At 40.1% G+C, this 50,982-nt stretch carries 53 protein-coding genes, 1 other RNA gene and 3 pseudogenes; 24 read left to right on the top strand and 33 right to left on the bottom strand.

Annotation, left to right across the window (positions count from 1 at the left end; translation table 11 throughout):
• The first annotated feature begins 175 nt into the window (after positions 1–175).
• The gene (gene gor / locus PWP39_RS01690) at positions 176–2,137 is read left to right on the top strand and encodes a glyceraldehyde-3-phosphate:ferredoxin oxidoreductase (RefSeq protein ID WP_011011581.1); all 1,962 of its coding nucleotides are present in this window, start codon (positions 176–178) and stop codon (positions 2,135–2,137) included.
• A 40-nt stretch (positions 2,138–2,177) separates the two neighbouring features.
• The gene (locus PWP39_RS01685) at positions 2,178–2,882 is read left to right on the top strand and encodes a TIGR02253 family HAD-type hydrolase (protein WP_014835149.1); all 705 of its coding nucleotides are present in this window, start codon (positions 2,178–2,180) and stop codon (positions 2,880–2,882) included.
• On the opposite strand, the gene PWP39_RS01680 is transcribed toward PWP39_RS01685, so the two are convergent.
• The 4 genes from PWP39_RS01680 to PWP39_RS01665 all read right to left on the bottom strand — a co-directional run bounded on the left by PWP39_RS01680 (position 2,873) and on the right by PWP39_RS01665 (position 5,641).
• Positions 2,873–2,930: C/D box small nucleolar RNA (locus PWP39_RS01680), an RNA gene on the bottom strand. The two genes, PWP39_RS01685 and PWP39_RS01680, sit on opposite strands and share 10 nt — an antisense overlap.
• Positions 2,929–3,492, bottom strand: coding sequence for an archaetidylinositol phosphate synthase (gene pgsA / locus PWP39_RS01675; protein ID WP_011011579.1), 564 nt, complete (start codon positions 3,490–3,492; stop codon positions 2,929–2,931). The genes PWP39_RS01680 and pgsA overlap by 2 nt, the downstream gene beginning before the upstream one ends.
• Entirely contained in the window at positions 3,440–4,021 is a 582-nt protein-coding gene (locus PWP39_RS01670; protein ID WP_288072144.1) for a tRNA (cytidine(56)-2'-O)-methyltransferase, read from the bottom strand. The genes pgsA and PWP39_RS01670 overlap by 53 nt, the downstream gene beginning before the upstream one ends.
• Before the next feature lie 15 nt (positions 4,022–4,036).
• Positions 4,037–5,641, bottom strand: a complete 1,605-nt coding sequence (locus PWP39_RS01665; protein ID WP_011011577.1) for a hypothetical protein — start codon at positions 5,639–5,641, stop codon at positions 4,037–4,039.
• Positions 5,642–5,713: 72 nt separating this feature from the next.
• Here PWP39_RS01665 and PWP39_RS01660 point away from each other — a divergent pair, with 72 nt between their 5' ends.
• From PWP39_RS01660 to PWP39_RS01645, 4 genes are all read left to right on the top strand, one after another.
• The gene (locus PWP39_RS01660) at positions 5,714–6,487 is read left to right on the top strand and encodes a (R)-S-adenosyl-L-methionine hydrolase (protein ID WP_011011576.1); all 774 of its coding nucleotides are present in this window, start codon (positions 5,714–5,716) and stop codon (positions 6,485–6,487) included.
• Between the two features lie 5 nt (positions 6,488–6,492).
• Positions 6,493–7,059, top strand: coding sequence for a nicotinamide-nucleotide adenylyltransferase (locus PWP39_RS01655; RefSeq protein WP_011011575.1), 567 nt, complete (start codon positions 6,493–6,495; stop codon positions 7,057–7,059).
• A gap of 10 nt (positions 7,060–7,069) precedes the next feature.
• On the top strand, positions 7,070–7,636 hold the full coding sequence (locus tag PWP39_RS01650; RefSeq protein ID WP_011011574.1) for a zinc metalloprotease: 567 nt from the start codon (positions 7,070–7,072) through the stop codon (positions 7,634–7,636).
• A gap of 104 nt (positions 7,637–7,740) precedes the next feature.
• Positions 7,741–9,240, top strand: coding sequence for a carboxypeptidase M32 (locus tag PWP39_RS01645; protein WP_011011573.1), 1,500 nt, complete (start codon positions 7,741–7,743; stop codon positions 9,238–9,240).
• On the opposite strand, the gene PWP39_RS01640 is transcribed toward PWP39_RS01645, so the two are convergent.
• Both PWP39_RS01640 and PWP39_RS01635 read right to left on the bottom strand, forming a co-directional pair.
• Entirely contained in the window at positions 9,237–9,569 is a 333-nt protein-coding gene (locus PWP39_RS01640; protein ID WP_011011572.1) for an ASCH domain-containing protein, read from the bottom strand. The two genes, PWP39_RS01645 and PWP39_RS01640, sit on opposite strands and share 4 nt — an antisense overlap.
• Positions 9,570–9,579: 10 nt before the next feature.
• The gene (locus PWP39_RS01635; protein WP_011011571.1) at positions 9,580–10,692 is read right to left on the bottom strand and encodes a geranylgeranyl reductase family protein; all 1,113 of its coding nucleotides are present in this window, start codon (positions 10,690–10,692) and stop codon (positions 9,580–9,582) included.
• A 105-nt stretch (positions 10,693–10,797) separates the two neighbouring features.
• Between PWP39_RS01635 and PWP39_RS01630 the strand changes: the two genes are divergently transcribed.
• From PWP39_RS01630 to glnA, 4 genes are all read left to right on the top strand, one after another.
• Complete coding sequence (locus tag PWP39_RS01630) at positions 10,798–12,381, top strand: hypothetical protein (RefSeq protein ID WP_011011570.1); 1,584 nt, start codon at positions 10,798–10,800, stop codon at positions 12,379–12,381.
• Between the two features lie 9 nt (positions 12,382–12,390).
• Positions 12,391–12,801 (top strand): DUF61 family protein, encoded by a 411-nt coding sequence (locus PWP39_RS01625; RefSeq protein WP_011011569.1) that lies wholly within the window; start codon positions 12,391–12,393, stop codon positions 12,799–12,801.
• A gap of 2 nt (positions 12,802–12,803) precedes the next feature.
• A complete protein-coding gene (locus PWP39_RS01620) occupies positions 12,804–13,082 on the top strand; it encodes a hypothetical protein (protein ID WP_011011568.1) in 279 nt (92 codons plus the stop codon).
• Positions 13,083–13,240: 158 nt separating this feature from the next.
• The gene (gene glnA / locus PWP39_RS01615) at positions 13,241–14,560 is read left to right on the top strand and encodes a type I glutamate--ammonia ligase (protein WP_288072137.1); all 1,320 of its coding nucleotides are present in this window, start codon (positions 13,241–13,243) and stop codon (positions 14,558–14,560) included.
• Here glnA and PWP39_RS01610 read toward each other — a convergent pair.
• Positions 14,557–15,435, bottom strand: a complete 879-nt coding sequence (locus tag PWP39_RS01610; RefSeq protein WP_011011566.1) for an AEC family transporter — start codon at positions 15,433–15,435, stop codon at positions 14,557–14,559. The genes glnA and PWP39_RS01610 overlap by 4 nt on opposite strands.
• A gap of 61 nt (positions 15,436–15,496) precedes the next feature.
• On the opposite strand from PWP39_RS01610, the gene PWP39_RS01605 reads away from it, so the two are divergent.
• Genes PWP39_RS01605 through PWP39_RS01590 form a run of 4 tightly spaced genes read left to right on the top strand, consistent with a single transcriptional unit; the run spans position 15,497 to position 20,007 of the window.
• The gene (locus PWP39_RS01605; RefSeq protein ID WP_288072134.1) at positions 15,497–16,498 is read left to right on the top strand and encodes a nucleotidyltransferase family protein; all 1,002 of its coding nucleotides are present in this window, start codon (positions 15,497–15,499) and stop codon (positions 16,496–16,498) included.
• A gap of 41 nt (positions 16,499–16,539) precedes the next feature.
• Positions 16,540–17,598: a galactokinase gene (locus tag PWP39_RS01600; protein ID WP_011011563.1), complete on the top strand. Its 1,059-nt coding sequence runs from the start codon at positions 16,540–16,542 to the stop codon at positions 17,596–17,598.
• A complete protein-coding gene (locus tag PWP39_RS01595) occupies positions 17,595–18,689 on the top strand; it encodes a polysaccharide deacetylase family protein (RefSeq protein ID WP_288072130.1) in 1,095 nt (364 codons plus the stop codon). Before PWP39_RS01600 ends, PWP39_RS01595 begins: the two co-directional genes overlap by 4 nt.
• On the top strand, positions 18,676–20,007 hold the full coding sequence (locus tag PWP39_RS01590) for an MFS transporter (protein ID WP_288072128.1): 1,332 nt from the start codon (positions 18,676–18,678) through the stop codon (positions 20,005–20,007). Before PWP39_RS01595 ends, PWP39_RS01590 begins: the two co-directional genes overlap by 14 nt.
• Here the strand turns inward: PWP39_RS01590 and PWP39_RS01585 are convergent.
• A pseudogene (locus PWP39_RS01585) lies at positions 19,996–21,259 on the bottom strand (glycoside hydrolase family 1 protein). The gene PWP39_RS01590 and the pseudogene PWP39_RS01585 overlap by 12 nt on opposite strands.
• A gap of 56 nt (positions 21,260–21,315) precedes the next feature.
• Here PWP39_RS01585 and galT point away from each other — a divergent pair.
• Both galT and PWP39_RS01575 read left to right on the top strand, forming a co-directional pair.
• Complete coding sequence (gene galT, locus PWP39_RS01580; protein ID WP_011011559.1) at positions 21,316–22,299, top strand: galactose-1-phosphate uridylyltransferase; 984 nt, start codon at positions 21,316–21,318, stop codon at positions 22,297–22,299.
• Positions 22,300–22,505: 206 nt separating this feature from the next.
• Positions 22,506–27,728 carry a vitamin B12-dependent ribonucleotide reductase gene (locus PWP39_RS01575; RefSeq protein ID WP_288072125.1) on the top strand — a complete coding sequence of 1,741 codons (5,223 nt, stop codon included), beginning with the start codon at positions 22,506–22,508 and terminating at the stop codon, positions 27,726–27,728.
• Between the two features lie 232 nt (positions 27,729–27,960).
• Here the strand turns inward: PWP39_RS01575 and PWP39_RS01570 are convergent, their stop codons facing one another.
• Positions 27,961–28,188, bottom strand: a complete 228-nt coding sequence (locus tag PWP39_RS01570; RefSeq protein WP_011011557.1) for a hypothetical protein — start codon at positions 28,186–28,188, stop codon at positions 27,961–27,963.
• Positions 28,189–29,203: 1,015 nt separating this feature from the next.
• On the opposite strand from PWP39_RS01570, the gene PWP39_RS01565 reads away from it, so the two are divergent.
• Positions 29,204–30,340, top strand: a complete 1,137-nt coding sequence (locus PWP39_RS01565) for a PQQ-binding-like beta-propeller repeat protein (RefSeq protein ID WP_014835146.1) — start codon at positions 29,204–29,206, stop codon at positions 30,338–30,340.
• A gap of 501 nt (positions 30,341–30,841) precedes the next feature.
• Here PWP39_RS01565 and PWP39_RS01560 read toward each other — a convergent pair.
• Positions 30,842–31,219 carry an ATP-binding protein gene (locus tag PWP39_RS01560; RefSeq protein ID WP_014835145.1) on the bottom strand — a complete coding sequence of 126 codons (378 nt, stop codon included), beginning with the start codon at positions 31,217–31,219 and terminating at the stop codon, positions 30,842–30,844.
• A 301-nt stretch (positions 31,220–31,520) separates the two neighbouring features.
• Between PWP39_RS01560 and PWP39_RS01555 the strand changes: the two genes are divergently transcribed.
• From PWP39_RS01555 to PWP39_RS01545, 3 genes are read left to right on the top strand one after another with little or no spacing between them, the layout of a single operon-like run.
• A complete protein-coding gene (locus PWP39_RS01555) occupies positions 31,521–31,751 on the top strand; it encodes a hypothetical protein (protein ID WP_223208996.1) in 231 nt (76 codons plus the stop codon).
• 42 nt (positions 31,752–31,793) lie between these two features.
• Positions 31,794–33,092, top strand: coding sequence for a PKD domain-containing protein (locus PWP39_RS01550; protein ID WP_011011553.1), 1,299 nt, complete (start codon positions 31,794–31,796; stop codon positions 33,090–33,092).
• Position 33,093: 1 nt separating this feature from the next.
• Positions 33,094–34,068 carry a Kelch repeat-containing protein gene (locus PWP39_RS01545; RefSeq protein ID WP_011011552.1) on the top strand — a complete coding sequence of 325 codons (975 nt, stop codon included), beginning with the start codon at positions 33,094–33,096 and terminating at the stop codon, positions 34,066–34,068.
• Positions 34,069–34,485: 417 nt separating this feature from the next.
• Here the strand turns inward: PWP39_RS01545 and PWP39_RS01540 are convergent, their stop codons facing one another.
• Positions 34,486–34,641 (bottom strand): hypothetical protein, encoded by a 156-nt coding sequence (locus PWP39_RS01540; protein WP_158295410.1) that lies wholly within the window; start codon positions 34,639–34,641, stop codon positions 34,486–34,488.
• 209 nt (positions 34,642–34,850) lie between these two features.
• Positions 34,851–36,218: an ATP-binding protein gene (locus tag PWP39_RS01535; protein WP_011011551.1), complete on the bottom strand. Its 1,368-nt coding sequence runs from the start codon at positions 36,216–36,218 to the stop codon at positions 34,851–34,853.
• On the opposite strand from PWP39_RS01535, the gene PWP39_RS01530 reads away from it, so the two are divergent.
• A complete protein-coding gene (locus PWP39_RS01530) occupies positions 36,219–36,566 on the top strand; it encodes a hypothetical protein (protein WP_011011550.1) in 348 nt (115 codons plus the stop codon).
• Between the two features lie 155 nt (positions 36,567–36,721).
• Here the strand turns inward: PWP39_RS01530 and PWP39_RS01525 are convergent, their stop codons facing one another.
• The 15 genes from PWP39_RS01525 to PWP39_RS01455 all read right to left on the bottom strand — a co-directional run bounded on the left by PWP39_RS01525 (position 36,722) and on the right by PWP39_RS01455 (position 44,244).
• Positions 36,722–36,859 (bottom strand): hypothetical protein, encoded by a 138-nt coding sequence (locus PWP39_RS01525; RefSeq protein ID WP_158295409.1) that lies wholly within the window; start codon positions 36,857–36,859, stop codon positions 36,722–36,724.
• Between the two features lie 105 nt (positions 36,860–36,964).
• Positions 36,965–37,282: a hypothetical protein gene (locus tag PWP39_RS01520; RefSeq protein ID WP_014835144.1), complete on the bottom strand. Its 318-nt coding sequence runs from the start codon at positions 37,280–37,282 to the stop codon at positions 36,965–36,967.
• Between the two features lie 15 nt (positions 37,283–37,297).
• Positions 37,298–37,453, bottom strand: a complete 156-nt coding sequence (locus PWP39_RS01515) for a hypothetical protein (RefSeq protein WP_011011548.1) — start codon at positions 37,451–37,453, stop codon at positions 37,298–37,300.
• 346 nt (positions 37,454–37,799) lie between these two features.
• Entirely contained in the window at positions 37,800–38,621 is an 822-nt protein-coding gene (locus tag PWP39_RS01510; RefSeq protein WP_288072108.1) for a 2-phosphoglycolate phosphatase, read from the bottom strand.
• A 23-nt stretch (positions 38,622–38,644) separates the two neighbouring features.
• Entirely contained in the window at positions 38,645–39,652 is a 1,008-nt protein-coding gene (purM, locus tag PWP39_RS01505; protein ID WP_288072151.1) for a phosphoribosylformylglycinamidine cyclo-ligase, read from the bottom strand.
• 198 nt (positions 39,653–39,850) lie between these two features.
• Positions 39,851–40,915, bottom strand: a complete 1,065-nt coding sequence (locus PWP39_RS01500) for a hypothetical protein (protein ID WP_288072104.1) — start codon at positions 40,913–40,915, stop codon at positions 39,851–39,853.
• 72 nt (positions 40,916–40,987) lie between these two features.
• Complete coding sequence (locus PWP39_RS01495; RefSeq protein WP_288072101.1) at positions 40,988–41,149, bottom strand: hypothetical protein; 162 nt, start codon at positions 41,147–41,149, stop codon at positions 40,988–40,990.
• A gap of 6 nt (positions 41,150–41,155) precedes the next feature.
• The gene (locus PWP39_RS01490) at positions 41,156–41,518 is read right to left on the bottom strand and encodes a hypothetical protein (RefSeq protein WP_288072098.1); all 363 of its coding nucleotides are present in this window, start codon (positions 41,516–41,518) and stop codon (positions 41,156–41,158) included.
• Between the two features lie 353 nt (positions 41,519–41,871).
• On the bottom strand, positions 41,872–42,087 hold the full coding sequence (locus PWP39_RS01485) for a hypothetical protein (RefSeq protein ID WP_288072097.1): 216 nt from the start codon (positions 42,085–42,087) through the stop codon (positions 41,872–41,874).
• Between the two features lie 5 nt (positions 42,088–42,092).
• Entirely contained in the window at positions 42,093–42,611 is a 519-nt protein-coding gene (locus PWP39_RS01480; protein WP_288072150.1) for a stage II sporulation protein M, read from the bottom strand.
• Between the two features lie 47 nt (positions 42,612–42,658).
• On the bottom strand, positions 42,659–42,922 hold the full coding sequence (locus tag PWP39_RS01475; protein WP_288072094.1) for a hypothetical protein: 264 nt from the start codon (positions 42,920–42,922) through the stop codon (positions 42,659–42,661).
• Positions 42,913–43,188, bottom strand: coding sequence for a hypothetical protein (locus tag PWP39_RS01470; RefSeq protein WP_288072093.1), 276 nt, complete (start codon positions 43,186–43,188; stop codon positions 42,913–42,915). Before PWP39_RS01470 ends, PWP39_RS01475 begins: the two co-directional genes overlap by 10 nt.
• Positions 43,189–43,193: 5 nt before the next feature.
• Entirely contained in the window at positions 43,194–43,769 is a 576-nt protein-coding gene (locus PWP39_RS01465) for a stage II sporulation protein M (RefSeq protein WP_288072090.1), read from the bottom strand.
• Entirely contained in the window at positions 43,766–43,987 is a 222-nt protein-coding gene (locus PWP39_RS01460) for a hypothetical protein (protein ID WP_288072088.1), read from the bottom strand. Before PWP39_RS01460 ends, PWP39_RS01465 begins: the two co-directional genes overlap by 4 nt.
• Positions 43,988–44,013: 26 nt before the next feature.
• On the bottom strand, positions 44,014–44,244 hold the full coding sequence (locus PWP39_RS01455) for a hypothetical protein (protein ID WP_288072086.1): 231 nt from the start codon (positions 44,242–44,244) through the stop codon (positions 44,014–44,016).
• Positions 44,245–44,463: 219 nt separating this feature from the next.
• Here PWP39_RS01455 and PWP39_RS01450 point away from each other — a divergent pair, with 219 nt between their 5' ends.
• From PWP39_RS01450 to purT, 3 genes are all read left to right on the top strand, one after another.
• Positions 44,464–44,898, top strand: coding sequence for an ABC transporter permease (locus PWP39_RS01450; protein WP_288072084.1), 435 nt, complete (start codon positions 44,464–44,466; stop codon positions 44,896–44,898).
• Positions 44,899–44,936: 38 nt separating this feature from the next.
• The gene (locus PWP39_RS01445; protein WP_353851427.1) at positions 44,937–45,434 is read left to right on the top strand and encodes an ABC transporter permease subunit; all 498 of its coding nucleotides are present in this window, start codon (positions 44,937–44,939) and stop codon (positions 45,432–45,434) included.
• A 510-nt stretch (positions 45,435–45,944) separates the two neighbouring features.
• On the top strand, positions 45,945–47,234 hold the full coding sequence (gene purT, locus PWP39_RS01440) for a phosphoribosylglycinamide formyltransferase 2 (RefSeq protein ID WP_288072081.1): 1,290 nt from the start codon (positions 45,945–45,947) through the stop codon (positions 47,232–47,234).
• A gap of 81 nt (positions 47,235–47,315) precedes the next feature.
• On the opposite strand, the pseudogene PWP39_RS01435 reads toward purT, so the two are convergent.
• The 6 genes and pseudogenes from PWP39_RS01435 to PWP39_RS01410 all read right to left on the bottom strand — a co-directional run.
• Positions 47,316–47,767 (bottom strand): annotated as a pseudogene (locus tag PWP39_RS01435) (alanyl-tRNA editing protein).
• A 92-nt stretch (positions 47,768–47,859) separates the two neighbouring features.
• On the bottom strand, positions 47,860–48,372 hold the full coding sequence (gene purE / locus PWP39_RS01430; protein ID WP_288072079.1) for a 5-(carboxyamino)imidazole ribonucleotide mutase: 513 nt from the start codon (positions 48,370–48,372) through the stop codon (positions 47,860–47,862).
• Entirely contained in the window at positions 48,365–49,483 is a 1,119-nt protein-coding gene (locus PWP39_RS01425) for a 5-(carboxyamino)imidazole ribonucleotide synthase (RefSeq protein WP_288072077.1), read from the bottom strand. The genes purE and PWP39_RS01425 overlap by 8 nt, the downstream gene beginning before the upstream one ends.
• A 61-nt stretch (positions 49,484–49,544) precedes the next feature.
• Entirely contained in the window at positions 49,545–50,309 is a 765-nt protein-coding gene (locus tag PWP39_RS01420) for a hypothetical protein (RefSeq protein WP_288072075.1), read from the bottom strand.
• A 2-nt stretch (positions 50,310–50,311) separates the two neighbouring features.
• Positions 50,312–50,506 (bottom strand): hypothetical protein, encoded by a 195-nt coding sequence (locus tag PWP39_RS01415; RefSeq protein WP_237718483.1) that lies wholly within the window; start codon positions 50,504–50,506, stop codon positions 50,312–50,314.
• Positions 50,507–50,634: 128 nt separating this feature from the next.
• Positions 50,635–50,982, bottom strand: a pseudogene (locus tag PWP39_RS01410) (hypothetical protein); the annotation flags it as partial.

The following is a 50,982-nucleotide window of genomic DNA, read 5'->3' as shown; positions in this document are numbered from 1 at the left end:
AGTAAATAATGGTTTCAGACTTCATGTTCCCCCTTCTTTTTCTAAAGTACTGCCAGTAACTTAAACCTGACACCCCACAGCTTATCCTAACAGTATCCAAAATTAAATGCAAAAATTTTTAAGTAAGTTAAATGAAATCACGTCACTGGTAGTGGTATAATCGAGGTGATGACGTATGAAATTTTCAGTTCTAAAACTAGATGTAGGTAAAAGGGAAGTAGAAGCTCAAGAGATAGAAAGGGAGGACATTTTCGGAGTTGTAGACTACGGAATCATGAGACACAATGAACTAAGGACATATGAAGTTGATCCCTACGATCCAAGGAATATAGTTATCTTTGGAATAGGACCTTTCGCAGGTTCTGTTTTGCCTGGAAGTCACAGGCTAGTATTCTTCTTTAGGTCTCCCCTCTATGGAGGTCTATTCCCCTCCACAATGGGTGGAGCTGGATATCAATTCAAAAATGTAGGTGTTGATTTCGTTGAAATTCATGGAAAAGCTGAGAAGCCTACCGTGATAATTCTAAAGAATGACGGTGAGAAGTTAAGCGTTGACTTTTATGAAATTGAGCTTGAGAAACTCTTAGATGTATGGAAAGAATACAAAGGAGAAGAGGGGGTTTATGCACTAACGCAATACCTTCTTGATAACCTAGCGAGTGTATTTGAAGGCATGGAGTTTAGAATTGCCGTAGTTGGCCCAGCTGCACTTAACACTAACATGGGTGCAATTTTCTCCCAAGCTCTAAGAAATGGTAAGAGGGCTGTAGGTAGCGAAGACTGGGCCGCAAGGGGAGGTCCTGGAAGTGTTCTTTTGAGGGCTCACAATGTAGTTGCCATAGCATTCGGTGGAAAGAAGAGAAAGAGAGAATTCCCAGGTGAGGACATAAGCGATGTAAAAGTTGCCAAAAGAGTGGTTGAAGGAATTCACAAGAAGGCTCAGAGGGATGTGATTAATGAAAGCACCGTGAAGTATAGATACAATCCAAAACTTAACACAGGAGGTACATTTGGAGGTAATTACCCAGCTGAAGGTGATTTAGTGCCAGTTTTAAACTGGCAAATGCCTTACATTCCAAAAGAAGAGAGGATAAAGATTCACGAGCTCATAATGAAATATTACTGGGAACCCTTCAACAAAGAGTCAATACAACCAAAGAACTGGACTACCTGTGGCGAGCCCTGTCCAGTAGTTTGTAAGAAGCACAGAAAAGGACATCACGTTGAATATGAGCCCTACGAAGCAAACGGTCCTCTCAGCGGAAGTATATACCTCTATGCAAGCGATATTAGTGTTCATGCAGTAGATGCCATGGGATTTGATGCAATTGAATTCGGCGGTACAGCAGCGTGGGTGTTGGAGCTGGTTCACAAAGGTTTACTAAAGCCTGCAGAGGTTGGAATTAGCGATGTTCCAGAATTTACAAAGGACGATCTAATCACAAAGCCTGTGGAAGCAAGCGAGAAAAATGCTAAACTTGTTGCAGAGCTGGCCCACTCAATAGCTTTTGGAAAAACGGAAGTTGCTAGGATAATTGGAATGGGTAAGAGGAAAGCAAGCAAGATCTTAGATGAAAAGTTCAAGGACAGACTAAGTTATGGAGAGAGCTTTAAGGATTATGGAGTCTACACACCCTTAGGTGACGATGGAGAGATAAACCCAACAATGTATTGGGCCATTGGAAACTTCATACCATTGCCTATTCAAGGTAGATACTGGACATTCTATCAATTTGGAGTATTCCTAGAACCAGAGGAACTTGCTCAGAAAATTGTTTCAAGTGCTTTGTGGGAGTTCTGGTACGATAACGTAGGCTGGTGTCGTTTCCACAGAGGGTGGATGAAGAAAGTCCTAAAGGCTCTGTTTATGGAGGCATATGGTGTCAGCATTGACATGGAAGAGCACGCCAAAAAACAGATTAGAAAGCTTATAGACTACCTTAAGAAGGCAGGTTATGAGCCAGTATTTTGGGACAGCATGAGGGTAATCGACTTAGTTGCAAAGGGCAGTGAAGAGTTTGGAAACGAAAACTGGGCCAAGAAATTCAAAGAAGACAAAATTGGAACGGCCAAAGAGTACTTGAAGAGAGTCCTAGATGCATACAGTCAATTAATAGGAACTGAGTGGACTCTTTAATCTTTTTATACCCCTTAATCCTTTTTATAATGGTGATAGCATGATTAAGGCAGTCTTTTTTGATTTCATTGGCACTCTGTTAAGTCAAGAAGGAGAATATGAGACGCATCTAAAGATAATGGAGGAAGTTCTCGGAGAAAACAAGAAAATATCCCCCGAGGAATTGTTACGTGAGTATGAGGCTCTAACAAGGGAGGCATTCTCACAATATGCAGGAAAACCCTTCAAGCCTATTAGGATAATAGAAGAGGAGATTATGAAAAAGTTGGCAGAAAAATATGGCTTTGATTACCCCGAAAACTTCTGGGAAATCCACCTGAAAGCTCACCAAAGGTATGGGAAATTGTATCCTGAGGTTGTAGAAGTGTTGAACGAGCTTAAGAAACGAGAATATCACGTTGGTTTAATCACTGATTCAGATACAGCATATCTAAGGGCACACCTTGAAGCCCTAGGAATAGCCGAGCTCTTTGATTCAATTACCACAAGTGAAGAGGCAGGATTCTTTAAGCCACATCCCAGAATATTTGAAGTTGCACTGAAAAAGGCTGGCGTTAAAGGAAGTGAAGCTGTGTATGTAGGAGATAATCCAATAAAAGACTGCGGTGGGGCAAGACAGCTTGACATGCTCTCAATATTGGTAGACAGAAAGGGAGAAAAGAAAGAGTTATGGAAAGAGTGTGAATTTGTAATAAGCGACCTTAGGGAAGTTATTCAGATAGTTGAGGAGTTAAACGGTCAGTAACGGCAGGGTTCATCATTATTTTCAGAGGTAGCAAATCTCATCATCCCTATTTTTCAAGCCTTTTCTTTGCTTCATAAACTCTTTGCAAGAAGGTTATCCAAGAGAGTATTGCAACCAGATACACACCAATATCAATAATTCCGAATAATCCTGCAATAACAAGAATCAATAATCTCTCTCCCCTCTCAGCAATTCCAACTGCTAAAGTTCCAGAACCAGCTAATTCAGCCCTACATCTTGTATAGCTTACCATGTAAGAGCCTATTAACGCTAAAAACGCTACTTTCCAATTAACTAACTCTCCCAATGCAATTCCAAAGATTATTGCTGCATCGCTAAGCCTATCCATCGTAGAATCGAGAAAACCACCAAATTTTGTAACTCTTCCGGTTAACCTTGCTAGGCTCCCATCTAAAGCATCTAAGAACGCCCCAAGTAATAGTATTAATGAGCCAAAAACCTGATTATTGAGGTAATATTCATAAGATGCAAGTAAAGACAGGAAAAATCCAACCATAGTGAGTTGATTAGGAGTTATGCCAAGCTTTGAGAATGGCTCAGCTATCTTTTCCAGTGGCTTTTTCGCCAATGGTCTCAAATTGCTCAGCACTGCTTTCAACCTCCACTACTTTTTTCCCGCGTTCTTGCGGTATTATCCTAAGTTTTGCATTCTTAAACTCCTTTTTTAATCCTTTTCCTTCCAAAAGTCTATCCAAGAAGACTGCAAGAGCAGCAACTTCGCTATGAGGTTGATTTCCTATAGCAACATTGTAATCAGCTAGCTCATAAACTTCTCTCGGAACTTTTTCAGCTCCTACTATCACCATTATGTCATTCCCTTCTCTAAATTTCGCTTTAATATCCTCTATTATATCGTCAACATGTAGTCCATACATCGTCAAGTGCACTTTTATTCCTCTAAATTCCTTTATCTCTTTTCTCCAGTTTTTTTCAAACCTAATGAAGAACGGCCCACCCCATCTCTTCACTACATCCTCCACGCTCTCTTTAACCTTTTCATCTTCTTCTCCAGCAATTATTATTCCATCAGCTCCAAAAGCTCTCGCTGTTAATGCTACATGGGTAGTTACCCTCTTGTCTCTTTCTGGTCTGTGGCCTAGTCTTAACACAACTATCATGATTGGAACACCCCTCTAGCTGTAAATCTGCATTAGCTTTACCCAATATACTCTAAAATCTTCCTCCCATTCTATGTCATAATAAAACTGGTATAGTGCTTTAATTGTCTTCGCAATATTCTCCAAACTTGCCTTCGAAAGAAGAGTTTTAATTTCCTGAGGTTCGGCTGAGGAAAATAGAAACAAGGCAAATATCCTTTCCTCTTTTGTTTCTAAACTGTCCACAATTCTGATTACCTTTGAGTAGGTCTCCCTGTCTAATCTTTCCTGGAGTTGTTCCTCTATAACATCTTCAATACCAGCGACGTATTCCTCCGTTATATCTTCATGAGAATGCTCTAAGATAGGAGCTGGCTTCAATGCAACAATTCTATAGTTTTTCTGAGTTATTAACTGGTAGATTCTCGGGAACCACCTACTTGCAATATATTCGTCTCTTGGTGCAAAATATGTATGGCCAAGGTCTATAACAAACCATTTTCCTTCTAGATAAACTTCAGTTATTGGGCTTTCTGTGCACTCAATATTGTTATATAAGGCTATAATTCTAGCTGGAAGGTTAGCAGACCTAAAGTATGCCACAGCTAGGATGTTTCCTTCTATGGGCGATATAGAAGGAGTTTTATCAATCTCCTGAGGATTTAAAGTTCTTACTATTCTCTCACTAAATATGTGATGGGTTATAAGATAGTTGAATATTGCATTGCCAGCTTCTAAGTCAGAATCCGATGTTTCTAAAGTTTTTAAGATCTTCTCTCGGAAGTATGTTCTGTTTATTGTGGAATCTGAGTTATATATCCACTCCCAATATCCATCAACAATCTTATCGTAGAAAATCCATTGTGAAACCTCTTTGTATAAATCCCTTAGTATAGTTTCGTTTAAAAGCCATGGTTTTAAAGTTGCTCTTATACTTATGTTCTTAACTACCTTCGCAATTCCCGTCTCAGGGGATTTATATTCAACAAGGAAAAATATAGTATCTTGAAACGTTTGATGTGGAACTTGAAATGTATAAACGACTTTAACAGAAGAAGCAGGCATCACTACAATATCTTTTTGAAAACTTGTGTTGACAACTTTTATTTTTCCTGCAATTATATCAATCTTTGAAATCGTTATTGGGACAGGATTATTGTTCTTTATTATAAGAGAGATGTTGAATTCTGAACCCCCATATATCTCTTCTGGGAGTATTGCTTCAACTTTAACTTTTTGTTCTGAATTACTAGAGCTTTCAACCTTTATCGTTGTTTCATAAATAAATCCTTTCCAGACTCTGTTCAACTCGTCTTTTATGTCCACATAAATTTTTACCGGATATACCCCAGGAACTGGTGGAGCTTTAACGACCCATATAAGTTTTGTAGCTTCTCCAACTTTTATTGGGCTTGTCAAACTTGGCCTTTGAACTACCAAAAATCCTTCTCCTTCAATATTAAGGTTTACATCCACGATTGCAAATTTTCCCGTATTATTTACTTCCACTACAATATAGAAATATTCTCCAGGTGTAACAACAGTCTTATCTAAGCTAAACCTAACCTGGGCAGGAGACTTTATAAGACAACCTAATCCAAGTAATACCATCATTACCACAAGTATTTTTAAATGTCTCATAACTCACCTATATGATGTAGGTGATATATTTAATAAACTTTCTGGAAGAATAATCTAGAGGAGGGAAAATAAGTGATAACAATAACAACAGACTTTGGATTAAAGGGGCCTTATGTCGGAGAGATGAAAGTTGCAATGCTCAAACTAAATCCCAATGCGAGATTAGTTGATGTAACTCACAGCATAACCAGACACTCAATTCTAGAGGGTTCCTTCGTTATGGAGCAGGTCGTTAAATATTCACCACAAGGAACTGTGCATCTTGGAGTCATTGACCCAGGAGTTGGAACTAATAGAAGGGCAATAATAATTGAAGGTGAACAATGGCTCGTTGTTCCAGACAACGGCCTTGCTACACTCCCAATGAAGCATATAAAGCCCAGAAGAGCCTACGAAATTGATATGAAAAAAATTAAGAAGTATGTAACCTGGGAAATTAGCTCAACCTTTCATGGAAGAGACTTGTTTGGCCCCGCCGCTGCATTAATTGACAAGGGCGTTGATCCACTAGAATTTTCTAACGAAATCCCTCTAGAAAGTATTGTTAGGTTAAACATAACCCCCAGGAGAGAAGGAGACGTTTGGATACTAAAGGTAATATATGTAGATGATTTTGGAAACGTGATACTAAACCTTGAAGGATACGAGAAACCTAAAGAAGTCGTTTTACCAGACTTCAAACTAACTCTTCCTTATCTTGACACATACGGTCAAGTAAAACCAGGGGAAATGCTGGCCCTCCCAGGTAGCCATGGATACTTAGAAATAGCTGTAAATCAAGGATCAGCTGCAGATGTATTAAAAATTAAAGTAGGAGATGAAATAAGAGTGATCCTAAGGAGGTAGAAACTATGAAAAGAGGACTTTTTGTTGGAAGATTTCAACCGGTTCACAAAGGCCATATAAAAGCGTTAGAATTTGTCTTTGATCAAGTTGATGAAGTTATCATTGGAATTGGAAGTGCACAAGCAAGTCACACACTCAAAAATCCGTTTACAACTGGTGAAAGAATGGAAATGCTAATTAGGGCGTTGGATGAATCTGGGTTAAGCAAGAAAAAGCGATACTACCTCATACCCCTACCCGACATAAACTTCAATGCAATTTGGGTTCCATACGTTGAGAGCATGGTTCCTAAGTTTGAGGTTGTTTTTACTGGGAACTCATTAGTTGCCCAGCTCTTTAGAGAAAGAGGATATAAAGTTGTAGTTCAGCCAATGTTCAAAAAGGATATACTCTCTGCAACAGAAATTAGAAGAAGAATGATAGAGGGAGAACCCTGGGAAGATCTAGTACCGAAGAGCGTGGCAGAATACATAAAGGAGATCAGGGGGGTAGAAAGAATAAGAATGCTAGCAACGAACCTTGAAAGTAGTGAAAAAGAACTTCAGGCCCCAATTAGGATTCCAGAGTATTGAGGTGTTATCCATGAAAAGACAGGAAATTGAAGACCTACTGATATCATTTATAGTTCTCTTACTCCTTTTTTCGGACTTTAATATTAGAATTATGCCTTTCGTTGTCCCAGCACTTCTCACAGCGTTTATTTTTCATGAACTTGCTCATAGACAAGTGGCAAGGTATTATGGATACTATGCCTTGTACAAGAGATGGGATACTGGTATAATAATAGCACTACTCCTAGGCCTATTCTCGAAGCTTCTCACTGGCAGTACATGGGTTTTTGCTGCCCTTGGTGCAGTCCATATTTACGCTCCATATCAATTTTGGAGAGATAAGAAAAGTGAGGGCATAATAGCATTATCGGGGCCACTCTCAAACATTATAGTGGCCATTGTTTCAGTTATCCTCTCCAATTTTACAGGAGGGGTATTAAAGTTAATCTTTACCTACACTGCAGGAGTAAATTCATGGCTAGCATTCTTCAACTTACTTCCATTCCCATCCCTTGACGGCTTTAAGGTTCTCTTGTGGAATCCTGGGTACTGGGGAATTTCGATAGGAGTTGCATTCATGCTTTACAATCTAGTTTAATTTTTACTACCAAAAGCAATAACGTTGTTATATTTATTTTTTCGTGTAAATTTTGATGGAAACAGTTTTAACATACAAAATAATCACTTGAAAGTGGTGGTAATATGGAAGAGGTATTCCAAAACGAAACGATAAAGCAGATTTTGGCAAAATATAGAAGAATATGGGCAATTGGACATGCTCAGAGCGTTCTTGGCTGGGATTTAGAAGTCAACATGCCCAAAGAGGGAATTCTAGAAAGGTCCGTAGCCCAGGGCGAACTCTCTGTTCTTTCTCATGAATTGCTGTTACACCCAGAATTCGTAAATCTCGTAGAGAAAGCCAAAGGACTAGAGAACCTCAATGAATATGAGAGGGGAATAGTTAGGGTTCTAGATAGGAGTATAAGGATAGCGAGAGCATTCCCTCCAGAATTCATTAGAGAAGTTAGCGAAACAACTTCTCTCGCCACTAAAGCTTGGGAGGAAGCTAAAGCAAAGGATGATTTTTCAAAATTTGAACCATGGCTGGACAAGATAATTTCCCTGGCAAAAAGAGCAGCCGAATACCTAGGATATGAAGAAGAGCCCTATGACGCTCTCCTAGACCTATATGAGGAAGGACTTAGAACAAGAGATGTAGAAAAGATGTTTGAAGTCCTGGAAAAGAAACTGAAACCACTCCTCGATAAAATACTTGAAGAAGGAAAAGTTCCCAGGGAGCACCCATTAGAAAAAGAAAAATATGAAAGGGAATGGATGGAAAGAGTTAACCTTTGGATATTGCAAAAATTCGGCTTTCCCCTGGGAACAAGAGCAAGACTCGACGTTTCAGCCCATCCCTTTACAACTGAGTTTGGAATAAGGGACGTTAGGATAACTACACGTTATGAGGGATATGACTTCAGAAGAACTATCTTAAGCACGGTTCACGAATTTGGGCATGCACTTTACGAACTACAGCAGGATGAGAGATTTATGTTTACCCCCATTGCAGGAGGAGTAAGCCTAGGAATTCACGAGAGCCAAAGCAGATTCTGGGAAAACATAATTGGACGTTCTAAAGAATTCGTTGAGCTCATATACCCAGTTTTAAAAGAGAACTTACCCTTCATGTCGAACTACACACCTGAAGATGTCTACCTATACTTCAACATAGTCAGGCCCGATTTCATAAGAACTGAGGCCGACGTAGTGACATACAACTTCCACATATTGCTCCGCTTTAAGCTAGAGAGACTAATGGTGAGTGAAGAGATAAAGGCAAAGGATCTTCCAGAGATGTGGAATGATGAAATGGAGAGACTTCTTGGGATAAGACCCAGGAAGTACTCAGAAGGTATCTTACAAGACATTCACTGGGCACATGGAAGCATAGGATACTTCCCCACGTACACGATAGGGACACTCTTATCAGCTCAACTATACTACCACATAAAGAAGGACATACCAGACTTTGAAGAAAAGGTTGCCAAGGCTGAGTTTGACCCAATAAAGGCATGGCTCAGAGAAAAGATACACCGTTGGGGAAGCATTTATCCTCCAAAGGAACTCTTAAAGAAAGCAATTGGAGAGGATATGGATGCTGAATACTTTGTGAGGTGGGTGAAGGAGAAGTATCTCTAATACTCCAAAGGTTCAATCTCTATCGCCACTACCCCATATTTCTTCTCTTTTTCCTCATCATAAAATCTTCTATAAACCTGAATTCCCTCTTCGATACTTTTCACTCCTGGGAGAACATTCTCTAATCCTTCTTTCTCCAGCATTTCCCTAAATGAATTGTATACTCTAATAGCTTTGACCCTAACCTTTAACTTTCCACCTTCAAAGGATATTACATCGCCAGGCTTTATTTGTCTCCTTTTTTCATCATAAAGCCTACCCTCAATCTTCTTTTTTCTAAGCTTTATTAGCTCTAAGAACTCTTCCTGTAACCCCATCTCCCATTCCATTTCTCATCCCTCATACTAATGTTCTCAGTATTATTGGTGCAATTCTAATCAGCTTGCTTAAAACTTTTGGGCTTTTGAGCAAAGCCTTTACAGTTTTTGCATGATCATCAAAATCAGCTCTCTCTTCAATAAGCCTTATCACATCTTCTGAACTTAGAACGTTGAATATCTCTTCTATGTGGTCTTGTGTTAATGACTTGAATACCTTTCTAATCCTAAGACCAAAGGATATCTGCTCTTTAACCCAAGAGCACATTTTCTCATAACTCGACAATTTATTGTTGAGGATAGCCTTAGCTAAAGCCCTTGCACAGAGAGCCCCAAAAACTATTCCTCCTGCAGTAGTGGGTTTAATTTGTAGTGCAGCATCTCCAACTAAAGCTACATTTCCCTTAACCCAAGGTTTTCTCATTCCCAATATTACTGCTCCAGTTTTAAATTCCAAAATCTGCCCTCCTTTAAGCTTCCTCATTTGGAGAAACTTAGCTAAAGAATCAACGGATCCAAAAGTTCCAACTCTAGCCACTTCTTCATTTATGGGAGCAACCCAGAAAAAGAAATCAGGGTTTATGTCCTTATTTACCCACACTTCTACTGAATTCCTCCTGAAATTACCAAGTACCTCTACTTCCCATCCTTTAAGGATTTCTCCCTCTGTTTTTGCCCCTATTTCTTTTGCCACCGTACTGTTCACTCCATCTGCCCCGACATAAATCTTTGCTCCTATTTCCATTCTACCATCAAGATGCTGAAGAACAGCCTTCCCATTCTTAAACTTTAGGAAATTCGTTGCCAAATAATACTCTGCTCCTTTTTTCATGGCCTTTTTTGCTAATTCTCTTTCTAAAATTTTTCTATCCACAAGATAAGCTTGTGGAGTCTTTCTGCTTATGTGAAAATATTTTTTCTTGGAGATAAAGTACGCACCATTAAAGGTATTCAAAACGGCCTTTTCTGGAAAACCAAGAGCTTCGTAATTGTCAGCCCCAATGATTCCAGTGCACGCCTTCCCTCCAAAACTTCCTTTCCTCTCCACTACTGCTACACTGAGCTTTCCAGCTAAAAGAGATGCGAGATAGTTACCCACTGGTCCTCCACCAATTATCAAAACATCATAATCCATAATGCTCTCCCCTAAACTTAATTAAACCTCAACAATAAAAACTTTGTATCTTAGAGAAGAAAATTATTTTAGCCTCATCTTCCTATAATAACAGGAGGGACCATAATGAGGAGATGGATTATTTCCCTGATCCTGATAACATTGATTATGCCAATTGTTAGCGCTCAACTACTTGAATTCGAGCCTGAGGGAAAAGTTATTACTCTTGTTGGAGCCAAAACTACAGGAGATTTCGAACTCAAAAACCCTTTCACAATTACATTTACTTCTGTGACAATTAAAGATGTAAAGATATTGGACAAAAACAAAAATGAAGTTAGCGGATTCAGCATTTCCCTCTCACCAAAGATGTTTTACGAATGGAAGCCTGAAGAAAAAAGAGTTATAACATATACGATTGTTACCGACAAGAATGTTGCTCCAGGAGAATACACTCTTTACATATTCATGTGGGGCTTTCATGATGATGAAATGTATTTAATAAGGGCATATGTCCCTTTGGAAGTTAAAGATAAGCCCCTAATTTTTTATGAAGCTGTTTCATATGTAAAAGAAAGGCCCAACTCGAATATCGTCTTTAATGGGGAGACCATCATAGTTTATTCACATGTAGCGAACCTTGCGAGTGAAGTGATAAATGCTACAGCTTCAACTTGTTTGAAAGACATGGGAGGGAACATTGTTATTGAAAAGTATGCAAATTTATCACTTTTCCCAGGAGATAATTTAGTGAAATTTGAATTAAAAGTTCCAGAGTCAGTGCCTCCTGGAAATTATGAGCTGACATATAAAATCTCCTATGAAAGGGGAGAATATGTGTTTAGAAAGGATTATATAGTGGAATTCGGGGTTTCCCTTGCAACTATCTCAATAGAGAAAACCAACGTTCTCCAAGGAGAAGAAAACTATGCATATGTCTTTATTTCTTCTGAAAGAGATATACACGTCAACTTAACTGTGCAAGTACATTCAGAAGATGGAAATGCTATATATAAGAATAAAACAACAATTAAAGCACGCCCTGGGTCTAATTTGGTAAAGATTAAGCTGCCTACTGAGTACCTGGGAGAGAATGTAGTCAATGTAAATTTAGAATACGACGGATTAAAGCTGGGAAGCGCTTCCACTTGGTATCTTGTAGTTGGATATCCAACTTTAACTATACTCACTGAAAACAACCAAACTGTACTTCCTCCAACAATCATCATCAACAATCCAAATGCTTTCCAAATTCCTGCAACGCTCACGTACACAATTAGATGGATGAATGGAACAATAGTAAAGGAGATTAAGGAGATATACTTGCCCCCAGGAGAAACAACAGTTAAAATTCCAATAAATGGGTATGGGAAGTTTTCGTATGAGATAACTTTAACTTCATTTGGAAAGAGCACGAAAATTAGTGGGTGGGGAGAAGTATTACCTCCATCTGAAACTAGTGGACGGGAAGAAACAAAGCCTTCTCAGACTTCTACAACCCAATCTACTTTTACCTTCACTACTAAAAACCAAACATATACTACCCCAGCCTTAACAGGAAACAACCAAAAAACAATAATTCTTTTAATCTCTGTAATGCTTCTGGTTCTCGTAGGTGCTGGAATATATTATTATAGTCGGAAAAAGACAAGGAAAAGAAAAAGGGAACGCCCCAAGCCAAAGAGAAAGTCACCGCTTGGAAGGAGGTGATCTTGACTCATGGAAAAAGTAGACCGAATTATTCAAATGGAGATAGGAAGAATTAATTCCCACCTCCCAAAGGCCAGAAAATCCCTATGTGAGCTACTTAAAGAAGACTCCCCATCAATAGAGCTTAGAGACGGCTCTCTTCACTATTTTAGAAGATCAGAACTTGAATTTTTAAAAACCTTGGCAGGAGAGGAAGCTTGCCTAGTTAAATTGCCTATTATACTAGAACTAAGCACCTTAGATAGAGGGTACTTTGTCGTTAGAGGGAGAGGAGAGGTAAGGGTTATTAAAAAGCTTCTAGAGCTGAGTGAGGATATTTATTTAGAAGAAAACACTGTGAGGCTACCGAGGTACTATCTTCCAACAATAAGGCGAAAGCTTCCAACAACTACAGTTTATGCCTTCATAACGGAGTGGTAATTATGAAGGAGGAAGAAAAAACCCTGGTAAGATATTACGCATTAACTATTCCCCATATTACTCTATTTGCGGGTGCAATCCTTGGAATATTGATGTTAATGAAAGCTGATTTTATACTTTCCTTAGGCATATTTTCCACTTTATACGGATTAATGCTCCTCATAGTTGGAATTATAGTGAAAGATCACTTCTGGGAGCTCACATTGTATAAGCTTAGCCTACTTGCATTTTCCCTCTTTATACTTTTTGGATTGATTCTCATATCTATGTCAATATTCTAGATTCAATTCCCTAAATATAATCAAAATTTTGTCAATTCGCTTACCAAATGAACTCTTTTTGTCAATTATCTAATGTTCATGCCTAAAAGCTTATATTGTATAAATGTTCATTGTATGCTGGGAATAAATAGACAAATAATCATGAAGGGGGGAAATAAATGAACATTAGTGTAAGCATGAACAAATTTGACTCAAAGATCAAATTTGTACAGTTAGTATTTGTGGATATAAACGGAATGCCCAAAGGGATGGAAATTCCAGCAAGCAGGTTAGAAGAAGCAGTCACTGATGGGATATCCTTTGACGGCTCCTCAGTCCCAGGTTTTCAAGGCATTGAAGACAGTGACTTAGTGTTTAAGGCAGATCCAGATACTTACGTTGAGGTCCCCTGGGATAATGTAGCTAGGGTGTATGGGTTCATTTACAAAGATAACAAGCCATATGGAGCAGATCCTAGGGGAATCTTGAAGAGAGCTCTTGAAGAACTAGAAAAAGAAGGCTACAAAGCGTACATTGGACCAGAACCTGAATTCTATTTATTCAAGAAAAATGGTACCTGGGAATTAGAAATTCCTGACGTCGGGGGTTATTTTGATATCCTCACTTTGGACAAAGCAAGAGACATTAGAAGGGAAATAGCTGAATACATGCCATCATTTGGTCTAATCCCAGAGGTTCTTCACCACGAAGTAGGTAAGGCCCAACATGAAATAGACTTTAGATACGATGAAGCCCTAAAAACTGCAGACAACATAGTGAGCTTTAAGTACATAACAAAGGCAGTGGCAGAAATGCACGGTCTATATGCTACATTTATGCCAAAGCCCCTCTTCGGATTCCCAGGAAACGGAATGCACCTCCACATAAGCTTGTGGAAAGATGGAGAAAACGTTTTCATGGGAGAAGAGGGGCTAAGTGAAATAGCACTACACTTCATAGGTGGAATACTAAAGCACGCAAAAGCACTAACTGCGGTTACAAACCCAACAGTGAACAGTTACAAGAGGCTCGTCCCAGGTTACGAAGCTCCAGTGTACATCAGCTGGGGTTATAGAAATAGGAGTGCTCTAATCAGGGTTCCAGCATTCTGGGGTAAGGGAGCTAGAATTGAATATCGCTGCCCAGACCCCAGTGCAAACCCATACTTTGCCTTTGCAGCTGTACTAAAAGCTGGTCTTGATGGAATTAAGCACAAAATTGATCCATTTGCATACGTAGAGGAGAATGTCTATGAAATGAGCGAAGAAAAGAGGAAAGAACTTGGAATTGAAACACTCCCAGGAAGCCTGGGTGAAGCTCTGGAAGAACTTGAAAAAGACAAAGTTGTAAAGGAGGCCCTTGGAGATGCATACAAGAACTTCATTAACTACAAGTGGAAAGAGTGGGAATCCTACTTAGAATACCTAGAAGAAAAGCACATGCCAAAAGACACAAAGAAGGTTACAGAATGGGAGCTTGAGAGGTATTTCTTCCTCTAACTCAACATTTTTAAAACCGAGTAGAACGCTATCACAATCAAAGTCCATACAAAGGTTGTACTAATTGCCTCTTCTGCTTTAAGATTGTATTGAGCTAAGATAGCATTTGCCGAAATTGCTGGAGGCATTGAAGCTTCAACTAATATAGCATAGAAAATTTCTCTTTCTGCTCCTCTGAGAGTTATTAAAACGAATAGGAAGGGAATAATTGTTCTAAAAGTTGCCACCTCAAGCAATCTTCTAATAGAAAACTTGCCCAATGAAATTCTTGAGCCAAAGTAAATTAAGAGGAGCGGAATGTTCCACCATCCAATTCTAATTATTGGCTCCAAAAGCCACTCTGGAAGCTTTATGCCCAACATAACTAAAGTCAAGGCCAACAAATTGGCTGAGGTAGGTGGAAACTTTAGAGCTCTTTTTACGCTTTCCTTTATTGAGCTCTGCTTGCCAGAAAAATGAGCAGCTATAAAGGTAACAATTGGGAGAATTATTAATGAATTGGTAGTTGCGTACAAAATAGCTGGAGTTATATCTCGAAGAAATAGACTAGCAATGGGAAATCCCAATGCAGCTGTGTTAGGATATGAAGAGAGAACCATGAGAGCTCCACGCCATTCTCGATCTTTTAGGAACAGTTTTCCATAAACATAGGATGTCAGCAAGCTTAGCCCAATAACCAAAAATACATATATGAAAACGAGCTTTATCCTTATCAAATAATCTAGGCTTTTGCTAGCCACGTTCCCAAAAACAAATATTGCAAAGAGAACTTCATTAACTATTATCCTCAGGATACTAAACGGCCTTTCATCATTGATTAATCTTCTAAGAATATACCCCAAGGATATCAAAGCAAGCATTTCTGGAATGTTCATGGTAGCTTTTCCTAGAATTACCTTTAAAAATCCTATTCCAACAAATATGGGGGATAAACGTATGAAGGTTCTAATAATGGCCGGAGGCTATGCTACTAGGTTATGGCCAATAACAAAAAATAAACCTAAACCCCTTCTTCCAGTTGGCAATAAAACAATAATAGAACACATTTTAGAAAAGCTGGCTAATATAAAATATCCTATTTATGTTTCAACAAATAAATTCTTTGAAAAGAGCTTTAGAGAGAAGCTATCGAAATACGATGTTGAACTAATTGTAGAGAATTCATATAGGGAAGAAGAAAAGTTTGGAACAATTGCCGCAATTAAAAATGCAATTGAAACAATAGGAGATGATGATTACCTCATAATATCTGGGGACAATTTGTTTTCCCTATCAATAGAGGACTTTCTCTCAAGATTTGATGAAGTAAAGAAAACTCTAATAGCCGTTTATGATATCGGAGACTTTGAACTAGCCAAGAGGTATGGTGTAGTTGTTCTGGAAGGGGATAAGATTATAAACTTTGAAGAAAAGCCACCAAATCCAAAAACAACCCTAGTAAGCACTGGAATATATGCATTTCCAAAAGAAGTAATTTCCTTGATAGATGAATACCTAAAAGAAGGTAATAAAGACGCCCCTGGGTACTACATCCAATGGTTACTAGAGAAGGGAATAGAAATCCGCGGCTACAGGTTCTCAGGATATTGGTATGACATTGGAAGCTCAGATAGTTACCTCGAAGCCCTAAAGGATTTTTTAAAAGAGACTCAAATCGAAGAAATTCAAATTAGCCCATATTCAAAGATAATTCCTCCAGTAATAATCAAAAAAGGGGCAAAAATACTTGGTAGGTCAATTATAGGACCTTACGCATATATTGGTGAGGGATGTATAATAGAAAATTCTGATGTAAGCGACTCAATAATTTTCCCTGGTACAATAATTAGAAACTCAACAATATGGAGATCAATAATTGACGAGAAATGTGAGATAAGAAACCTCGAACTAAGGAAAAGCTTAGTTGGAGGACATGCAAAAATTCAACGAGGAGATTAATCACAAAAAAATTAAAAATTATTTGAAGGTAAAATATTTACATGAGTAAAATCACTGTAAAATCTCCTGGTAGGGTTAACTTGATCGGAGAGCACACCGATTACACCTATGGTTATGTAATGCCAATGGCAATCGATCTCTACACAATAATAACAGCCGAAAAATACGATAAAGTCCAGCTATACTCCGAACACTTCAACGAAGAGAAAACATTTACATTAGATAATCTCACAAAGGAAGGATCATGGATAGACTACGTAAAAGGAGTATTGTGGGTTTTAATCCAAGAAGGGTACAAAATTGGAGGACTAAAAGGAAAAATAACAGGGGACCTTCCCCTCGGAGCTGGTCTAAGTTCCTCAGCAAGCTTTGAAGTTGGAATTTTAGAAGTGCTAAATCAACTATATAATTTAAATATCGATCCACTCAAAAAGGCATTACTTGCGAAAAAAGCTGAAAATGAATTTGTGGGAGTTCCATGCGGAATCTTAGATCAATTTGCAGTTGTTTTTGGAAAAAAGGACAATGTTATATTTCTAGATACACAAACACTGCAATATGAATATATTCCTTTTCCCAAAGACGTTTCAGTGTTGGTATTTTATACTGGAGTAAAGAGAGAGTTAGCATCTTCAGAATACGCAGAAAGAAAACGCATAGCAGAAGAAAGTCTGAGAATTCTTGGGAAAGAGTCCTCAAAAGAGGTGACAGAAAAGGACTTGGGCAAACTTCCTCCCCTACACAGGAAGTTCTTCAGCTATATAGTTAGAGAAAACGCTAGAGTTCTTGAAGTTAGAGATGCACTTAAAGAGGGGGACATAGAAAAGGTAGGAAAAATTCTCACAACAGCACATTGGGATCTAGCGGAGAATTATAGAGTCAGCTGCGAAGAGTTAGACTTTTTTGTTAAAAAAGCGATGGAATTAGGCGCTTATGGGGCCAGGCTAACAGGCGCTGGATTTGGTGGCTCGGCAATAGCACTAGTTGATAAAGATAAGGCAAAAACAATAGGAGATGCAATATTGAGGGAATATCTCGCGAAATTTTCATGGAAAGCTAAATATTTCGTCGTAAAACCCTCCGATGGTGTGGGAGTATGAGAGCACTAGTCTTTCATGGGAATTTACAATATGCAGAAATACCAAAGAGCGAAATTCCAAAGGTTATAGAAAAAGCATACTTCCCCACTATTTCAGAACTCATAAGAAGAGAGATACCCTTTGGCCTTAACATAACGGGATACTCATTAAGCTTTCTCCCAAAAGATTTGATTGCCCTCATAAAGGAGGGAATAGAGAGTGGCCTCATAGAGATTCTTGGAACAAGTTATACTCACGCAATTCTCCCACTTCTCCCACTCTCTAGAGTTGAGGCACAAATAAAAAGAGATAGAGAAGTGAAAGAGAACATATTGGAAGTCTCCCCAGAAGGATTCTGGCTTCCCGAATTGGCATATGACCCAATAATTCCAGCAATTTTGAGGGACAACAACTATGAATATCTCTTCGCTGACGGCGAGGCTATGCTATTCTCTAACCATCTAAACTCTGCAATAAAACCAATTAAACCCTTATACCCTCATCTAATAAAAGCCCAAAGAGGAGAGGGGTTAGTGTACTTAAATTACCTTTTAGGCCTTAGAGAGCTCAAAAAGGCCATAAATCTTGTCTTTGAAGGAAAAGTCACACTAGAAGCAGTCAAAGAAATCGAAGCTATCCCGGTATGGGTTTCCATCAATACTGCAGTAATGCTGGGAGCGGGAAGATTTCCACTTATGAATCCTAAAAAAGTCGCAAAATGGGTAAAGGAAAAAGATGAAATTTTGCTTTATGGAACAGACATAGAGTTCCTCGGATACAGAGATATAGCAGGGTATAAGATTACAATTTCCAACCTATTGGAGATTATAAATGAGCTTGAAGGAGAATTAGGTCTACCCAGGAAGATAAAGCATAGTGGAAAAGAGTTATACCTAAGAACATCAAGCTGGGCTCCGGACAAAAGCTTGAGGATTTGGACAGAAGATGAAGGAAATGCGAGATTAAACATGCTTACCTTTTATATGGATGGAGAACTTGCCTTTTTAGCTGAGAATAGTGATGCCCGTGGTTGGGAACCTCTTCCCGAAAGAAGGTTAGACGCATTTAAAGCTATATACACCCATTGGAGGAGTGAAAATGGGAAACATTAGAAGAAGGGTTTCCATAGTTCTTCTGATATTGATGGCCGCTTTTTTAATGGCTGACCAAAACTTGCTACCTCCAAACTACCAGCAAATCATGAAAGAGTTCGGCATAGGGGAAACTCAAATGGGACTTGTTTCCTCGATATTTGTGGCCACTAGCGCCTTAATTACCATAATCTGGGGTATGTTAGCTGATATAAAGCAAAGAAAAAAATTATTGGTCATTGGAGTCCTCTTAGGAGAAATTCCTTGCTTCCTTACTGCATACGTTCAGACATACTGGCAACTTCTAGCAATGAGGTTCCTCACGGGCATTGGAATTGGCTCAATAATTCCAATAGGGTATTCACTGATTGCAGACATGTTTGAAGAAGAAAAGAGAGGAAGGGGTTATTCGTACATAGAAACAGCTTTTGGATTTGGAACATTATTTGGAATGATAATTGCTGGGATGATAGCCAGCTGGAGAACCCCATTCATCATTGCAGCAGTTCCAAACTTTATACTTGCTCCCCTATTTTATATAATAGCTGAGGAACCAAAGAGAGGGGCAGGAGAAAAGGAGATTAGAGCTCTTATTGAAAAGGGATACGAGTACACCTACAGATTGAATCTTGAGGCAATAAGAAAATCATTCCAAACAAAAACAAACATTCTAATTTTCCTCCAAGGAATTATAGGAACAGTTCCATGGGGGATATTTCTCTATTGGCTTGTTTCCTTCCTACAGGTTACAAGAGGAATGGATAAACCAACAGCAACATTCGTACTTCTAATAATCGGAATAGCCAGTGTTTTCGGTAGCCTGCTTGGTGGATTCGTAGGAGATTACTTTGAGGCTAAGAGAAGAGGAGGAAGAGCCACTATAACAGGAATTGCCATTTTCCTGGGAATGTTAGCCTCAATAGGCCTAATACTTTACCCACTTCCAAGCAAACTTACTACAATTCATTGGATCGGCCTAGCGATTTACTCAATTCTATTCATCCAATTTGTCTCTTACGCAGGACCAAACGTGAGAGCCATTGTCTCCCAGGTCAATCTACCAGAAGACAGGGGGACAGTTTTCGGACTCTTTAACATACTTGATAATGTTGGAAAGGCAATCGGACCACTATTTGGAGGATTCCTTATAGAAACTCTCAAGAGTATGGGATACATGGAACCATTAGCATACCAATACACCCTCTTAATTGGAGCATTGTTCTGGATACCCTGTGCACTAGTCTGGATTTGGATAAGAAAGAGCTACCCAGAAGACAGGGATAAAGTTAAAGAAATATTAAAGAAGAGAGCAGAAGAAATTTTAAAGTCAAAGACTTGACAATCCATATTTTTCTATTAGTTCATCTTTTATTTCCTTACTTTTTGCAATCCCCCCATATATGTAGGCACTCTTCCTGGGCCTTCTTTCAAAGGTCTCATAATCTACCTCCACCAAACCAAACCTAGGTTCAAAGCCCTCTCTCCATTCATAGTTGTCCATAAATGACCAGTAGAAGTAGCCTCTTACATCCAAGCCATCTTCAATGGCCTTATAAACGTATTGGAGATGTTGGATTATGAACTCTATTCTCCACTCATCATCTAGCGTTGCTATTCCGTTCTCGGTAATGTATAGTGGTTTTCCATACTTAGAGGCCTTTTTTAGAGCTATGTATATTCCCCTGGGATAAACACTCCATCCCATCTGGGTCTTTCTCTCACTAACATCCGCCAATTTCGCGTCAAAGAAAAACTTTAGCGGATTCCAGCTATGCCTCACTTCACTTGCCGTATAGTAATTTACGCCAATAAAGTCTGCATCGCTTTGTGGAACCCTATAAGCCTTGAATGCTCCCCTGTACACCCCACTCCAAATTGCATCCAAGAAGTACCAATTGAACAAATTATCAGCTCTCTCAGCGGCTTTTTTGTCCCTCTCTTTGTCAGTAGCTGGGAGCATTATTGGAACGTTTTTCACTATTCCTACTTGAAACTTCCCATGAAGAAGTTCATATGCAATTGCATGAGCTTTGAGCAAGTTTGAAGCGACTTTAAAGGCTTTAAAGGGACTTTTGATGAAGGGAGGCCAATAGGCAGTTAAGTAACCCATCATCACGTATACCATTGGCTCGTTGAATGTTGCTATCAATTTTACTTTTTCTAAGAGCTCTGCAACCTTTTCCACATACTTTTCCCAATACTTTAAGTTTTCCTCTCTAAGAAATCCTCCCTTTCTCATAAACCAGAGCGGGCTAGTAAAGTGGTGGAGTGTTACTAAAGGAGTTATGTTGTTCGCTAAAAAAGTCTATAATTTCCCGATACTTTTCGAAAGCATTTTCATTAAATTTGTTCTCTTCTGGGAACAATCTGCTCCACTCTATGGAGAATCTATAGGCATTGTATCCAAGGTTTGCCATTAGCTGGATATCCTCTTTATAGAATTCCCAATGGTTACACGCCTTCCCAGACTTATAGGGGAGTTTGCCAATCTGCTCATAATACCACCAGTCGTTCCACTTGTTCTCCCCCTCTATTTGATGAGCCGCTGTTGCAGTACCAAACAGGAACTCTTCAGGAAACTTAAGGGGCATTTGAAACCACCAAATACATTTTAAAAAGATAAGATATTTTAAAGTTTGGTGGAAAGATGAGGGAGCTGAGATATAACCCCCTCACAGGTCAGTGGATCATGGTGTCTGCAGTTAGGAAAAAAAGACCATGGAGACCCACAAATTTCTGTCCATTTTGCCCAGGAAGCGAAGAGACAGGTTATGGATGGAAAGTTCTTTTGCTTCCAAATAGATTCCCAATGTTATCTTTTGATGCCCCAAAACCTGAGAGTGAGGAATTTTACAAGAAAGCTAGGGCAATTGGCCAGTGTAGTGTTATCGTCGAGACACCAGATCATGATCTTAAAGATCTAGACGAGCTTCCCAGGGAGCAAATGGTTAAGGTTGTTGAACTGTGGGTAGAGGCTACGAAAACACTAAAGGAAAATCCCCACGTTGCTTATCTCGCGATATTTAGAAATAAAGGGGAGGAAATTGGAGTAAGCTTAACTCATCCCCACGGCCAGCTTTATGCCCTTCCGTATATTCCTCTCAAAGCTAGACTCAAAATAGAAAACTCTAGAAAGTACTACAAGAGCAAAAATGAATGTTTGTTCTGTAGGATACTTAAAGAAGAAAAAGAAAGTGAAGAGAGAATTATCTACGAAAATGACAACTTTATAGTTTTCATGCCCTTCTTTGCAAGTTGGCCTTTCGAAATGCACATTTATCCAAAAAGACACGTTCAGTATTTAACAGACCTCAACAAGGAAGAAATAGAAAGCTTGGCGGATGCAATTCAAGCTACCACTGGAACCTTAAACACCATTTTAGAAAGGCAAATGCCCTACACAATGATGATATTCCAGGCTCCATTTAAAGGAAACTACAAGTTTTATCACCTACACATAGAGTTCTACCCTATTTTAAGAGACAATGGAAAGATCAAATACGCAGCAGGAATTGAAATGGGTACATGGGAATTTACATACGATGCAATCCCAGAAGAAAACGCCAGAAAGCTTAAAGAGGCATGCAAAAAAGTTTCACAAAGACTTAACCTTAAAGGGAAATGTATTTAAGCTCTCCTACGTCTCTTTTTCTTACCCACTATTCATCAAGTGGATTTTAGTAACCCCTGAATATTACGACAAAGTTATCATATTATTCTTGTCACATTGCTTACTCTGATGAGGATAAGGTATAATAACCAATGACCCAACATTTTTGGTGCTGATACTCTTCCAATATATGAAGGTTTTTAAAGATAAAATGTCGAGGTGTTATTATGGCAGTTGAAAAAGTGATGAAAAGAGATGGCAGGATAGTACCATTCGATGAGTCACGTATAAGATGGGCTGTACAAAGGGCAATGTGGGAAGTAGGCATCAGGGATGAGAAGAAGCTTGACGAAGTAGTTAAGTCAATTGTGCAGAGGATAAACGAACTATACGACGGCAAAATCCCACACATTGAAAACATTCAAGATATTGTAGAGCTGGAACTTATGAGAGCAGGACTTTTTGAAGTGGCTAAAGCCTACATCCTCTATAGAAAGAAGAAAGCTGAAATAAGAGAAGAAAAGAAAAGGATTTTGAACAAGAAGGAACTAGACGAAATTGACAAGAGATTCTCTATAAATGCCTTAAGAGTGCTTGCGTCGAGATATCTCAAAAAAGATGAGAACGGCAACATTGTAGAAAGTCCAAGAGAGTTGTTTGAGAGAGTAGCAATTTTAGCTGTCATCCCTGATCTCCTCTATGATGAGAGAGTCTTTGATAAGAATGGCAACTATTCTCAAGATTTAAAGCGCGTTGAGTACTATCTAGAACATTTTGAAGAATTTGACAGAAAATATTCAATAGGAAAATACAAGCTCAATAAATATCACTTCGAAAGAATGGTCAACCTATACAAGGAGCTTGCAGAACAGGGGAAGATGAAAGTCAGCATTGACGAGTTCTTAGCTATGTTAGAGAAAGGAGAATTCAATGAATATGAGAAAGAAATTAATGAGTACTTTAGGTTAATGACAAACCAAATTTTCATGCCAAATACTCCGGCATTAATAAATTCCGGAAGGCCCCTGGGAATGCTCTCAGCTTGCTTTGTTGTCCCAATAGAGGATGATATGGAGAGTATTATGAAAGCAGCCCACGATGTTGCCATGATACAGAAGATGGGAGGAGGGTGCATAGACGGAAAGGCCAAGATAATCTTTGAGAACGAAGGTGAGGAGCATCTAACGACGATGGAGGAGATGTACGAGAGATACAAGCATCTAGGTGAATTCTACGATGAGGAATACAATAGATGGGGAATTGATGTTTCAAACGTTCCTATTTATGTAAAGTCATTCGATCCAGAGAGTAAGAGAGTCGTCAAAGGTAAGGTGAATGTGATATGGAAGTACGAGCTTGGGAAGGATGTTACTAAGTACGAAATCATTACCAACAAGGGGACTAAGATACTAACATCTCCCTGGCATCCGTTCTTCGTTCTGACACCTGACTTTAAGATAGTGGAGAAGAGGGCTGATGAGCTCAAGGAAGGAGACATTTTAATCGGCGGAATGCCAGATGGCGAAGATTACGAGTTCATATTTGACTACTGGCTTGCTGGGTTCATAGCAGGTGACGGATGCTTTGATAAATACCACTCACATGTTAAGGGACATGAGTACATCTATGACAGACTCAGGATATATGACTATAGAATTGAAACATTTGAAATAATAAATGACTATCTTGAAAAAACCTTTGGAAGGAAGTACAGCATTCAGAAGGACAGGAATATATACTATATTGACATAAAGGCGAGGAATATAACCTCTCACTACCTAAAACTCTTAGAGGGGATAGATAACGGAATACCACCCCAAATTCTAAAAGAGGGCAAGAATGCTGTTTTATCTTTCATAGCGGGCCTCTTTGATGCAGAGGGTCATGTGAGTAATAAACCAGGTATCGAGCTTGGAATGGTAAATAAAAGGTTAATAGAAGATGTTACTCATTACCTTAATGCCCTTGGAATAAAAGCAAGAATAAGAGAAAAGCTGAGAAAGGATGGCATTGATTATGTGCTTCACGTTGAGGAATACTCATCACTCTTAAGATTTTACGAACTTATAGGAAAGAATCTCCAGAACGAGGAAAAGAGGGAGAAACTTGAGAAAGTTCTTAGCAATCACAAAGGAGGAAACTTTGGTCTTCCACTGAACTTTAATGCCTTCAAGGAATGGGCATCAGAGTATGGAGTAGAGTTTAAGACAAATGGTAGCCAGACGATAGCAATCATTAATGATGAAAGAATTTCACTTGGACAGTGGCACACAAGAAATAGAGTCTCTAAGGCAGTTCTTGTAAAGATGCTAAGGAAACTCTACGAAGCAACAAAGGATGAAGAAGTCAAGAGGATGCTCCACCTGATTGAGGGTCTCGAAGTTGTGAGGCATATAACAACCACGAACGAGCCGAGGACGTTCTACGATCTAACCGTTGAAAACTACCAGAACTATTTGGCGGGAGAAAATGGAATGATTTTCGTCCACAACACCGGACTCAACTTCTCAAAACTCCGTCCAGAAGGAGATATAGTGGGAACAACGACAGGCGCAGCTAGTGGTCCTGTCTCGTTCATGCACCTCATAGATGCCGTTAGCGATGTAATAAAGCAAGGTGGTGTGAGAAGAGGAGCAAACATGGGGATACTTGAGATATGGCATCCAGACATTGAGAAATTCATCCATGCAAAAGAGAAAAACATTGGAACTAATGTCTTGAGTAACTTCAACATCAGCGTTGGAATATGGGAAGACTTCTGGGAGGCTCTAAAGGAAGGAAAGAAATACCCACTCATAAATCCCAGGACCGGTGAAGTTGTAAAGGAGGTTGATCCAAAGACCTTATTTGAAGAGTTAGCTTACATGGCTTGGGCTAAAGCCGACCCAGGAGTTATATTCTTCGACGTTATAAACAGGAGAAATGTCCTAAAGAAGGCCAAAGGCGGGCCGATAAGGGCAACGAATCCATGTGTCGTTGGAGACACTAGAATCCTAACTCCAGAGGGATATCTAAAGGCTGAAGAGATATTCAGTTTGGCGAAAGAGAGGGGCAAGAAAGAGGCAGTGGCCGTGGAGGGAATAGCGGAGGAGGGAGAGCCGTACGCGTATTCAGTCGAGATCCTCCTGCCGGGAGAAGAGAAGGTAGAGTACGAAACCGTTCACGGAAAGGTTTTAGCCGTTGCTGATCCAGTTGCGGTTCCAGCATATGTGTGGAAGGTTGGAAGGAAGAAGGTTGCGAGGGTTAAGACAAAGGAAGGTTACGAGATTACAGCGACTCTCGACCACAAGCTCATGACTCCAGAAGGATGGAAAGAGGTCGGCAAATTAAAAGAAGGGGATAAGATACTTCTCCCAAGGTTCGAGGTTGAAGAAGAATTTGGAAGCGAGAGCATAGGGGAAGATTTGGCCTTCGTTCTCGGATGGTTCATCGGTGACGGCTATCTCAACGTGAACGACAAGAGGGCATGGTTCTACTTTAACGCCGAGAAGGAAGAGGAAATTGCCGTGAGGATAAGGGATATACTCGTGAAGCATTTCGGAATCAAGGCAGAACTTCACCGCTATGGCAACCAGATAAAGCTAGGAGTTCGCGGGGAAGCATACAGGTGGCTTGAGAACATCGTGAAAAACAACGAGAAGAGGATTCCAGAGATAGTTTACAGGCTCAAGCCAAGAGAAATAGCGGCCTTCCTTAGGGGCCTCTTTAGTGCGGATGGATACGTTGACAAGGACATGGCAATAAGGCTAACTTCAAAGAGCAGAGAGCTCCTCAGAGAAGTTCAAGATCTGCTCTTGCTATTCGGAATACTGTCAAAGATTTACGAGAAGCCTTATGAGAGCGAGTTCCATTATACAACTAAGAATGGGGAGGAAAGGATCTACAGGAGCAAGGGTTACTACGAGCTCGTCATAACTAACTACAGTAGAAAGCTCTTCGCGGAAAAGATAGGCCTTGAAGGCTACAAGATGGAGAAGCTCAGCCTCAAGAAGACGAAGGTTGACCAGCCAATTGTCACGGTTGAGAGCGTTGAGGTGCTTGGAGAGGAAATAGTCTATGACTTCACGGTTCCCAATTATCACATGTACATAAGCAACGGCTTCATGAGCCACAACTGTGGAGAAGAGCCTCTATACGAATACGAATCCTGTAACCTCGCATCGATCAATTTGGCCAAGTTCGTCAAGTACGACGAGAACGGAAAGCCGTACTTCGATTGGGATGAATATGCATACGTGATTCAAAAGGTTGCTAAGTACCTTGACAACTCCATAGACGTCAACAAGTTCCCGTTGCCAGAGATAGATTACAACACGAAGCTGACGAGGAGGATCGGAGTTGGAATGATGGGACTTGCCGATGCGCTCTTCAAGCTGGGAATTCCATACAACAGCGAAGAAGGCTTCAAGTTCATGAGGAAAGTCACCGAATACCTAACCTTCTACGCCTACAAGTACAGCGTCGAAGCTGCCAAGAAGAGGGGAACCTTCCCACTCTACGACAAGACCGAATATCCAGAGGGTAAGCTACCCGTGGAGGGCTTCTACCACCCAGAGATATGGAACCTTCCATGGGATAAGCTCGTCGAGGAGATAAAGAAGTATGGGCTCAGGAATGCAATGGTCACGACGTGCCCACCGACCGGTAGCGTTTCGATGATAGCCGACACCTCAAGCGGAATTGAACCGGTCTATGCACTCGTCTACAAGAAGAGTGTTACCGTTGGTGAATTCTACTACGTCGACCCAGTGTTCGAGGAAGAACTTAAGAAGAGAGGCCTATACAGCGAGGAGTTGCTTAAGAAGATAAGCGACAACTACGGCTCAGTCCAGGGGCTAGAGGAGATTCCAGAGGACATGCAAAGAGTCTTCGTGACGGCCCTGGACATACACTGGCTCGACCACATAATAGCCCAGGCAAGCATTCAGATGTGGCTGACTGATTCAGCGAGCAAGACAATAAATATGATAAACGAAGCGACGGTTGAGGATGTTAAGGCAGCGTATCTCATAGCGAGATTCCTGGGATGCAAGGGAGTAACTGTCTACAGGGATGGTTCTCTGAGCGTTCAAGTGTACAGCGTAGAGGGAGAAAAGAAGAAGAGAAGATTCAAGCCAAAGCCAAGTGAGTACGCCAAGAAGATATTGCTTGAGATAGTCGAGAAAGAGCCTTGGATAAAGAACTTCATAAACGTTGATGAGATACTCAACGGAAAGAAAGAACAACTATTGTTCTCTCTGAGACCAGCTAATGAGAGTAAACTAAAAGTTCCAGGCAGAGAAGAGGAAGTGAGACCTGGGAATATTCCGGAAGAAAAGATAAGAGAGCTCCTTGGAGTGGTCTACTGTCCAGTGTGTTACGAGAAGGAAGGAAAGCTCGTTGAGCTGAAGATGGAAAGTGGATGCGCGACCTGTCCAGTCTGTGGATGGAGCAAGTGCGTTATCAGCTGATTTTTCTTCTCTATTTCTCTTGATCCTCATTCTATGGGTTCAAGATGATCCTAGAGCTTGAAGTTTGAAGCTGGAAGAGAAATAGGGGACTAGAATTATTGCAAGGTTTTTACTTTCAATGAACTCCAGTTTGTCCCTTGAGAGGAGTATCTTCTTTATCCCAATCCTTGGAAAGTCCTGAAGAAGTAGGTTTGATAGAATTGCTTTAAGTGCTCACCCACAATTCCCTTGATCATCCTATCAATGCCAGGTCCGGTTCCAAAGGTTCTCCTGAAATCAACTTAATAATGTCAAAAATTGCTGTATTGTAGAGCATCTTGTAGATTTCCGAAGCTATTCCTCCTCCTAGCGATTCATAGATCAACTTTAGATAACCTCCAGAGAAGAAATAAAAGTTTAGTGTCCCGCTTAGGACATCTAGATATGAGTAGAGTCCGAGGACATTTTCGTAGAATTCCACAGTTGTCCTTGGAAACCTGTAGGGAAGCTCGAGGTTCTTTAACTTTGGTTTAAAGATTTTAGCCCAGCTAAAATCGAACTCGTAACTTGAAGCACTATTCTTAAGGCAAGAGGGGAATCAAGGAGGAACTAACTGCTCGCTCCCAGTTATCAACGAAGTACCTTATCAAGGAAGACGCATGCCTTCCCTTTACGCTATGGAGAAAGAGATTTAATAACGGAAACTATCTCGCGATAGTCTTTAAGGGGATCTCACGAGAAGTAAAGAATGTTTCTTGGATCGACTCCTGCTTCAATAAGGTTTAAGGTTTACTATGGAGAGCTTCATGTAGGTAATCTTACCGACCTGTCTCGGGTCAATTAAGATTCAAAGAGGTAGCCAATCCCAGGTTCCTAAAAGAGGACTTTTTAACACATTAGTCCTCGTATATTGCACTTGGCTCTATCCACTGGGGATTTTGTATAACTAATTAAGTCCCCATTTTATATCATTATAAGGTCTCAAAATAAAGGTAAACTTAGCTGAATGTTAACGAAACTTTGATCCTTAGATAGAAATTTCAATTGGATTTCCTTAAAAACAGGAATAATTTTTAAAAGAAATCTTAACCTCACTACTTGCAATATAATTGACTTCTGAATGTAAGACTGGTCTTAACAAATCTAGGGAGAAGGAGAAGATTATGGAACAACCTATTTTCAACAAAAAGATAAAAACAATAGATTAATGAAATTACTTATGACCTTGTTATTTAAAGAGAGGAGAATACACAAAGACTTAAGAAAGATATCTTACCTAGCGCATATAACGTGAAATTATAGGAGGATTGATCTTGTGAAGTGGAAAGTTGTTATGGCCATATTGGGAGCACTTTTAGTTATCTCTTCCACATTGAACACAATGGGTATCAGCCTCAACGACCCTTCAATTCAAGTAAACTCACACTGTGGAGGATGCTTCGCTCCAGACAAATCTGCTAGTCAATATTTTGCAAAATCTTAAGGAGGTTATAGATGTGAATTGTAAGATTTTCTACTCATTTTTACTCTTGATGTTTTTAAGCAGTGTACTAGCCCAAGACTTGCTGTTCAAGGATGCCATCATATCAGATGGAATATACACCCTAGATGAGAACAACGCTCTCATAAGGTTGGATGAGAATATTAAGCCAGTTTGGAAAGTTCAAATTAAGGAAATAAGCTTTGAACGCCTTAGCTCCTCCGATAACGGTGTCCTTCTCCTCGGTGAAATTCTGGCTAAAGTTGACAATAATGGAAAAGTTGTTTGGGTAAAAAACATAAGCGTTGATGATGCCATTGGTTTGCCCAATGGCCATGTTGCGTTTCTAAAGGATAACCTCGTTGGACTGATTAATTCAGACGGAAACCTGCTCTGGGCCAGGAGATTCATTGCAAATGGAACCAAATTGAAGCTACTTGGCCCTCTTAATGGAACAATTCTCGTAGTTGGAACTATCAGACTCAATGATGATCCAAAGTCCCACCTTCTTCTTGGTGCTCTCTCCTTGAATGGAACTCTTCTCTGGGCCAAAATAGTCAATACAGGTTATTATGATCGCCCCGATGTTGTCAACGGTGAAGAAATAGTTGCAGGCGTCTATGGAGGAGGGAGTGATGCCCCCTGGTTAGCCGATTACTTCGCATTAAAGGTATCCCAAGAGGGAAAGATAAAATGGTTCAACTCCTATCACTGTCCAGGAGAAAGTGATTGGGACGCCTTTTGGATTATGAAGATACAAAGATCCTTCTGCAACGAGGAAATCTGCACCTTTAGTACAACAACAGGAACTTTCATCATAAACCCCGAAGGAAATCCACTTACATATCTTAACGTTTCTGGAAAGGCCATGGGGATAATAAAAGGTTCCTTAATTATTCTATCAAATAGAACGATAATAACTATTCCACTTAAACAGAACGAAGAAACAACGAAGTGCTACGCCATCAAGATCAACTTTAAAGAGGAACCCCTAGAAATGAAATTATTTCCTGTGAAGCTTGAAGTCCCCACTGTTGATCTAAGCATAGAGAAAGAACCGAAGAAAACTCACTACACTATTATCTTTACGACCATCATTCTTGTCATGATCACCATAATATTAAGGAAGATGCGATCCCGCCCTAAAAGGTGAAGCTTTCAAAAGGAAAATGTAAGACTAACCCTTCAGTCCTCATTAAGCTGACCTACTTCTTGGGAAGTTGACATCCCAAATCCAACTATAATGAGTGAAAGGAGGTAGTAGTGGCGTTGTTTTGAAAACATTGGCTTCATTTGACGAGAACTTTTTTACTAGTAAAGGAGCATCAATTCCCTTAGCTATCAATAGAAGTGAGAACACTACTATAGAGGTCTAAGCTATCAAAGGTTCTCAGCAATACTATCACCGCTCCAAGAATTTCATGTTCATCACTTTCCAATATTTTATCTAGGAAACACAAAATAGTGTCCAGAATACTCAAATATGGCTGAAAATGTGACAGGCGTTAGTTAGCACCTGTAGTGATCCTTGACCTATCAAAATCCATTAAATCCCAAACTAGAAACTCCTTTCACTCTTAGCTCTTGTTATCGGATCTCCCTGCTAATCAAGTATAATCCCCAATCAAGAACTTCCACAATGAAACAATCTCTATCATAGTTCCTCCCTTTCTATCCTCCTTTTTGAATTCCATGTAATCAATAGGGCATTTTTAAAGTCGAATTCCCTTGATACCTTCCTCAGCGCATTCACCTCACACCTGAGTGTTCCCTCATCACTAACATCGTAGCTAACCTTTATGAGTAGGACAAAATCAATCCCCCAGTTCTTCCCAAGGGCGTAGTTAACCCCTTTTCCACGTCTGAGAAGCTCGATAAAAACCGTGTTCTCCATCAGCCTTTCCATGTTCTTACTGAACTTTACGCTCAGAAACGTCAGAAACGATGTATCAACGAAGTATATCTTTCTAGGGTGCTGCATTCCGTGCTTTACCTTGGAGTAATAAACCTCAAGGGGAATGCAAAGTAGCACTCCTTAAGGTACCCCAAATAGTTTGCGAGGGTCGATTTGGATATTGAAAAGGCCCTTTTCACCTCAGAGTTCATAATAGCGCTCCGCGAAGGTTTTGGAGTAGTAGTCAAGGCTAAAAGTCTTTCGAGTATGGTTGGGAGTTTTGAGGTTTAAAAGGTTCTTGGATGTGATGAGTGGCTTTTTAATTATGCTTTTGGACAGACAGATGCATGTTTATTAAACTAAATACCGAAAAAATTAAAATAACCAAATTGTAGTAAGCTAATCTTGTGATGCCATAATGAAAAAATTAATTGCCTATATGTTGGTAATTTCATTACTTGCGGCAGGATTTTACATGGAGAATATTGGATACACGAGATTCCACGTTGCAGCATCTAGTAGTGTCTCATGGACCGAAGTGCTAGAAGCCGCTTATAAAGTCTATAATTTTGCAATGAATTTACTCTGGCAAGAAGATCCAGAAACTGAGTATTACAATGGTTATGTGGTAGCAAAAACAGGAACAATTCAGTTTGGAAAGCCCCCTTAGAATCTTAATGGTGAAGAGAATATATATAGAGTGAGAAAAAATATGCCAGGATGGGCAGGATATTACTTAGAGTTTCATGGAAACGCGTATAGTGCCCCATTTTCTGCAGATATCTACATAAATGTTGCATATCCCTATGATGGAAAACTTGTAGAGCTTGGAGGGAGTATTTTAGGCCACAATCAGTATTTTTATGTAAAATCCCCATACACATTTCCAGACAATGTTCATAATGTTGACGGGTATGTGGTTGAATGGTTTGATGAAGATTGGCAGAAATGGGTTTTATGGCACGTATCATACAAGCCTGCTCTACAAGTCATAGGTTGCCCCTATGTGTCCACATGGAATGGCATTGAGTATGTCCCAGAAAATACTGTTCTAGTGGAATCTGAGATATTAAAACCCAGAAAACATATGGATTTGACTGATTATTACTTGATTAACAATTCGCATACAATTAGGGAAAACATTTACTCGATTCAACTTCAGGAATTTGAACAGGATACAAGTTACATAGACTCCATTGAATTACTAGTTGTGGATTATCCCCAAGGTTTAGAATTAAGTCTGGATCCACAAGGAAATATTGTTCTGTATATCCCAATACACACAAGACTAAACACAAGATTTACAACGGAAATTGCAAGTAGCAATGTTAACAGGCTAAAGACTGATCTTGTTATTGTTTCTCCATATGTGAAGACCTCATATTCTTTTAAAGTAAATAAAGTTTACGAAAACAAGTCTGTTGAGAGCATCCATTTATATCCCCGAATGTTTCCATATAGATATGCGCTTTTCACCGATAAAGATATCTCCAAATTAAAAATGGAGTTAAATGATCATAAGCTATATTCTATAGAATATGGAATTCCCGTAAATGCCTCTTATCATATTGTAAAAGAAAAACCCTTATTAGCTACCTCGGATATAGGGGGAGAAATCACAGAGGAACTCCTAGAGGATGATGGACATTATGCTGTCTTGACACCAGGGGACAATATAACACTAAACTTTAAGGTTCCTCCCGCTTTATCTAGTAGAATGAAGCGGGCACTAATCTTGGTTATTAAGGGATTTTATGTCCAGAAACCTCCCACCCTAACCAAAGACGCAGTACGGGTAATATATGTTCCAGAGATCAATGGTTACTTGTTTGTGCCTTTATTAGAGACGTATGATGAGATTCTCTCCATAATGTGGGACTTTGGAGATGGAACAACGTCTGACTTTTTTGTTCCGTTTCATGTTTATAAGCAGGGAAAATACAAGGGTTCGCTGAAAGTCAAATATCTAAACGGAAAAACTCTAACTATACCGTTTTATTGGGGTGGATGACATGAAGCGTGGTTTATTCTTGACTCTCTTTTTTCTTCTGATATTGGGGATAGCTGGACACTGGGCATGGAATTCTTTCGGATCTAAACCGAATAGCATGCAAGTCACTAATAATATTGAACTCATAGAAATTGACCACGATGTTCTCATAGGACTTGGAAACGGGTTTTTTGTGAAGGTGGACAACTCGACCTTCATGATGAGTCTTAAGGTTTTGGTTAAGGGAGAGCAAGTTGAGCATAGGGTGTACCGGTTGAAGAATGGAAAGTCTGAGCTGGTTGGAAAGCTCGATGTGCCCTTCGTGGTGGATGTACCTGCTTTGTGGATAGACAACGAAGTGTTGCTCTTTGGAGGCATGAATCCCGGTAACATCACCCTAGTCCCGGTCGTTTACGCGTATAACCCTGAGAACGGGAGCATGAGGGAATTCGCGGAGATGCCCTTTAGAGACTACGATCAGCTCTCCCTCCTCTGGGACGGCTCAAAGGCTTATCTCTTCGTTAGATTTCTAAATGGAAACCTCTCCGCTTATTCATTTGACCCCTATGCAAAGAAGTTCCAATGTCTCGATCTCGGTTTTCCAGAGGGTTTCGTCTTTCCGGGAACTTCAAAGTATGCGGCAGTGTGGTACAAAGGTAAAGGATACTTCGTACACGGCGATAGGATAGCGGTCTTTGATCCTTCCTCGAAAAACCTTGTCTGGGCACAAGTTAGACTCCCCGACAAATACTGGGCCAGGACGGCGGTAGCGACTGACAGGGGAATATACATCTTTGGCGGCTTTGACGACAACGTTAATTTCAGCCGTAACATCTACCTCTTCGTTCCCGAGAATAATACCCTAACAAGAGTTGGAACCCTTCCGTACCCTCTTGGACAGGCCCCGGGAGGATGGGACGGTCGGAGGATATACATAGTCGGTGGGAGAGGTCCGGGTCCCAACAAATACATTGTAATTTTCACGCCTAAGGGTTAGCGTTGAGCCTTAGGTTTTGTCTCTGAGTTTTTGAAACAAGGCTATCATATTGACTTCCCGCTTTTTTCCAGCCCATAGAGATAGAGGGAAACAGGATACACGTTCTCACCAACTTCATCCTTCGAGATGCATATGGTCTGATTCCGTTTTAACCTCGCCGTACTTGACCTCAATCCCGAAGAACTTCCGCCCTTTTATCACAATGTCACACTCCTTGCTTGAACTATAGTAAAAACCAGCAAACGAGAGCTTCTCCTAGATTACTGGTTCCTCTAGGGACCATATAACGTGTGTGGTAACAGTTATTTTCCTTCTTCCCATCTATTCACGAATACGAACCCTCATCTCTGGTCTCAAAAGTTCTAAAGACTATTATTCCAAGCTCTCAAAGCCTCTTATATCATCCGCTCTGTTGAACTAACTCCATTTTATTATTTCGATGGCAAAGGTTGTAAGACCGATCCTCTGGAGGGTCTTGAAGGTCGTCTTTTCTCTTAAGAATTCATCAACCATCGAAGAGAGCTTCTGGAGGGCTTTTTCCTTCGTGTTCTCAGAGTAGTCGGCAAACTCCAAAGCTTGAAGACTTGAGAGGACTTCAAATTTGACATCTCTTTTTTATATTATATTTTTCTTTGAATCATCCTTTAGGACAGAATAGATCATCCTCAGCTCTTCCTCCTAATTCTTAATCTGCAGGTACTTTGGAGCGGGAAGGTTTCCTTTATCTTCTTCCCCTAATCTCGATAAACACTCGTTTCAGTTCTTCTATCTCGAGTGTTATATCAAAGGTAGGAGATTTCCCCAGGAGAAATAAGCCTTTCAAAATCCCCCAAATCCCATACAAGCCAGCCCTCGCTTTTCAGTGCATTTTTATTCCGGATTTCCTTAGCCACTAGACCGTAATGCTTTTCCCATCCTTCCAGTCCAACAAGCTCGCTTTTTCTCTCCAAATCCCATAAAATTCCACGCGCTTCCCTTCCACTTAGGCTTTTCCACTTAACCTCCACAAACAAAGCCCTCTTTTCTCGCTCGTTTAAAGCCACGAGGTCTATCTCCTCGTTCTTGTGCCACCAGCGACCAATCTTAGTGAACTTGAAGGGAAGATTGCCAGCTTTATTGAGCTTTACCAAAAACTGCCTCGCAACCTTCTCAAAAACAAGGCCGAGGTAGTGGTCGTAGGAGTCCCTTATCTCCTCAACGCTGAACGTCCCCTCCTCTATGCGCGAGAGGTTCGGGAAGATGAATCTAAACCAAAAAGCTAGGAAGTTATCGGCAATATAGTAGCGTCCTCTCTTTGATGTTCCCTTCTCCGTAACCGGCACCTCTCTCACTATTAGGTCGGCCTCGATCAGGTTCCTGAGGTAGGGGCTTATATCGGAATGCCTCAGGCCTGTGAAGTCCCTTATCTCCTTGGGGGTCGTCTTTCCGAGGGCTATGGCTTCAAGAATTCTCTTGTAGGTGCTCACCTCGCTGAACTCATACTTCAGGAGGAAGTCCACCTCATCCCTGAAGAAGCTCACCGGGCTGGAAAGCTCTTCCTCCAGCCACTCCCAGAAGGGGAGCTTAACCTGAGTTATGTAGAAGGGAATTCCATCGGTCATGCCGTAGATCTCGACGAGCTCCTCCCAACTGGCTGTGGGAAAGAACACCCTGAGGGAAAAGAAGCCCATTGGTTTGAGCTTCATTGAGCCGGTTCTCCTGCCATAGAGAGGACTCTTGTAGCTCAGAACTTTCTCAGTCATCATACTTACCGAGGAGCCGAGGAGAATCATCTTTGTGTTAGAATTAGACAGGTCGAGGTCTATAACCCTCTGAAAGAGTGAAAGGACACGAGGATTTTCCTTTATCAAGTTCGGGAACTCGTCGATAACGATGATCTTTCCCTTTAAAGCGTGAAGGGTTCCTTCCCAGTCTTCCCTGGAGTATCTAACTTCCGGAAACACCCTCTCAGCGGTTTCTCTAAAATGCCTCAGATTATTGCCTTCAACCGCCAGATAGTAGACGTGAGGAAGGTCTCTAACGGCTTCGAGGACAAGGCGAGTCTTTCCCACCCTCCTACGCCCATAAATCACAATCAACTCAAAGTTTTCTCTCGTTAAACGCTCTTTAAGGGCCTTAAGCTCCTCTTTTCTGTCAACGAATGGGTACATATGATAATCACCATTATCATAATAGCAATTATCATTTTAACAATTTCGGCAACGGCTTATGCTAAGGTAGCTTTTGGAGAGTGTTCTCAAGTATTAAAGTTCACGATTTCGCTCACTCTATGCCTTCCTAGACACTTCCTCAGGATAAGTTTGAGCAGGTTGATCCTGATGTCCCAGATGAAATTCTGGAAAAGGCCGTTGATAGGCTTATTTGGAGTAGTTACGATGAGGGAAGGTTCCAAGCAAGAAGTTGTCGGTGAAGTTCTTGTGGAGGCCTCCAAGCTGGCTCTAACCGAGATTGAGCATTTCCTTGAAAAGAGACCGTTGGCGAGAAAGCGCTATTTATAATTCTCCAAGCATTACCTTCAGCAAGATGGGAGCTCGAAGAAAGCGAAAAATGGAACTTCCATATCTTAACTTTCCAAAATCCTCCAAGTCCCAGGCTATAGTCTTTCTCACACCTTTCTACCCATAAATTACGATCAACTGAAGTTTTTCTTCCATTAAACGCTCTTTTTAAGCCTTAATAGTAGCCTTCTTATTTCTCCTTTTCTCATTGCCGCTGAGAATTTAAGGATTGTTAGGAGGACAATGCCTGCTATTGCAAGATACCTTAGTGGGTTTCCCCAAAGAGCAAACATCGATGAAAACATAGCAAGTATGCAACCACTGCCATAAATGGAACTGGAAGCATTTTAGTTATCGTGTCCGTTGTTTTTCACCTCCAACAAACTTAAAGTGTATTTTTATGTTCCCTTGCCTCCCAATTTAGGAAAAGTCACAAAAATTGCTAAGCCCAGTGCGACAATCACGATATTCTTAACAAATTCAGAGCCAGGAAACATACGCTCAACTAAGATACTAGCAAAGATAAAGGCTATCAACCTAAAGATACCAAATGAAGACTTTGTATTTGATCTCTCCAAAAACTTACATAACTCATCCCTATTCTTGAATCTTTTTATAATAATGAACTTCAAAGACATCACCCCTGTTTTTGGAAATCCATATAAATCAAGCTCCAGCATACTCACAGATAAGTCCAGCGCCTTTATCACAGCCATAGACCTGTATTAACCCTAACTCACTAATGGATCTTCTAAGTTTCTCGATCCCTTTCTTAACTCTCCACTAATTACTTCGTCTTCAACGCTTAGATCTCCGCTCGCAACCCTATCAAGTATCTCAGCGATTTTGTCTATTCTTTTCTCAACTCTTGCTTTATGCTCTTCCAAATCTTTCGAGACTCCCTAACACCGCTGGAACTATCAAGGGTATAGCAGGGGTTACAATGGATGTTTTCACTCTCACACCCCTTTATTGAGCTCATCTACTTATTTATAGCTGAGAGGTTTAAAGTTTTCAGTGCTCAACATGACGGGATAATTACAAACTTATGGTATAGCCAGAAGACTATTCCTTCTAGACTTAGAGAATGCTACAGAATACATAGACAAATCTGCTGGCCAAACAGAGTGACACACCCAGTAGCAAAGAAAATTCAGAAAAATGATTTATTGAAGGACAACAGGTTTTCAAAAGGAAAATGCAAGGTTTTTAAGAGATTCCTGAAAGTTATCCTCACTTGGTGCCCTCTTTATCTTCATCATGTAGTATTTTTAAATATTCCAAAAGCTCTTTTATACTTGGAAATACAAGATCAGGCCTTATACCGCTTTTCTCGATATCAGAAAGAGAGTGAACTCCAGTTAAAACCATAATCGCCTTCATCCCGAATTTTTTTGCAAAGAGAATGTCAGTATCAAGCCTGTCTCCAACCATCCAGATTTCTCCTTCACCAAGCTTTTCTTTAAGGACTTCATACATAGGCTCGTTAGGTTTTCCTATTATTAGAGGTTTTTTATCTGTTGCAGCTTCTAGAGCCGCTATTATAGAACCAGCTCCAGGGTAAATTCCCTCCTCCCCAGGGTATGTTTTATCAGGATTAGTCCCGATGAACTCTGCTCCATTTCTTATTGCAAGTGCTCCATACTTCAGTTTTTCATATGTTAATTCTGGATCCAATCCAACAACCACATATTTTACTTCCTTCCAAAAGCCTTTTCTAGCCTCTTCAATACTAACGATTCCCCAGTTTAGTTTTTCCATTTCTTCTACAAGTCCCCTCCCACCTATGATAAATATCTTCCCAGGTTCAAAGTGTTTTTTCATATAAATCCTCGTTGCAAGTCCCGAAGTTATTATTGAGTCAGCGGGGACATCTATTCCCATCTTCAGGAGCTTTTCCCTATACATTTCAGGAGTCTTCGTTGAGTTGTTCGTCAAAAATGCAAATTTTATCCCTTTCTCTTTTAGGAACTCGATGACTTCCTTTGCACCATCTATTGGGGTGTTCCCTCTGTACAATACCCCATCCATGTCAAACACTATTTTCATTTTCATCCCTAAGCGGTGTTAGACTATTCTTAAATAAACTTTACACCATAGTTCTCGACTATTATTCCAGGTTTTTCACTAACGATTCCAAGCTCAAAGCTATCATAATATTTGTTTAATATTTGAAGTGCCTCTTCCTTCTCCTCCTGGGAAACTACAACGACAAACCCAACACCCATGTTGAATACCCTAAACATCTCCTCTAAAGGAACGCCGTTATCATAGATTAGCTTAAATATCCCCGTTATAGGAGGCATATTTAACTTAAATCCATAGTTTGTAATCCTCTTGAGGTTTAGAAGGCCTCCTCCAGTTATATGTGCCAATCCATGAACTTCCACACTATTTAAAAGCTTCAGAATTGGCTTTACGTAAATTCTAGTTGGCTCCAGCAACCATTCCCACAACTTTTTGCCTTTATATTCATAATCAAGTCCATATTTGGGAATTAGAAGCTTTCTTGCCAGGGTTAGGCCGTTAGAGTGAATTCCGGAACTTGAAATTCCTATAACAGCGTCACCAGGTCTTATTTTCTCCCCTGTTACCACCTTATTCTTTTCTACAATTCCTATTGCAGTCCCGGCAAGATCATATCCGTTCACAAGGTCAGGCATCACTGCTGTCTCTCCTCCGACTATGGTAATTCCCGCCTCCTCGGCTCCTTTATATAGCCCCTTGGCAACTTCCTCAAAAATTCTCTCGTTAGGTTCTTTAACTGCAAAGTAATCTACAAGTGCCACGGGTTCGGCACCTACACATAGCAAATCGTTTACGTTCATCGCTATCATATCTATCCCTATAGTGTCAAACTTTCCCACGGCCTCGGCAACTATAACCTTAGTTCCTACACCATCGGTTGTCATCGCGAGATAGAAGTCTCCAAAATCAAGGAGGGCTGAATAGTGGCCCAGATCTTCTGCTGGCTCACCAAGTTTTCCTTTTCTGAACTTGAACGTCTCCCTTGCTAGGTTTATTATCCCTCTCAAGGCCTTAGCTGTCTTTTCCTCATCAACTCCCGCCTGTGCATAGGTTAGCATTGATATCACCTGGGAGAAGTAGCTTTAGGGACTTAAAAAGGTTTGCCATATTTATGGCTAAAAATCAGTCCAAAAATAATAAAATTGACAGTATAATGTTAATCTAGCGGGTAATGCATAGAGATAGTGAAGTTGGGCCAGGAGAAATAAGATAAAAAGTGGAATAACAACCTTCTTTTGGCTTATCACATAATTACTCTAGATCCTTCTCCTAATAACCAGGAAGATTGCAAGTAAGATTATTAATCCTGGTCCACATATGCTTCCTGTGGTTGTAGTTGGGAATGTAGTTGTGTCTCTTCTTGTGGTTATATTTTTCACTGGTGGCGAGGTTGTCGTGGTCTTGGAAGTTAATGTTTCAGTTGATGTATTCGTTATATTTTTCATTGTTATGTTTTCCTTAGGAGGTGTTTCAATTAGACCTGGAGTAGAAGTATTAGTTGAAACTTGTTGGTTGCATAAGGTCACATTAATGATCCTGATATTCTCTGGAAGTTGAAAACTAACTCTATCATGAGGAGGATTTTCTATGTAAAGTAACGTGACGTTCTTCGTTTCTTCACCTTTTTTGAGAATGAAGTAGATCGGAAATCTCGAAGAGTTCAACACCAAAATCTCGGAAGGAGGAGGCATATAGATCAACTCTTCATAATAAGAGCTTATGTTTGAATAAGCAACTAGAAGGTCTGCCCAAACGGGAATGCTGGTTTTATTAGTTTTGAAGGTTTCTGGTATCTCAATGCTCCAACCATTAATCGTCCTCTTCATATTTTCGGTAGTAAGGGATGAGGAGGTTTGATTGCTCAATCGGACACAGAAATTCTTTGTGTCAAGGAGGTAAATGTATTTGTAGTTTCGATCTTTATTAAGCTCAGGGAAATACGCGAATACACTTACATCAACATACCAGGAATTGTTCAAGTAAGCTGCCCAATGAGGCCAAACATCTATATGAACTATGGTATTTCTGGGAAAGTAATGGGGTAGGGATGAGAAGATGAGAATTCTAGCTGCAGGGATTAAGTTAAGGAGGTAAATGTGAGGGGGATCATAGTAAAAGAGGTATGAATCTACGGAGTAAACTCCTGGCCAACAATCTACCATGCCACAGTCAACAAAATAATGGGCTATCTCAGTTTGGATCAATGCATGCGTGCCGTTGGAAAATATTGTGTAATGTATTTTATCAAATAATGCATAAGCGTAGTAGGGTTGGGCTAAGAAGAGTAAAATAAAGAGCAAGATAGTAGCCCTCTTGGACATTCTCCATCACCCCTTTTCACTTGATAGAGTAATCACCAAAAAGAACACTTTGACCTCACCCTATCTATAACTTTAAGATCTGGGCCGAAAGACTGGCAGGAGGACCATTAAGGCAACTTTTGTTATGTCTTCAGTGGTATAACCCTTGATTCTCGTTAAATATAGAAAAATCGCTATTGCCATAATCAGGTTAACTGCATAGAGTATCAGAAATGATTTTTTCTCATCATTCATTGACCTTCACCTCACGATATCGTTTTCAAAACTCATGTTGTCATTTTGAATCTTTTTTGTGGCTTCTATTAGGGAGATTGTAAGGAGGCTTATTAGACCTGCAACTATGACGCTAATTGGATCGTCAAACTTTATCGTAAGCTGGGAAACAGCAACTGAAGCAACTATAAACCCCACCCCAAACAGCAACCACTTAATCTTAGACTCCCTGTAAACCCTAAACGCCCCATACAAGGAAAATCCTGCGACACCAAAGAACACTAGCATGACACCAACATGCTTCAAATCAACCACCGAAACCGAAAAAACACCATAAATTAGTGACAACAATGCCACAACGCCACCGATCCACAACAAACGTCCCTCCATACTACACACCCCCATGTTAAAAAGAGAAAAGCAGACCTAAGATTCGGCATTTTCATTCCTCTCGGCCAGAATTTTGGGAGGAGAGTGTAACCTATGAGGAGTCCTAAGATGAGCCCTACAGCCGCTATGGAATTTTTCCATGAGCACTTGGTGGTGGCCAAGAAGGCTCCAAGAGTGAGGCCTGCCACAGTACCAAAAACAGCATCTTCCGTTAACCTCGTAGCTATCATCAACAGAAAAAAAAAAGAACAAGAAACCAAGCAAGTGCCCTTAAAACATTCATTCCAGACTCACCTCCTTAATGTCCAATCGCAGTACCCACAGCTAACCCTACCGTCAAACCTACAAGACTTCTAAATATAGTTCCTAACTCTTCTTCCTACTTTTGCATCCATTTTTACCGCTGTCCATGCTCCTACTTTTTCTCCTGCCCACTTACTTGCATAATCAATAGCATTTCCTCCTAACCATCCGGCAGTAGTTCCTACAGCACCTCCAACAATCGCAGCCTCTTCTGAGTTCGTATATCTCTTAGTTAGGTAGTAAGTCAGATTGCTATTTCTCCACATTTTAATCACCTTAAGCTTTTAGCTATTTTTAAGGTTATTGTACTCTCAATTAAAGCAGCGATGAGAATCAATACTACTGAAATTGCTACTAACTTGAAAAATTCCTTTGCATCCTCCTCCGTAATAATCTCTCCCTTCTTGCCCAAAGCAAACCTCAACAGTTCATAAGGAATCTTAAAACCAGCAGCACCAGCAATAATCATTCCGGGGATTTCAAAAACACCGTGCGGAAGGATTAAGAGGAGGAAGGTTTTTAGCTCTCCTGAGGTTAAGTAAGCATGAAAAATTACCCCCAAATTCATGCCGTTTAAGATTAAGTTCAAAAGAGTTAATCCTCCAAAAGTTAGTGCACCACCAAAAGAGAGTAGCAAGATACTCTTGATATTTTTGATTAGTATGCGGATGAAGATGTTCTCCATATTATTTTCTGGGGGATTCAAGTGTGGCTTTTGGGTTACATTAACATTTATGATGTGGCTTTGAGACAATAAAAATGTTCCAAGCACAAATCCTATGAGAAACAGTAAAAATGAAATAGAGACTAAATTACGTTTTATATCTGCCCCCTCCTTTACTTTAAGACTATATGCAATCCTCCTAAGATTGAGAGAACGGCTACTGATGCTCCCCCAAATTTTGCTATCGTTTTTATGTCTGGCTCTGGTGGTGAGGCCATGAGGTATAGGTAAAGGAAGAGCGGCGGTACTGTGGCCAATGCATAGAACATCAACTCTTTGATTTCTGTTATTCCCAAGACGTCAAGTAAAGCGAGAGTATTGTATATCCAAATCGCGACTATGAAAGTCCAAAACACGTCCTTCTTGGTTATTCCCATGCTAATTCCCTCCTTTCCCCGTAAAATTTAAATAATGAGGTAGCTAAAGCCAAAATGCTACCCCTGCGGGTGTGCTCACAAAGTCCAGCCCTGCAAATGTCAAGGGGAGCATACCTATTGTATAATGCAAACGACTTAGCATCATCAACAAAAGCATATCCAGCGCTAGAAGCCCAAAGGCTTACATCACTTACTGCAACAGCCCCTCCTACCACCATTCCTATGGTCATTAACACCAATCCTATAACTAAGGCCTTCCTCCACATTTCAATCACCTTAAGCTTTCGGCGATTTTAAGCGTTATTGTACTCTCAATCAAAGCAGCAATGAATATTAAAACTATTGAAATACTCACGAGCTTAAAGAATTCTTTAGCGTCCTCTTCCGTGATTATCTCTTCCTTTTTACTCAAGGCAAACCTTAAAACTTCGTAGGGAATTTTAAAACCAGCAGCACCGGCTATAATCATTCCAGGAATCTCAAAAACACCGTGAGGAAATATTAAGAGGAAAAAGGCTTTGAGATCTCCTAAGAGCAGAGAATCATAAAATAGTATCCCCAGATTTATGCCATTAAGAATTAAGTTCAGGAATGTTAAGCCGCCAAAGGTCAAAACACCACCAAAAGAAAGCAATAAGACTACTCTAAGATTGTTAACGAAGATATAAGAAAAACTTAATTTTTCTTCATTGAACTCTTTTTCCAAAAGTGGCATAACGTTTATTTCTCCGTGTTTGTTAATTGTCTCATTGGTTATATAATCAAATGAGAGAAAAATCCCTACCAAAGATCCTACAAACAATAACAAAGATGAGACAAAAATTAGTCTGTTAGTATTTCTTTTCAACTCTGAACCCCCTTAGCCCCTTGCAGGAGGAACTCAAGTACGTAGCCGAGCTCTGCATATATTAGCATAAAGACTAGCGTTGCTCCAAGGAAGTCTGTTGTCGAGTTAATGGGAAGAATATCCCTAAACAATATAACTACGCTTATGGCTGTTCCTAGAGCCATTATAAGCCCAACAACGAACAGCCCGATAAACTTCTTTAGAAATGATTTCTCCATATTGACCCCACCTCAATTATCTATCTTTAAGCCCACACTGCGATGCCAACATACGGTATTGCTCTTGCTATAGTTTTTAGTCCCCACCGTATAGCTGCTCTTCTAGCCACTTCGGCGCTTATTATCGTTGCTGCACCTGCTTTAGCTCCTCCAATGGCCTGTCGCCAATCCCCTGTTTTGTGCCATTTATAGATACCATATGCTATATCCAACTTGGCTTCCTCAACTACTCCTCCTACTATCACTCCTATGGTCATTAACACCAATCCTATAACTAAGGCCTTCCTCTACATTTAGGATACCCCCAAGTTCTTTACATTTCTTCATAGTTATGTAATTACAAATACTACTTAAAGTTTTCTTCATAATTATTGTCACCATGTTTTTTTCCTTATAATTTTGTTTGAACAAGCGACAATATATAAAAAGTAATTATTTTAAACAAACTAATTGTTATTCAAGAACTGGTGATGGACGTGAAAGCAATCAATATAGCGAGGAAGGATTTCGAAGTTACCATTAGAACAAGGAAATTTCAAATAATAATAGCTCTCTTCACAATAATCTCTCTGGGAATGATTTACAGCTCAAAAAGACTTGGTATAAGTGCAAACTTATATAAAACGCCCTTCCAAATGCTCTTCCTCTCAAGCTTCTCCAATGCGTTCAACTACTCAATAGCCTTATTAGGACTCCTCCTTGGGGCAACTGCAATAAACGAAGAAATTGAAAAAGGAACTCTAAAGTTGATGGCCTCAAAACCCGTGCACAGGGATGAGATACTCCTCGGCAAGCTCCTGGGGAGTTTGTTAACCCTTAGCGTAGCCCTAGTGTTGTTCTATATCTTAACAGTGGCTTTTGCACTAGTCTTAGGAGTTCCAATAACCGGAGATGACCTTATGACGTTTTAGCAACTTTTCCCTTCAGCACGCTCTATGGATTAGTTTTCTTGAGCTTGGGGCTGTTAATTTCAATACTCATTAAAAAATCTAAAAATGCTCTAATCATGTCAATTTTCCTATTTGTCTTCTTTAGCTTTTTGCTTTCAATAATCGCTGGAATAGTGGCATTTGCAGTGGCTGGCTTACCCCCAATCCCCAATATTCCCGAAAACGTTACAAATCTCACTGAGGAGCAGCTTCAAGAGATCCTCCTTAAAGACCCTGAGTATCAAGCGTGGCTGATTGACCTAGCAACCACAGCAGAGAAAATTCTTTACATTTCCCCAAACTACCACTATCAGGAAATCATAAGGATAATTTTTGGAGGAAAGCCTCAAATCAGTGAAATCTTTTCGGCTCTTGCTTATGAAGAGAGAATTACTGAGGACAGACCCCTTAGTGAAAGCTTGAGCTTAGTTTGGCAAGATATTTTGATATTAGCGTTAATCTCCCTACTATTTATCTTAGTTGCATATGTACGATTCAGCAAAATGAATGTCCTCTGAAAACTTACATGAGACTAGAGTTAATTCTGATCATGAGTTGAGGAAGTTAAAAATCCTTTCAAGCGGAACAAGATAAAAGTCCTGGCTGTAATCGTGTGTTATCCCATCCCCCCAGAAAAATAAGCGGTCTTATAACAGCTAGAAGATGAATCATGAGACGGTGAGGACTTACTATCGCAGGTTAAAGACTATAATCAGGAGCTTTCGCCTGGGTTGAGGCTAATGTGGAGTCTGTTTGTTGTTGATAGGGATCCTTGGTATCCATGGGCTTTTCAGCTGTTGAGATTGAAGTTTAGGCAGAAGATTTTGCTTCTGCTCAAAGATGGTTGGAAAGCTTCTTTACACCCTATAATTTTCTGAAGGTAATACCCAACTTATCTTGACACTTGCTGTTAAACATAATTGTTTAATTTTAACAATAGTTAGTGGGTGTTTGCCACTTTTTTGTCAAAAAATTCTTAAATAGACTAAATTTTTAACATTTTAACGTCAATGCCCGAGGTGGTTAATATGATAAAGCTTCGTGATGAGCTCGGAACTGCAACAACTGATTCAGCTCAGAAGATTCTCTTGCTGGGAAGTGGTGAGCTTGGAAAGGAAATAGCAATAGAAGCCCAACGCCTTGGTGTTGAGGTCGTTGCTGTCGATAGGTATGCGAACGCTCCCGCAATGCAGGTGGCTCATAGATCTTACGTTGGCAACATGATGGACAAGGACTTCCTCTGGAGCGTTGTTGAGAGGGAAAAGCCCGATGCAATAATCCCAGAGATCGAGGCAATAAATCTCGATGCACTCTTTGAATTCGAGAAAGATGGATACTTCGTAGTACCAAACGCCAAGGCAACCTGGATAGCTATGCACAGGGAAAGGTTAAGGGAAACCCTAGTCAAGGAAGCGAAAGTCCCCACTTCCCGCTACATGTATGCCACGACACTTGATGAGTTATATGAGGCGTGTGAAAAGATAGGTTATCCATGTCACACGAAGGCAATAATGAGCTCCTCTGGAAAGGGTTCATACTTCGTTAGAGGTCCCGAGGACATTCCCAAGGCCTGGGAAGAGGCCAAGACTAAAGCGAGGGGAAGTGCAGAGAAGATCATCGTTGAGGAGCACATAGACTTTGACATTGAAATTACAGAGTTGGCCGTGAGACACTTCGATGAGAATGGAGAGATAGTAACTACATTTCCAAAGCCCGTAGGCCATTATCAGATTGATGGTGATTACCACGCAAGCTGGCAACCAGCTGAAATCAGTGAAAAGGCTGAGAGGGAAGTTTACAGGATAGCAAAGAGAATAACTGAGGTCCTTGGAGGGCTTGGACTATTTGGAGTTGAAATGTTTGTCAAGGGAGACAAAGTTTGGGCCAATGAAGTCTCTCCAAGGCCTCACGATACTGGGATGGTAACCTTGGCCTCTCATCCCCCTGGGTTCTCGGAATTTGGTCTTCACTTAAGGGCAGTTCTCGGCCTTCCAATCCCAGGAGAATGGGTTGATGGTTATAGACTGTTCCCAATGCTAACTCCAGCAGCAACTCACGTGATTAAGGCCAAGGTCTCTGGGTATTCACCTAGATTCAGAGGGTTAGCGAAAGCCTTAAGCGTTCCAAATGCCACTGTTAGGCTATTTGGAAAGCCTGAAGCTTATCCAGGGAGGAGGTTAGGAGTTGTTTTGGCCTGGGATAAAGATGTTCAGGTTGCAAAGAAGAAAGCAGAAATGGTTGCCCACATGATAGAGCTAAGAACTAGAAGCTCCGACTGGCATTCCCAAGACTACGAAAAAAGGAAACACCTCTTGTAAACTCCCGTTATTTTTTTTCCATTTTTGTAATTTTGTGTTATATGTGGGTTACTACATACATCAATCCTTTTAGTTATAATTTTAGAGCACATCAAAGCTTATTTCGGGAAGTTCTTTGTATTTCCTGAACCTAACTTTCCTTATTTTTATTTCTCCTATTTCACCCGTTGTCTTTGTATGTTCCTTATTGCATGCATTGACATTCCAGTCTTCAATGACTACAACTTTAAGAGTTTTGACATGCTCTGGGACTGGAAAGAGATCATACATATCTTCTCCAAAAATTTTTTTCTGCTTCTTCCCTTGGAAGGTTATGTATTTGTATGGGGACATTTTCTTTAATTTTTTTCATTTGCAAGCCTCTCTATCTCCCTAATTTCCTCCTGGGTTGGTTTTCTATTAAACTTAACAGTTAACCTTCCGTGGTTTCCATTGACATAAACACCTGCTGTCCATTTAGCGTCTTTTCCCAAAACTTTTACAACAGCACCTTTCAGAACATGCAAAGCTGTGTGAGTTCTGACTTCTATCATAGTTTTGCATGCTGAACGAGACTTTATATAATTTCTCAAATTTAATAAGTTGTCAAATTTTCTAATAAAAATCAAAGAAACGAAAAATTAACTCAGTCCTCTCCTAGATATTCTCTCCAACCAACCTCTTCTAGCTTTTTGGCCTTTTCCTCAACTGTTTTTCTCATCTCTTCTTTATATCTTTCAAGTTTTTCGGCAATTTCTGGATACTTTATCGAAAGAATTCTAAGGGCAAGTAAAGCAGCATTCTTAGCATTGTTTATAGCGACTGTGGCAACAGGAACGCCCGCTGGCATTTGCACTATAGAGAGCAGTGAGTCCAACCCATTTAAGGCCTTACTTTTAACTGGAACTCCTATCACAGGTAGAGTTGTTATTGATGCCGTCATTCCAGGAAGGTGAGCTGCACCTCCAGCACCTGCAATAATAACTTCAATTCCCCTCTCCCTAGCAGTTTTTGCATACTCGTACATCCTCTCAGGAGTTCTGTGAGCTGAGACTATTGTTATTTCATAATCAACTCCAAACTCCTCTAGAACTTTAGCGGCCTCCTTCATTACGGGCAAATCAGAATCGCTTCCCATTATAATTCCAACCTTAGGCATCTCCAACCACCCTTATTATTTTCTTAACTTTATGTGCAATCTCTAGAGCCTTTTCTAAATCCCTATTTACAACAGTTACATGACCCATTTTTCTTAGAGGCTTAACAACAGGCTTTCCATAAATATGGACATACACTCCAGGGAATTTTAAAACTTCCTTCATTCCAATGACTTTTGGCTTTCCCCTTCCTTCCCCAAGGAGGTTAAACATGACCGCTGGAATTAAAAGTTCGGGGCTTCCCAAGGGGAGGCCTGTTACGGCTCTTATGTGCTGTTCAAATTGGCTTGTTAGGCAGGCCTCTATTGTGTAATGACCAGAATTATGGGGCCTTGGAGCTATTTCGTTAAGATATACTTTTCCGTCTTTTGTCAGAAACATCTCTACCCCAAATATCCCCACTCCATCTAAAGCTTTTATCGCCTTTATTGCGATCTTTTTTGCTTCTTCGGCTATTTCCTCATCAATTCTTGCAGGTGCAATGAGCATGTCGAGAATATTTGCCTCGTTAAACGTCATCTCAACGACAGGATACGTTACAGTGTTTCCTTCCTGATCCCTAGCCACCATTACAGCGATCTCTTTCTCAATGTTCACGAACTCTTGGAGCATTGAATCCGCGGGAATTAATTTAGTTAAATCACTTTTCTCTCTTATCACTGCCACTCCCTTTCCATCATATCCTTCCCTTCTTGTCTTCTGAACTAAGGGGAAGCCAAACTCTAAAGCTTTGTCAAATAGCTCGTCTTTATCTGCCTTTATAAAGCGTGGGACAGGAATTCCAGCTTCCTTCATGACTTCCATTTGTAATAGCTTATCCTGAATTATTTCAAGGATCCTAGGGGATGGATGTATCTGCACACCTTCCTTCTCAAGCTCTTTTAGAGCCTGAACATTTATGTGCTCTATATCGTAGGTTAGAACATCTGATATCTCCGCTAACTTTCTTATTGCTTCCTCGTCTTTGAAGCTTCTTTGAATGTGATAGTCGGAAACTCCTTTAGCTGGAGGTTCTTCTTGAGGATCAAGGATAGCTACTTTAAAGCCCATCTTCTTGGCTTCTTGGGCCATCATCTTAGCTAGTTGACCTCCTCCAAGAATTCCCACTATCATCAAATTTACACATATATGGAGATTTTAAATAGTTTTGGGTATAAAAATTTACAGAAGTTTGTCAACAAATTCTCCGTCCAACTATTTTATCTCCTTTGAACTCATATTCAAATACTGGAATATCTTCCACGAGTTCAGGGGTCTTTAGAACCAAGAGCTCCCTTTTAATTCCCTCCTCTGTAAACCTACTCCTAGTTCTCAAGACATAATCTGCCCTTCTGTAAACAGAATTTAAAACTCCCTCATCTCGTTTTCCAACCCACAACCAAAAGTTTGTTCCCCTCGGATACTTTTTATATGCAGAGTGTTTGCTCCTAACTTCTGCAGATAATTCTAAATACCTCAAAGTTTCCTCTCTCGAACCAAAGATATCAATGTAAGAGGACATGGCAACTGCAAATCCAAAAATGTCTCTATCTTTGAACATCCCCTCTCTCGCCCACACCGATTTGTGAGCTTCTATAACCTTTGCATATTTCCCAGGTAGAGTCTCAGAGGAGAGCATCCCTTCTAAATACCAAACTCCTGGGAGATTTGTCTTTATTCCGTAAAAACTTCCAAAGGTGTCTATAATTGCCAAAATTCTTGAGTGGAGAAGTTCAATAGGGTTCAAGTTAAATCTCTCCAGAGCCCTAAACACCATCTGGAGAGGATAAGATATATTGAAGTACCCAACTAAGTTACCCTTTCTCAATTTCTCTGCCATTATGTAATACAAAAGATCTCGCCCTCTCGATGGTAAGTCTTCTTCATGTATTAGGATAAGGGAATGTTTCTTTATCTCTCCAACTTCTTTATCTAAAAACTCTATATCCCACGATACCATGGCTACCCCTCCTCAAAAAGTGGAAAAATTCCTTCCCCACCCTTTGAAAATATTCCGACTCTTCTATTTCCAAGAACCTTAGTCTCAATAACAATGTCTGAAGCTTGATATATTACATCTTCAATTACTGGACACTCAACGGGGACATAAGTTACTATGGTTTTTACTTTGATATCCTTGAGGACGTCATCTTTCATTGCTAAGACTAGCTTGTAAACAGTACTTGGATGTGAAAATAGTTTACATATCCCTGAAGTTAGATATGTGAAGATCCAATATTCTTTTTCTTTGTCTATTCTACCTATTATGCTGTTTGCTAGGTCTTTTAGCTTGCTGATAAAAATAACTTCATCAATTGCCCCAGAAAGAACGTATACCCCTTTAACGTTTCTCTCGATTCTGTGGACACTCCCAAAGAAATCATTAAGTTCTTGCCAAGGTAATCTTCAATGTTTACGCCTAACCAAGCTAGATTTGACTTTAGTACTGTATAGGGCTCGTATAGGATTAAGAAAACCATATTGCTATTCTCTAATAAATATTTGAGGATTTTTAGTGCAAATTTATCCCCATTGCTCTCTAAATCTCTCTGAACAATTGATAAAGTTCCATTTTTAGGTATAGCTTCCACAATGTCTTGAACCTTTTTCATTATAACATCCCACTTATCATA

It is taken from the genome of Pyrococcus sp. (genome assembly GCF_030153625.1).
GTDB classification, from domain to species: Archaea; Methanobacteriota_B; Thermococci; order Thermococcales; family Thermococcaceae; genus Pyrococcus; species Pyrococcus furiosus.
This window is presented reverse-complemented; position numbering and strand designations above follow the sequence as displayed.

Excerpts from the sequence above, each read along its gene's own strand:
- gor (WP_011011581.1), top strand. The coding sequence starts at position 176 with ATGAAATTTTCAGTTCTAAAACTAGATGTAGGTAAAAGGGAAGTAGAA.
- PWP39_RS01685 (WP_014835149.1), top strand. The coding sequence starts at position 2,178 with ATGATTAAGGCAGTCTTTTTTGATTTCATTGGCACTCTGTTAAGTCAA.
- PWP39_RS01670 (WP_288072144.1), bottom strand. The coding sequence starts at position 4,021 with ATGATAGTTGTGTTAAGACTAGGCCACAGACCAGAAAGAGACAAGAGG.
- PWP39_RS01665 (WP_011011577.1), bottom strand. The coding sequence starts at position 5,641 with ATGAGACATTTAAAAATACTTGTGGTAATGATGGTATTACTTGGATTA.
- PWP39_RS01655 (WP_011011575.1), top strand. The coding sequence starts at position 6,493 with ATGAAAAGAGGACTTTTTGTTGGAAGATTTCAACCGGTTCACAAAGGC.
- PWP39_RS01650 (WP_011011574.1), top strand. The coding sequence starts at position 7,070 with ATGAAAAGACAGGAAATTGAAGACCTACTGATATCATTTATAGTTCTC.
- PWP39_RS01645 (WP_011011573.1), top strand. The coding sequence starts at position 7,741 with ATGGAAGAGGTATTCCAAAACGAAACGATAAAGCAGATTTTGGCAAAA.
- PWP39_RS01640 (WP_011011572.1), bottom strand. The coding sequence starts at position 9,569 with ATGGAATGGGAGATGGGGTTACAGGAAGAGTTCTTAGAGCTAATAAAG.
- PWP39_RS01635 (WP_011011571.1), bottom strand. The coding sequence starts at position 10,692 with ATGGATTATGATGTTTTGATAATTGGTGGAGGACCAGTGGGTAACTAT.
- PWP39_RS01630 (WP_011011570.1), top strand. The coding sequence starts at position 10,798 with ATGAGGAGATGGATTATTTCCCTGATCCTGATAACATTGATTATGCCA.
- PWP39_RS01625 (WP_011011569.1), top strand. The coding sequence starts at position 12,391 with ATGGAAAAAGTAGACCGAATTATTCAAATGGAGATAGGAAGAATTAAT.
- PWP39_RS01620 (WP_011011568.1), top strand. The coding sequence starts at position 12,804 with ATGAAGGAGGAAGAAAAAACCCTGGTAAGATATTACGCATTAACTATT.
- glnA (WP_288072137.1), top strand. The coding sequence starts at position 13,241 with ATGAACATTAGTGTAAGCATGAACAAATTTGACTCAAAGATCAAATTT.
- PWP39_RS01610 (WP_011011566.1), bottom strand. The coding sequence starts at position 15,435 with ATGAACATTCCAGAAATGCTTGCTTTGATATCCTTGGGGTATATTCTT.
- PWP39_RS01605 (WP_288072134.1), top strand. The coding sequence starts at position 15,497 with ATGAAGGTTCTAATAATGGCCGGAGGCTATGCTACTAGGTTATGGCCA.
- PWP39_RS01600 (WP_011011563.1), top strand. The coding sequence starts at position 16,540 with ATGAGTAAAATCACTGTAAAATCTCCTGGTAGGGTTAACTTGATCGGA.
- PWP39_RS01595 (WP_288072130.1), top strand. The coding sequence starts at position 17,595 with ATGAGAGCACTAGTCTTTCATGGGAATTTACAATATGCAGAAATACCA.
- PWP39_RS01590 (WP_288072128.1), top strand. The coding sequence starts at position 18,676 with ATGGGAAACATTAGAAGAAGGGTTTCCATAGTTCTTCTGATATTGATG.
- galT (WP_011011559.1), top strand. The coding sequence starts at position 21,316 with ATGAGGGAGCTGAGATATAACCCCCTCACAGGTCAGTGGATCATGGTG.
- PWP39_RS01575 (WP_288072125.1), top strand. The coding sequence starts at position 22,506 with ATGGCAGTTGAAAAAGTGATGAAAAGAGATGGCAGGATAGTACCATTC.
- PWP39_RS01555 (WP_223208996.1), top strand. The coding sequence starts at position 31,521 with ATGTTGGTAATTTCATTACTTGCGGCAGGATTTTACATGGAGAATATT.
- PWP39_RS01550 (WP_011011553.1), top strand. The coding sequence starts at position 31,794 with ATGCCAGGATGGGCAGGATATTACTTAGAGTTTCATGGAAACGCGTAT.
- PWP39_RS01545 (WP_011011552.1), top strand. The coding sequence starts at position 33,094 with ATGAAGCGTGGTTTATTCTTGACTCTCTTTTTTCTTCTGATATTGGGG.
- PWP39_RS01535 (WP_011011551.1), bottom strand. The coding sequence starts at position 36,218 with ATGTACCCATTCGTTGACAGAAAAGAGGAGCTTAAGGCCCTTAAAGAG.
- PWP39_RS01530 (WP_011011550.1), top strand. The coding sequence starts at position 36,219 with ATGATAATCACCATTATCATAATAGCAATTATCATTTTAACAATTTCG.
- PWP39_RS01525 (WP_158295409.1), bottom strand. The coding sequence starts at position 36,859 with ATGTTTGCTCTTTGGGGAAACCCACTAAGGTATCTTGCAATAGCAGGC.
- PWP39_RS01520 (WP_014835144.1), bottom strand. The coding sequence starts at position 37,282 with ATGGCTGTGATAAAGGCGCTGGACTTATCTGTGAGTATGCTGGAGCTT.
- PWP39_RS01510 (WP_288072108.1), bottom strand. The coding sequence starts at position 38,621 with ATGAAAATGAAAATAGTGTTTGACATGGATGGGGTATTGTACAGAGGG.
- purM (WP_288072151.1), bottom strand. The coding sequence starts at position 39,652 with ATGCTAACCTATGCACAGGCGGGAGTTGATGAGGAAAAGACAGCTAAG.
- PWP39_RS01500 (WP_288072104.1), bottom strand. The coding sequence starts at position 40,915 with ATGTCCAAGAGGGCTACTATCTTGCTCTTTATTTTACTCTTCTTAGCC.
- PWP39_RS01495 (WP_288072101.1), bottom strand. The coding sequence starts at position 41,149 with ATGAATGATGAGAAAAAATCATTTCTGATACTCTATGCAGTTAACCTG.
- PWP39_RS01490 (WP_288072098.1), bottom strand. The coding sequence starts at position 41,518 with ATGGAGGGACGTTTGTTGTGGATCGGTGGCGTTGTGGCATTGTTGTCA.
- PWP39_RS01485 (WP_288072097.1), bottom strand. The coding sequence starts at position 42,087 with ATGTGGAGAAATAGCAATCTGACTTACTACCTAACTAAGAGATATACG.
- PWP39_RS01475 (WP_288072094.1), bottom strand. The coding sequence starts at position 42,922 with ATGGGAATAACCAAGAAGGACGTGTTTTGGACTTTCATAGTCGCGATT.
- PWP39_RS01470 (WP_288072093.1), bottom strand. The coding sequence starts at position 43,188 with ATGTGGAGGAAGGCCTTAGTTATAGGATTGGTGTTAATGACCATAGGA.
- PWP39_RS01460 (WP_288072088.1), bottom strand. The coding sequence starts at position 43,987 with ATGGAGAAATCATTTCTAAAGAAGTTTATCGGGCTGTTCGTTGTTGGG.
- PWP39_RS01455 (WP_288072086.1), bottom strand. The coding sequence starts at position 44,244 with ATGACCATAGGAGTGATAGTAGGAGGAGTAGTTGAGGAAGCCAAGTTG.
- purT (WP_288072081.1), top strand. The coding sequence starts at position 45,945 with ATGATAAAGCTTCGTGATGAGCTCGGAACTGCAACAACTGATTCAGCT.
- purE (WP_288072079.1), bottom strand. The coding sequence starts at position 48,372 with ATGCCTAAGGTTGGAATTATAATGGGAAGCGATTCTGATTTGCCCGTA.
- PWP39_RS01425 (WP_288072077.1), bottom strand. The coding sequence starts at position 49,483 with ATGATAGTGGGAATTCTTGGAGGAGGTCAACTAGCTAAGATGATGGCC.
- PWP39_RS01420 (WP_288072075.1), bottom strand. The coding sequence starts at position 50,309 with ATGGTATCGTGGGATATAGAGTTTTTAGATAAAGAAGTTGGAGAGATA.
- PWP39_RS01415 (WP_237718483.1), bottom strand. The coding sequence starts at position 50,506 with ATGAAAGATGACGTCCTCAAGGATATCAAAGTAAAAACCATAGTAACT.